Origin of the sequence: Pandoraea sp. PE-S2R-1 (genome assembly GCF_002179865.1) — a bacterium.
Taxonomy (GTDB): domain Bacteria; phylum Pseudomonadota; class Gammaproteobacteria; order Burkholderiales; family Burkholderiaceae; genus Pandoraea.
On the sequence record NZ_NGUR01000010.1, the window covers coordinates 53,450 to 111,120 of the forward strand.

Genomic DNA, 57,671 nt, shown 5'->3' on the forward strand with positions numbered 1-57,671 from the left:
TGCCGGCCGGCCTCGCATCGCTCGTGCTTCAGGCGCAGGCCTTCTTCACGTTGGGCCTTGCCGTTGTCTGCCTAGGCGAACGGTTTCGCGCACAAAACGTCATCGGCCTGCTGATCGCCGCCGCCGGGCTGGCCATCATCGGCGCACAAGGCGGCGGGGCCATGACGCTGCTCGGTTTTGTGCTCACGCTGTGCGCATCGCTCAGTTGGGCCACCGGCAACATCGTGACGAAGAAGATCGGTCAGGTCGATCTCGTCGGACTCGTGGTCTGGGCGAGTCTGATTCCCCCCATTCCTTTTGCGTTGCTGTCTTACTGGTTCGAAGGGCCCGAACAGATCACCGCATCGCTCTCGCACATCTCGGGCGCCTCGATCTTCGCGATCGCCTATCTGGCATTTATCGCGACGCTCGTCGGCTACAGCCTCTGGGGCCGCCTGATGACGCGCTACCCGGCGAGCCAGGTCGCGCCGTTCTCGCTGCTCGTGCCAATCATCGGTCTCGCTTCGGCAGCGCTGCTGCTGGACGAACAACTCACGGCACCGCAAATCGCTGGCGCCGCGCTTGTCATGGCAGGCCTTGCCGTAAACGTGTTCGGCGCGAAGATCAAACAGCGCCTGATGCCGTCTTCGCGGTAGCCAGTTGCATGTGCAATAGCGGGAACGCACGGCCCTGCCCGTCCAACTCGGATCGGCCAATCACCTCAAACCCCTCGCGCTGATAGAACGCGAGCGCCTGCGGGTTCTGTTCGTTGACGTCGACCTTCGTGCAATCGAACTCGCGCACGGCATAGGCCAGCAGCGCCGCACCGATGCCCTGCCTGCGCGCCTCGGGCGCGACGAACAACATTTCCACGTTGCCCTCGGCGGCACCGAGAAAACCACGGATGACTCCCGCATCGTCGCGGAACACGCGCAGGGTCACTGCGCCCAGATAGTCCTCGCGAATGCGCGGGCGCAGCCACGCAATGTCCGCGTCGCTCAGGAAATGGTGCGTGGCACGCACGGATGCTTCCCACAACTCGGTGATCGCGTCGAATTCGGTTTCGCTAGTGGTGAAAATGCCTGACATCGAGAGTCCCGGATGAGAGATCGATTGCGTTGAATGCGTATGCCCAAGGCAAAACGCAAAAAGCCTGATTTCTTTTGGAAATCAGGCTTTTCAATTTGGTTGCGGGGACAGGATTTGAACCTGTGACCTTCGGGTTATGAGCCCGACGAGCTGCCAGACTGCTCCACCCCGCGTCTGAAGAAATAGATTATATGGCAATCATCATCGCAGTGCAACAATAACGTCAGATTATTTTTCCTGGGGCCAGCTGTGACATCGTTGCCGCACTGCGCCATGACGGCACTTCCTATATAGAACGGGTTATCCCGTAACGCCGCGTGCGTCGCCGCACAGCGCGCGCCGCCGATGATACACTCGCAGCAACCATGAACCGACGCCCTCCCATCCAATTCTGTTCTGCCTGCGGCCATCCGGTCGAGTTGCGCATCCCGCCCGGTGACAACCGTGAACGGCACGTCTGCGTGAACTGCGGGACGATTCACTATCAGAACCCCCGCAACGTGCTCGGCACCGTCCCGGTATGGGGCGATCAGGTCTTGCTCTGCAAGCGCGCCATCGAACCGCGTTTGGGTTATTGGACCCTGCCGGCCGGCTTCATGGAAATGGGTGAGACGACGTCGCAGGCCGCTGCTCGCGAAACGCTCGAAGAAGCTGGCGCCCTCGTGGACGTCTGCGCCCTCTTCTCGCTGCTCAACGTCCCGCACGTCAATCAGGTTCACATCTTCTATCTGGCACAGATGCGCGAGCCGCAATTTGCCGCCGGTGAAGAGAGCCTCGAAGTCGCCCTGTTCTCCGAAGACGAGATTCCGTGGGACGACATCGCGTTCCCCACGGTCGCCAAGACGCTGCGCTTCTTCTTTGAAGATCGGCGCGCCGGGGCCTTCGGTGTCCACATGGAAGCGGACACGGATGCAGGCGTGCCCGGCGTGCCGGTGCCAAGTCTGCCCGTCAACACGGCGCACACTGAGGATATCCTCACGCCGATGTTGCGCGGCTGAGCGCTCGCCGCGCTCACCGCACCGCGCCGCCGCCCCGACATGGTTGTCTGGCTCGAAGCTAACGATCCCTTTCCTCCGGCCGATAACGCGCTCTCCGCTGCCAGCGAAGCGCCCGGCCTGCTTGCCGCCGGGCTCGACCTCTCGCCACAACGGCTGCTCGCCGCCTATCACCAAGGTATCTTCCCGTGGTATTCGCAGGGCCAGCCCGTGTTGTGGTGGAGCCCCGACCCACGCATGGTGCTGCGCCCCGAGAACTTCGTCGTCAGCCATAACTTCCGCAAGCTCCTGCGCCGCGTACTGCGTGACGACGCCTGGGAAATCCGTCTCGATGCAGATTTTCCCGCCGTCATGCGCGCCTGCGCCGAAGCCCCGCGCCGCGGTCAGGACGGTACCTGGATCACATCGGCCATCGTTGCCGCCTATCGGGCCTTGCATGACGCCGGCCTCGCCCACAGTGTCGAGACGTGGTATCAGGGCGAGCGCGTCGGGGGCCTTTATGGCGTCGCGCTCGGGCGCATGTTCTACGGCGAATCGATGTTCGCCAAACGCACCGACGCCTCCAAAATTGCGCTGGCCGCGCTCGTCGCCTTTGCACGCACACACGCAATAGAGGTGATAGACTGCCAGCAAAGTACCGCCCACTTGGCGTCACTCGGCGGCGGCGAGATCTCCCGCCACGCGTTTCTGACCCACGTGCAAAAGGCGGTCGCGGCCCCCGCGCCGGTCTGGCATCTCGACAAACAGATCCTCACCGGCCTGGCCTACGGTAACGCAGCAGATAAGGCTCACGAGGTTTTGCAGTGACCCATCCGAACGAACTGCCGCTCTCCCCGCTGTCTGCCCTCCAGTTCTACGCAACAGCCCCCTATCCCTGTAGCTATCTCGATCACCACACGGCGCGCTCGCAAGTTGCCACGCCGAGTCACCTGATCAATTCCGACGTCTACAGCGAACTCGTTCGCTCCGGTTTTCGTCGCAGTGGCGTGTTCACCTACCGTCCCTATTGCGACGGCTGCCGCGCGTGCGTGCCGGTGCGCGTCCCCATCGACCGCTTCGGGCCGAACCGCACGCAACGCCGCATCTGGCGGCGTCACGCGAGCCTCGCGGTCAATGTCTCGGGCCTGCATTACACCGAAGAACACTACCAGCTCTACATGCGCTACCAGTCGCGGCGTCACGCCGGCGGCGGGATGGATCATGACAGCCGCGAGCAGTACGAGCAGTTTCTGCTGCAAAGCCGCGTGAATTCGCGCCTGGTCGAATTCCGCGAGCCGCCGGGCCGTCAAGGCGCCGGCACCCTGCGCATGATCAGCATGGTCGACATCCTGAGCGATGGGCTGTCGTCGGTGTACACGTTCTTCGATCCCGACGTGGAAGGTGCCTCGTACGGCACCTACAACATCCTCTGGCAGATCGAGCAGGCACGCGCACTCGGGCTGCCGCATGTCTACCTCGGTTACTGGATTCAGGCGAGCCGCAAGATGGTCTACAAGGCCAACTTCCGCCCGCTGCAAGGGCTGATCGACGGGCAGTGGCAAGACATGCCGGACGCCATCCTCGACGCTGCCGGTGAACCGCTAGCGCCACAAGCCGAACAGGCCAAATAAGCCGAATCAGGCGGAATCAAGCAGCATCAAGGAGCCCCCAGCGGAGACCGCTGGACGAACCGGCTGGACCGGCGGATCGATCTTCACGTGCCGGACGCCTTCGATGACATCGCAGTGCGCACCGCGTTCATGCACAGCGCGAACCTTCCCCGCCCTGACATACGCAGAGCGTAGAAAAAGACGCGATCTGCGCCGGGATACCGGTAAAATGGCGGCTTTCCGATTCTGCCGAACCCGACATCGTGCTTGCGCCCCTCTATCCCCTGGCCCGCCGCGCCCTGTTCTGCCTCGACGCCGAACAAGCCCACCACCTGACGCTGGCAACCCTTCGCGGGGCCGCATCACTCGGCTTGGCCGGGCTTGTCGGCCAGACGCTGCCGGAAGATCCGCGCACGGTGATGGGTATCCGGTTCCCGAACCCTGTGGGACTGGCCGCCGGCCTCGACAAGGACGGCAGCTGCATCGACGGTCTTGCCGCGCTCGGCTTCGGTTTTGTGGAAGTGGGCACTGTCACGCCGCGCCCGCAGGCCGGCAACCCGAAGCCCCGCATCTTCCGCCTGCCGCAAGCCGAAGCAATCATCAATCGCATGGGCTTCAACAACGGCGGTGTCGAACAGTTCCTGCAAAACGTGCAGTCGGCCCGCTACAAGGGGCCGCTCGGGCTGAACATCGGCAAGAACGCCGATACGCCGATCGAGCGCGCCGTCGACGACTATCTGATCTGCCTCGAAAAGGTCTACCCGTACGCCACCTACGTCACGGTCAATATCTCGTCGCCCAACACGAAGAACCTGCGCCAACTGCAAGGCGGCGACGAACTCGACGCCCTGCTCGGCAAGCTCAAGGAAAAGCAGAGCGCGCTCTCCGACCGGCACGGCAAATACGTGCCGATCGCCCTGAAGATCGCGCCCGATCTCGACGACGAACAAATCAAGGTGATCGCCGGCACGCTCACGCGCCACGGCTTCGACGGCGTGATTGCCACGAATACGACGCTCTCGCGCGAAGCCGTCGCCGGACAGCCGAACGCCAACGAAACCGGCGGCCTGTCGGGGCGTCCGGTGTTCGACGCGTCGAACCGCGTGATTCGTGCACTGGCCACCGAACTGGGCGGCGCGCTGCCGATCATCGGTGTCGGCGGCATTCTGTCGGGTGCGGACGCCCGCGCCAAACTCGATGCTGGCGCGAGCCTGGTTCAGGTCTATAGCGGATTGATTTACCGCGGACCCGAGCTGGTGCGAGAATGCGTGCAAGCGCTGCGCCCGGCCTGACCTGTCCGAGCACTTCGATTCAACCGGCAAGCGGCGCGCCTTTCATCCGACGGAGAACTCATCACTATGAAAACCTGGCTCAAGACGTTGTGCCTCGTGCCGCTGGCCGCTGCCGCCCTCATGGGCACGTCCGCCGCGCGTGCCGCCGACCTGCTCGACACCGTGAAGTCGGCCGGCGTGCTGAAGATCGGCCTTGAGGGCACGTATCCGCCATTCAACTATCGCGGCGCGAATGGTGACCTGGATGGTTTCGACGTCGACGTCGCCAAGGCCGTCGCCGCCAAACTCGGCGTAAAGCCGGTGTTCGTGACGACCGAATGGAGCGGCATCATCGGCGGGCTCGTCGCCGGCAAGTTCGACGTGATCGTCAATCAGGTCGCGATTACCGACGACCGCAAGAAGTCGGTCGACTTCAGCCAGCCGTATGTGTATTCCGCCGCGCAGCTCATTCAGCGCAAAGACGATACGCGCGAATTCAAGTCGCTTGACGACCTCAAGGGCAAGAAGCTCGGTGTGAGCCTGGGCAGCAACTACAACACGCTGGCAAAGTCCGTGCCGGGCATCGATGTGCGCACGTATCCGGGCGCGCCTGAATATCTTCGCGATCTGGCCGCACAACGTATCGACGCCGCGCTCAACGACCGCCTGATGCTCGCGTATCTGATCAAGACGTCGAACCTGCCGCTGCGCACGGGCGCTGTGCTGCAAGGGGCCAACGAGTCGGTGGGCATTCCGTTCCGCAAGGGCAATCCGCAGTTTGCGAAGGCGATCGACGACGCGCTCACGCAGATGAAGCAGGATGGCTCGCTCGCCAAGCTCTCGCAAAAATGGTTCGGCGAAGACACGTCCAAGCCAGCCAAGTAACCCGACAACGTCCGTAATCATCATAAAAACGCGCTTGTCGATCACCTTGCAAAGCGCATAAACGCGGCCGACGCCACGCAACCCTGCTGGCGTCGGCCTTTGCCGTTTTAGACGATCTATCCCCCCGCCATGGATCCATTCGAACTCGCCGCTCAATCCCTGCCCGTGCTATTGCAGGGCACCGTCCTCACGATCAAGTTTGCCGTGATGTCGATGGTGTTCGGTCTGGCGCTGGGCATCGTCGTCGCGATCATGGGGATCGGCAAGATCCGCGTGTTCCGCGCCCTCGCCCGCGGGTACGTGAGCATCATGCGCGGCACGCCGCTGCTCGTGCAGATCTTCGTGATCTACTACGGCTTGCCCAGCGTCGGCATCTCGCTTGAGCCGACGCCCGCAGGTGTACTCACGTTGAGCCTGAACGTCGGCGCGTATCTGTCGGAGAGCATGCGCGGCGCGCTCGAAGGCATGCCGCGTGGTCAGTGGCTGGCGTCATACAGCCTCGGGCTGTCGTACTGGCAGACACTGCGCTACGTCATCGGCCCGCAGGCCCTGCGCATGGCCGTGCCGAGTCTTGGCAACAGCCTGATCAGCCTGATCAAGGACACGTCGCTCGTCTCGGTGATTACCGTGACCGAGCTGTTGCGCTCCGCACAGGAAGTGATCGCATCGACGTACCAACCGCTGCCGCTCTATCTCGCGTGTGCGGCGATCTACTGGGTGCTGTCGACGGGTCTCTCGGCGCTGCAACGGCGCATCGAAAAACGGTTGGCGCTGCCCTCGCGAAATTGACGCCAACGCCATTACCTCAACGCGGTGCGCGGCGCTCCCGATACATCGCGCGGAATGTCTTGCCGCTCGGCGCCGGCATCTCGCGCGTGTTGGTCCAGCCACCGGCGAACGGCAGCTTGGAAATGCTGCCGCGATCGCGCCCCATTCGGTTCAACACCCACGTCCCGAGCCCGGTGATGGCGGAATAAAGCCGCGGACGCCGGGCAGCAAACCCCCACGCCGCCAGCGCCGCCCGCTCCTGCCACGGCCGCAAACCACGATCGACCTGACGCTCGCGCAGCTTGCGCAGCAGGTCCGAAATCGGAATACCCACCGGGCACACGCGATTGCATTCGCCGCACAACGTTGCCGCCTGCGGCAGGTCGAGCGTTTTCTCCAGCCCGACATAGCTCGGCGTGAGCACCGAGCCCATCGGCCCCGGATACACCCAGCCGTAAGCGTGGCCACCAATCTTCTGATACACCGGGCAGTGGTTCATGCAGGCGCCACAACGAATGCAGCGCAGCATTTCCTGGAACGCACCGCCGATCAACCCGGTGCGCCCGCCGTCCACCAGCACGAAGTACATGTGATCGGGACCATCGACCTCACCTTCGGCGCGCGTCCCCGTGAGCAGCGAGAAGTAATTCGACGTGCCCTGCCCGGTTGCCGAACGCGGCAGCAGGCGCATGGCCGTTGCCAAATCTTCGAGCGTCGGCAGCACCTTCTCGATACCGGTCACCGCCACGTGCACGCGCGGCATGATCGTGCACATGCCCTCGTTGCCTTCGTTGGTCACCACCGCAACCGAGCCGGTTTCCGCGATCAGGAAGTTGCCGCCCGTCACGCCCATGTCGGCCGACAGAAACTGCGGCCGCAGCATCTCGCGCGCCTCGCGCGTCATCGCCGGAATTTCGGTGAGACGCGGCTTCTGGTGCACGCGTGCAAACAGGTCGGCGACTTCGTCTTTATCCTTGTGCACCACCGGCGCGATGATGTGCGAAGGCGGCTCGTTGTCGTTGATCTGAAGGATGTACTCGCCCAGATCGGTCTCGACCGACTGCACCCCCATGTCGGCGAGCACCTTGTTGAGCTGAAGCTCTTCGGTGACCATCGACTTCGACTTGATCACCTTTTTCACCTCGTGCTTGCGCGCAATCTCGGCAATCAGGCGCGCCGCATCCTGCGTCGATTCGGCGAACAGCACGGTGGCACCCCGGCGCGTGGCTTCGCGCTCGAACATCGCCAGCCAGACATCGAGACTCTCGAGCCCGCGATTACGCCGCTCTTTGAGCGCTTCGCGCGTCGCGTCGAAATCGATCTCTTCGATCGCGGCGGCACGTGCCGTCACGAACTTGGTCGAGAGCTTCTTGAGATTGGCCTGAAGGCGCTGGTCGGCGAGCTTCTGCCCCGCACGTGCCTTGAATTGCATCGATTGAACTTGCATCGCGGCTCACGAGAAGTGATGGCCGCACCCGCGCACAACATCGGCGCAGATGGGCTGGAAAGTCGGAAAGAAGACCATGCGCTCAGGCATCGCCTGCGAGAACCTGCGCGATATGCAGCACGCGCGTCTTCGTGTCGCCGGTGCGACGCAGGCGCCCTTCGATATTGAGCATGCAGCCCAGATCGCCCAGCACCACGGCCGGCGCGCCGGACGCCGCGATATTGGCGCACTTCTCGTCGACGATGGCCGTCGAGATGTCGCCGTACTTGAGCGCGAAGGTGCCGCCGAAGCCGCAGCATGCCTGACAGTCCTTCATCTCGGTCACCGTGACGCCCGGCATCTTGGCCAGCAGCGCACGCGGCTGCGCTTTCACGCCGAGTTCGCGCAGTCCCGAGCACGAGTCGTGATAGGTCACTTCACCGTTGAAGTCGCCCGGTACCGTCTCGATGTGCAGCACGTTGACGAGAAAATCGGTGAGTTCGAACACGCGCGGGCGCAGACGCTCGTAGCGGCCCATGAGTTCGGGATCGTCGGCAAAGAGGTCGCCATAGTGCGCTTTGACCATACCGCCACACGAGCCCGAGGGCACGACGACATAGTCGAAGCTTTCGAATTCATCGAGGAATTTCTGGGCGAGATCGCGTGCGATGGCACGTTCGCCGGAGTTGTAGCCCGGCTGGCCGCAGCAGGTCTGAGAATCGGGGATGACGACCTCGCAGCCGGCGGTCTCGAGCAACTTGAGCGTCGAGAAACCGATCTCCGGACGCATCAGGTCGATCAGACACGTGACAAAGAGTCCGACGCGCATGGGGAATCCTCTTCTGGGAATAATGCGCCATTATAGGCCGCTGGGCCGAGGTGGCCCAGCGTGGATTCCCGCATGCGAAAGCAGGACGCGGCGTCAGGCGAGACGGCTGGCGTCGAAAGTCAGTTGACTACAAGAAAGCGCTCGCACCAGCGGCGCCGGGCGGTCCCGTGGCGGCGTACCCACGGGGGTCGAAAAGGTACTCGACAATGGCGTCGAAGGCAGACTTGGAAACGGACTCGACACCGGATTCAATGCCCCGCTTCTGAACGGTGACGGATGGACGCCCGTCGCTCGCGCGAGACTTCGCATGTCTTCGCGCAAGCCATCCATCTTGCTGTTCATGTCGCTGGCAAACACATCGTGCTTCGTCGCAAGATTTTCCAGCGTCCGCTGCGTCTGCTGAAGATCGCCACTCATACGCTGTTGCCCATCCCAAATCATGTTGAGTTGACGGGACATGACATCGGAGTGGGCCAGCCAGATCTCGGTTTTCATTGCGTCTCCTTCACAGTTGATGAATTCCTTGGTCGCCTCGAGCAGGCTCTCGGCCGACTTCCAGCTTCGCTCGCGGTCGTAGCCTCGGATGCTGCCGAGACTCACCACCCGAAGCACCAGCGTGACGGCAAATGCGACGATGGCCACGCCCAAACTCGCAACGGCAAGACCGATGACGCCAACCGCGGCGGCAACGCCATAAAGACCGCCGGAAATGGCAAGCCGTCTGCCGTAGTGCTTCTTGTCGGGCCACACCTGCTCGCTGGCCCGCGCAAGGGCTTTGCGCGCATTGTCTCGATGCTCGGCAATCTCGATGACCCGTTTCCGGCTGAGGATCGCCGTGCGCTCACGCCCCGCCCATTCGGCCTCGCCGCCCTGCGCTTCGAGTGCTTTGTCTTCCGCCTTCAGCAACCCGAGTTCACTGCACTTGGCCAATGCCTCCTGCTCCTGCAAGAGCGCCTCGCTCATGTGATCCAGAATCAACGTGAAACGCTTGGCCGAGGGGGTCAGTTGGTCAATGTCGGTCACGTCGAGTTGATGGGCGACGAGATAGTGCGGCCACCACTTTCCTTTCATCTCCGCGTATCGCCAGCACCCGTCCCACATTCCCCCCTTCAGATATCCCGACGTCGCTTTTGCATAGGCTCGCTCGAACTTCTTTTGCAGCGCTTCGACATCGGCCGCGTCTTTGTGCATGCCCTGCTTCGTATTCGCCAACGCAACGAATTGCGCGGCAATGACATCGCGCTTCCCGGCAATCGAACAACCCACTGCCCCCGCCGTAGCCTTCGTGTTGTCCAACGTCAGATCGCCGGGTCGCGACGGACGGGTGTTGACAGCGCTCGCCTTCACCTTCAGTAAGCGCAGCGCCCCCATTCCCGTCGTCGCTAAACCAGGGTGACTTGCCAAGTACGTCATGACGCATCTCTCCTTGGTAACCTTGGTAATGCAGCGGCACTGTTACCCGTCATCTCGCTCTGCCGGCGATCAATCAACAGATCAGCGCCCTGCGCAATATCGACACACTCCCGCGATTTCCATTCGTTGTGCCGGGCATCATCGCGAATGCGGTCCATCGCGCTCGCGCTTTGCTCGCATAGCGACGCCAACTGCATATGCACGTTCGCGATGCCGCTGAACGATGCCAGCATCCGTTCACGCTTATCGCGCTGGCCCGCAGCAAACGCGATCAGCAACGCCTGACGCGCCATGTTGACGCCGTCGGTGGCGGCATGTTGCGCAATCCACTCGGTGCTGCGTGCAGGCGTGAGGTAGTCGTTGGGTGCATGGCGCCAGTCGAGACCTCGACATTGCAACGCGTAGCGCAGCCCGTGCGTGGTGATCTGCATGCAGACCAGTTCGTCGAACAGGGCTTTGGCAGTGCGCGTGAGATGGCGAGTCCGGTCCAGTTGGCCCCGAACGCTGACCATGTTGGTCATGCTGCCCATGCCGCCCTTGCGCAGCATGTCTCGCCACGAGGCGCAGTCCTTGGTTTCGCCGAGACGAAACACCTCCGCATCAATGGTATTGAGCGCCGCGACCACTGCCCCGAGTTGCGGGGCATGATGTCCCTGCCACCGATCGGGCTGCGCCAGTTGTTCCATGACGGCGCGCAGATCGTCTTCCAAAAAGCGTCCGGCGTCCCGAATGGTTTGTGGCACCCGCACCGGGAACGACACCGGCACCTCGTGCCGGCATCGTTGAAGGCATTTGCGAACGTCTCTCGCGAAGGCAGCCCCACACGTCCCTTGCGCGGCAACCGTCATCCCGATGTGTGCCCGCCATGCGCCCGTACGTGGGCGCAGCCGGCTCGCCTGAAGGGCGTTCATTGCTTCCATCCCATCGCCTCCTTCTGCTTTTCGCAAGATTCCTCTACGGGAAGTCCTGCGAATTTTTCACCATATGATATAGAATCGACGCTATACGAAACTCGGCCCTACCCCATGAAAGACGACAGCAGTCAAGGCGCGGAGTCGCGCACGTCCATTCAGGTGATCGAGCGCATGATGCGTTTGCTCGATGCGCTCGCCGGACATGCCGATCCCGTCAGCCTCAAGGAGTTGGCACAGTCCACCGAACTCCATCCCTCCACCGCACACCGCATCCTCAACGACATGGTGGCCTGCCGCTTTGTCGACCGTTGCGACCCGGGTACCTACCGGCTCGGCATGCGTCTGCTCGAACTCGGCAATCTCGTTAAAGCGCGCCTGTCGGTACGCGACGCAGCGCTGTCGCCGATGCGCGGCCTGCACCGCATCACCGGGCAGACGGTCAATTTGTCGGTCCGTCAGGGCGATGAAATCGTCTACATCGAACGGGCCTACAGCGAGCGATCGGGCATGCAGGTCGTGCGCGCCATCGGCGGCCATGCTCCCTTGCATCTGACGTCCGTCGGCAAGCTGTTTCTGGCGGCCGATGAAGCCACACGTGTACGCGCTTACGCCACACGCACCGGTCTGTCGGGACATACGCGCAACAGCATTACCGATTTGCAGAAGCTCGAACGTGAACTGGGCCACGTGCGCAAATCGGGCTACGCACGCGATAACGAAGAACTTGAACTCGGTGTGCGCTGCATCGCGGCCGGCATTTACGACGACAGCGGCAAGCTTGTCGCGGGGTTGTCGCTCTCGGCACCAGCCGACCGGCTTCAAGACGCGTGGCTCGTCAATTTGAACGAGACCGCGCTCCAGATCTCGGCGTCGTTGGGCTTTCACGCCCCTAGCCGTGACGCCGGCCACATGGCATCGCACGGGGTCGCAGCCGAGTAATCGCACGGACGGCGTCATCGCGTCATCACAACCGGGTGTCGGGTGCCGGGGCCGTCGGTAGCGACGGTGGTGGCGGTGGTGACGCCATATGTGACGGTGGCGACGGTGGCGACGGTGGCGACGGTGGCGACGGTGGCGCATAGGGTGGAGGCGCCTCACCCGGTGGCAGCAGGGACGCTATCTGTGAGGCCATATTCGATGCCATGCCGGCCATGTCCGATATTTCGGATTGCATCTGCGCAATGCCGTCATACGTGCTGACGACGCCTCCGGAGACGGCAACCAGATCCTGCACCAGCGCCGCATAGGCTTGCTCGAAGATTGCGTTATCTCGCGCGAGCAAGTGAGCGGCCATCGACGCAGCGACCCGCTCCTGATACACCGTCGCCCGCAACAGGATCGCCTCGCTGCGGCTATCGACATCGAGCAGAAACGCGTGCAGTCGCCGCGCGGATGACGTCAGGCACGACGCGTTCGCCACATCCCACTGCCCACGCACCGAGCGGTTGAACCCGTCACCGCGCATACCGCGCAACATGCTGAAATCGCTGCGCTTGGCCGACTGCCGAATGCGCGCCTGAATACGCGCATCGAAGGCGTCGATCTCGCTCACCATGCCTGACGAAGCACGATCGCCATCCGCGTCGATCGCACGCTGTTTCGCGTACTTGAGATTCGTGGCGATATGCTCGTAAATCTGCCCCATGCTTCGCTGGGTCCGTACGGGCGGACCAGCGTGCTGATCCGTCATGATGCGCGCCTCCACGTCCGCCAACGCATTGATCCATCCAAGACTCATACCGCCTCCGCACGCTCATGTCATCAATGTTGCCCGTGACGTTGTCGACGCGGTTTCGTCGTCACCGCCACTGCCAGCCGGAAGGTTAGATGACCACCGGCCCCAGGCTTTGACAATCGGGCGTCGACTTATGTGAGATGTGGCGACGATGCGTTACTACGGCATCCGAAGTGCAATTTCGCGCGCACAAAACAAAAGGCGCTCCCGAGGGAGCGCCTTTTTTGGCACCTACGCGCACAGCGCGTCAGTGAAGCATGGCTTACAGCGCGTGGGCGCCGTTGGTCGCCACTTGCGCGGTCGGGTTGTTACCCGCCGTGCGTTGCGGCGCCGTGCCGCCACCTTCAAGCAACCACTTGCGAACGCGCGTGGCGTCGGCAAAACGCGAGTACTTGCCGGTGGAGTCGAGCAAAATCATGATGACCGGACGGCCGTCGACGTTGGCTTGCATCACGAGGCACTGACCCGCTTCGTTGATGTAACCCGTCTTTTGCAGGCCGATTTCCCAGCCCGGATGACCGATCAGATGGTTCGTGCTCGCGTAATGCAACTCGCGACGGCCAGTGTTGACGTCGTAGTTGGTATCGGTCGAAAAGCGACGAATCATCGGGTACTGATACGCAGCTTTGACCATCTTCACGAGGTCACGCGCGCTCGACACGTTCTGACTCGACAAACCGGTCGGATCATTGAAGTGCGTGTCGTTCATGCCGAGTTCCTTGGCCTTGCGATTCATCGCTGCCAGGAAGGCGGGGCGTCCACCCGGGTAGTAGCGCGAGAGCGCCGCTGCCGCGCGGTTTTCCGACGACATCAGCGCAATGTGCAGCATGTCTTCACGCGACAGGCGCGAGCCGACGGACAAACGCGACCCCGTGCCCTTCTCGTAATCGCGATCTTCGTCGGTCACTTCCATGGCGTCCGTCATCGGGATGCCGGAATCGAGCGACACCATCGCCGTCATCAACTTCGAAATCGAAGCGATGGGCAGCACAGCTTGCGAATTCTTGTCGAACAGCGATTCGCCGGTACGCTCGTCAATCACGTAGGCCACCGACGAACGCAGTGCGAGGGCATCCGGCGCTTCATGCAGACCGAATGCACGACCGGTCGACAGACGCTCGGGGGCTTGCGGTGCGAAGTTGACGGTGCGATACGACGTCACGACATGGCGCTTGCCATTCTTGAAGACGACGCGTTTGACGGCAACGCGTTTGGCCGCAGGTCCGTCGTCGTCGACGGCTGCAAGCTTGCGTGCCTTGCCACCGGCCTTGGTCGCGCTTTTGGTATCGCGCGAGGCAGTGGTGGCAACCGCCCGTTTGGCGGTGGCTTTGCTGGTTTTTGCGACGGGCTTGGCGTTCGCGCAGGCGCGTTTTTGAGCCGCAGTCTTGGCAGTCTTCGGCGAGCACTCGCTCGTCTTACCGGCTGCGTAGACGACGGCCGGCGCACCGGCAGCGAGCGAGATCGCCACGACGGCAGCACCCCAGAGGCGGGCGCGGCACAAACGTGCAAGGGTGGTGATCGCGTACATAGATTGGGAGTAGCGTAAGGTTGGCAGGCAACGAGTTTGGGAGAAGTTTAGTAACTTCCCAAAAAATAAGCAATATGAATGACTTAGCTGAAATACTTAATCCGGCATCTGGCAGTTTTGTGCAGCGCAACCCGATAAATCTAACGATCGCCACAAAATGCCAAGAAACGCAAAAGTCCTGTGTTTCATCAGTTCAAAAAGTGCGCCCAGTCGTCGAGCGGCGCACGCTCGGTGACAAGTTGGTTCTCGGCGGCATCCGGGTCGGCATACCCCAGCGCCATGCCACAGACCACCATGCGCGACTCCGGCAAGCGCAATACCTCGGCAATCACCCGCGGATACATGGCAAAGGCCGCCTGCGGACACGTATCGAGACCTCGCGCGCGGGCCGCCACCATGAAGCTTTGCAGGAACATGCCGTAGTCCAGCCAGCTCCCCTGCTCCAGATGCCGGTCGATCGTGAAAATCAACCCGACCGGGGCATCGAAGAAATTGAAGTTGCGCCCATGCTGACCATGCATGCGCGCCTTGTCCTCACGTCCGATGCCAAGCAAACCATACAAGTCCCACCCCACCTTGCGACGCCGGCCCTGATACGGCTCGGTCCATTCGCGCGGGTAGTACGCATACTCTTCGTCGTGCATCAGGCGCTGCGCCGGATCGTTGAACGTGTCGAGCAAGCGCGTCGTGAGTGCGGTCAACGATTTCCCGGTAAGCACGTAGGTTTGCCACGGCTGGATGTTGCTGCCCGACGGCGCCCGCGATGCCACCGAAAGCATGTCGGCCACGGTCTGCTGCGGCACCGGCGTGGGCAGGAACGCGCGAATCGACCGGCGGCTGCGAATGGCCTCGTCGACATGTTCCACGCGCAAGGCCGTCAAGTCGTTGACAAGCGCCGGGGGCGTACTTTCCCCAACTCCGGCGGCGACGCCCGCCCCGTCAGGGGTGGCGTCACTTGCGTGTGACACAACGGGCTCGTGCACGTGCGCGGTTTGCGGGGCCTCCCCGCCCTGATGATCGTGTTTCATGAGGTCTCTGGTTGTCTGGTTTTGGACGGATTACGTCGCGATGTCTTTGTGTCTTTACGTCTTCACGTCTGTCGAGGCCGATACCGAACGCCGTTCGATAACGAGGGCCACGCCGAGCGCTGCCACCACCATGCCCGCTGCACTCAACGGCGAGAGCGTCTCGCCGAACAGCAACCAGGCCATCACGGCCGTCGTGGGCGGCGTCAGGTACATGAGGCTCGACACTTTGGTCGCCGCGCCATGCCGGATCAACAGGAACAACAAGGAAATAGCGCCGATCGAGAGTGCCAATATCGACCAGGCCAGTGCGCCGAACATTTCCGCGTTCCAGCGCACCTGCATGGTCTCGAGCAGCCATGCTGCGGGCAACGTCACGAGAAAGGCAGCGCCAAACTGGACAATCGTGCCGACGCGCAAATCGAACTGGGCACAGAAGCGCTTCTGATAGAGCGTGCCCGCCGTGATGGCGACCAGACTCAATACACACAGCGCAATCGCCGCCGGGCCGACACCGCGCACGCCGACTTTGTTGGCGACCACGAGGCCCACACCCGCAAAGCCGCACAACAAACCGAGCCATTGCCGCCGCGATACCGGCTCGCCGACGACCTTCGCGAACAACGCCGTCAGCAGCGGTTGGATGCCGACGATCAGCGCGGCCAATCCCGCCGGCACGCCGTGCTTGATTGCAGCCCAGACGCCGCCGAGATAAACCGCCTGAATGAGAATGCCCGAGACAGCGAGGTGACCGTACAGCGCCCAGTTCACCCCATCCCTGCCCTCAACCTTGCGGCGCGGCCAGGGCGTGCCGGTCAACAACGCAATGGGGAGCATCACGGCCAGCGTGCCGGCGTAGCGCCACGTGAGAAACGTCAGCGGTTCGGCATTCGGCATGCCGTACTTGGCCACGATGAAGCCCGTGCTCCAGATCAGAACGAACCACCAAGGCATGGTGGCTGCCCAGATCGCCGCGCGCCCGGTCGGTGATGCGGAAGGAGTCACGCCCGGCGCCGCACGGGGTGCGGCGCTCTGGCCTGCCTGTCGCTCGGTCATACGAGAATGTCGTGCACGGACACGTCCAGAAGACGGCGGCCGGTGCGCTGGAATTGGCTGGCCAGCCGGAGGGTAGCGAAATGGGCGGCGACCGTCTGCTCGATGTCGCGCCCGTAACCGCCGGCCATCGCAATGGCGACCGGCAAGCTGCGCTCGACGCAAGCTGTCAGCACTTTGCGGTCTCGGGCGAGCAGACCGTCATGCGAAAGCGCCAGGCGCCCCAGTCGATCGTTTTCCAGGGGATCGGCCCCAGCGAGATAGATCACGAGCGACGGGGTGAATTGTGCGAAGAGGTCCGTCAACGCGTGGCCGAGCGCAATCAGATACTCGTCGTCGCCGCAGCGGTCGGGCAGCGCCACGTCGAGATCGCCACGGGCCTTGTGAAACGGGTAATTGTGTTCGCCATGCATCGACAGCGTGAACACGCTGGCGTCGTGCTCGAATATCGCCGCCGTACCGTTGCCCTGATGGACGTCGAGATCAATGATCGCCACGCGGGTGCCGGGGCTGAGTTCGGCTTGCATGGCGCGGGCGGCGACGGCGGCGTCGTTGAACACGCAGAATCCTTCGCCACGATCGGCATAGGCGTGATGGGTGCCACCGGCCAGATTCGCGGCGACGCCGTCGGTCAGCGCCGCCCGGCAAGCGGCGACCGTCGCCCCGGCGGAACGGCGCGAACGCTCGACCATCTGCGTCGACCACGGGAAGCCGATATCGCGTTGTTCTTTGGCATCGAGTGCCCCTGTGCTGACGCGGACCACGTAGTCGGCCGAGTGCACTCTGCGCAACATCGTGTCGTCGGCGGGCAGCGCTTCCGTCAGCGTCACCTGTGGCAACTCAGACGCAACGCGCTCGCGCAGGCGCGCGTACTTCTGCATGGGAAAGCGGTGCCCGGGGGGCAGCGGCAGGACGAAATGGTCGCTGTAAAACGCTTGCATCGACACGATTGGCCGACAGACGCGGCACGCAAAAGGCGTTGAACGACATCGGCACCGGCGCGCGCCACCCCCGCCGCCGATTAGAAAAACCCTTCGGATTTTTGCCGCGAGTGACCGCTCCGCCAGTGCCGGAACCCGACGATAGTACCATCGCCGCGCCGGGTTCGCCGCGCCCCCAATCGGTGCAAAGCCGCACCAATTAAGGCTCTCCAAGGAGGCACCGGATTTCGCCGCAGCGCGGTGTCATGCAACTGTCACGTGCGTCTCAACCGTTTGATTTAGTAAGCTTTTGTTGAATTGTTGCGCCGCACAAAAAAGACTTGACAGCGACAAAAATATCTCTAAACTTGCAATTGTGCGATGCAACAAAGAACATTGCACCACTTGAGAAGGCCCCAACCGTGTTTTCACCGAAATAAGGTGAGAACCAACAAAGCGAACACGGAGTGGGTCGATATGTTGTGTATGACACCATAGGAGAACGCCATGTCGTTTCTGACCCCCGAGCAACTCGCTGCCGCCCACAAGGCCAACCTCGAAACCCTGTTTGGCCTGACCAACAAAGCCTTTGAAGGCGTTGAAAAGCTCGTCGAACTGAACCTGCAAGCCGTGAAGGCATCGCTGGCAGAATCCGCTTCGACCGCGCAAAAGGCTTTCGCTGTGAAGGACGCGCAAGAATTGCTCGCTCTGCAAGCCAACCTCGTCCAGCCGGCTGCCGAAAAGGCACTCGCATATGGCCGTCACCTGTATGAAATCGCTTCGTCGACGCAAGCCGAAGTGACCAAGGTGGCTGAAGCCCAACTGGCCGAAAGCTCGCAGAATGTGCAAGTGCTGTTCGACAACCTGGCCAAGAACGCACCGGCCGGTTCGGAGTCGGCAGTTGCACTCGCCAAGTCGGCCCTGTCCGCTGCCAACAGCGCATTCGACAGCGTGCAGAAGGCAACCAAGCAAGCCGTTGAAATCGCTGAAACGAACTTTGCTGCCGCGACCAACGTTGCAACGAAGGCTGCTGCACAAGCCTCGCGCGCCGCGACCGCTGCCAAGAAGTAATCGTCTGCGTCCTGTCTGTAGTACGAGGGACGTTTGAGAATTGATCGCGGTAGTCCCACCGGACGCCGCGACACCCGTTGTCTCCTCGGTACCGCAGGTACCTTTCGAACCCGGCCCCGCGCCGGGTTTTCTTTTTGCGGTGCCCGGAAAGAAAAAACCGCCACCCTCGAGAGAGGCGTGGCGGTTTTTTTCGGCCCGGCATTCAAGCCGGTGGCCGACTACCTTACTTCTTGCGCGGCGGCGGCACGTCGGTGCAAACACCTTCGTAGATCTCTGCTGCCATGCCGACCGACTCCGAGAGCGTCGGGTGCGGGTGAATCGTCTTGCCGATATCCACCGCGTCAGCGCCCATCTCGACGGCCAGACAGAGTTCGCCGATCAGGTCGCCTGCGTGCGTCCCGACAATCGCGCCACCGACGATGCGATGCGTTTCTTCGTCGAACAGCACCTTGGTGAAGCCTTCGTCGCGACCGTTGGCGATCGCACGACCTGAAGCGGCCCACGGGAACACGGCCTTGCCGTACTTCACGCCTTCCGCTTTCAGTTGGTCTTCGGTCTTGCCGGCCCATGCCACTTCCGGATCGGTGTAAGCCACCGACGGAATCTGAATCGCATCGAAGTAAGCCTTCTCGCCCGCCGCCGCTTCAGCAGCAACGTGCGCTTCGTGCACGGCCTTGTGCGCCAGCATCGGTTGACCGACGATGTCGCCGATCGCGAAGATGTTCGGCACGTTCGTGCGCATCTGCTTGTCGACCGAAATGAAACCGCGATCGCCCACCGAGACGCCTGCCTTTTCGGCACCGATCTTCTTGCCGTTCGGGCTGCGGCCGACGGCCACCAGCACGAGGTCGTAACGCTGCGGTTCGGTCGGTGCGGCCTCGCCTTCGAACTTGACGTAAATCCCGTCAGCCTTGGCTTCCGCGCCCACCGTCTTGGTCTTGAGCATGACGCGGCCGAAGCGCTTCGCGTTCATCTTTTCCCAGACCTTGACCAGATCGCGGTCAGCGCCCTGCATCAGGCCGTCGAGCATTTCGACGACATCGATTTCGGTGCCGAGTGCGCTGTACACCGTCGCCATTTCCAGCCCGATGATGCCGCCGCCGATGACCAGCATTTTCTTCGGCAACTGGCGCAGTTCGAGCGCACCGGTCGAGTCGACAATGCGCGGATCTTCCGGCAGGAACGGCAGCTTCACGGCTTGCGAACCGGCAGCGATGATCGCCTGAGCGAACTTCACCACCCGCTTGCTGCCGTCAGCGGCGACGACTTCGACATGGTTCGGGTCAAGGAACGTGCCCACACCGTGCAGCACTTCGACCTTGCGCATCTTGGCCATGCCGGCCAGACCGCCGGTGAGCTTGCCCACCACGCTGTCCTTGTACGCACGCAGCTTGTCGAGATCGACTTCCGGCTTGGCGAACGAAATGCCGTGGTGACCCAGCGACTGCGCCTCTTCGAGAACCGCCGCCGTATGCAGCAGCGCCTTCGAGGGAATGCAGCCCACGTTCAGGCACACGCCGCCGAGCGTTGCGTAACGCTCGATCAGCACGGTCTTGCGACCCAGATCGGCCGAACGGAATGCTGCGGAATAGCCACCGGGGCCAGCGCCCAGCACAACCACTTCGCACTCGGTGTCAGCACCACCGCTATGCGAGGCGGCTGCCGGGGCCGGTGCAGCGGGCGCTGCCGGAGCTGCTGCCGGTGCTGCTGCGGGAGCGGCTGCCGGTGCAGCGGCTTTCGCAGCGCCTGCATCTTCAGCTTCGATGATGGCGATCAGCGTGCCCTGGCTCGCCTTGTCGCCCACCTTGATCTTCACTTCCTTGACCGTGCCCGACACTTCCGAGGGCACTTCCATGGAGGCCTTGTCGGACTCCAGCGTGATGAGTGACGCATCCTTGGCGACCTTGTCGCCGGGCTTGATCATCACTTCGATGACATCCACGCCCTCTGCGCCGATATCCGGCACCTTGACTTCAATGAGACTCATGCGGGGTCTCCCTGTCGCATTTATGACTTGATGGTGGTATCGATCGGAAACGTGTGCACCTGAAACGGGCCGGCAGAACTCTTGTCGAATTCCGCACCCGCCTTGACGCCGGCCTCGGCGATGGCGCTTGCGCTCAGATCCTGATCGTAGAGGGCATACATGGCGCCGAGCGCATAGTTGCGTCCCGAGCCGATGCCCCAGAAGCGATCGAAAACAAACACTTCCCGGTAGGAATAAACGCCGTAAATGCCGGTCGGATTCGCAATCACGCAAGTGATCTGCGACGACTCGTACGGATCGTCTTCTTCCTCCTTCGTATTGAGGAAATACTCTTCCTTGAGCTTCTGATGGACGCGGCAGAACGTGCGGAACACCTCATCGCGCGAGTGCAGACGGCACTCGTCGCTCATGCCCGAGAGAATGGCACGCATGACCGGGAAATGCGCCGTCGTACCGGCCAGCCCGATATACGAGTCGCCCACGAGAAACACCTTGCGGTTTTCCTCGTACGACTGCGACAGTCGCGTGTCGCCGAACGTCACGAGTGAATCGGCGGCAATCGCGATTTCACCCGCTTTCCTGACGACTACCACGGTGGTCATGGTGCCCCTCCTCGTCCAGATTCCGAAGCTTGCGCTTGCCATGGCTGGCTTCCGGCTACCGGCCTGCGCTTACGCGTGGGCCGGCAGCACCGCCATTACAGCATTGCGCGACGGAAGTCCGCCAACAGTTGGCCCAGGTAAGCGTTGAAGCGAGCTGCCTCTGCGCCATCGATCACGCGGTGATCGTAGGACAGCGACAACGGCAGCGTCAGTTGCGGCAGGAACTGTTGCTTGCGCTCATCCCACACCGGCTTCTGATACGAACGCGACAGACCCAGAATGGCCACTTCCGGCGCATTGATGATCGGCGTGAACGTGGTGCCGCCAATCCCGCCGAGCGACGAGATCGAGAAGCAACCGCCTTGCATCTGATCCGGCTTGAGCTTGCCTTCGCGGGCGAGCTTGGCCAGGTCCGACGTCTCGCGGGCGATTTCGAACACGCCCTTCTTGTCGGCATCGCGCACGACCGGCACGACCAGACCGTTCGGCGTGTCGGCCGCGAAGCCCACATGGAAGTACTGCTTGAAGACGAGGTTGTCGCCGTCGAGGCTTGCGTTGAACGTCGGGAATTTCTTCAAGGCCATCACGACGGCCTTGATGACGAACGCCAGCATCGTGACCTTGACGCCAGCCTTCTCGTTTTCCTTGTTCAATTGCACGCGGAAAGCTTCGAGTTCGGTGATGTCCGCTTCGTCATTATTCGTGACGTGCGGGATCATGACCCAGTTGCGATGCAGGTTCGCACCCGAAATCTTCTTGATGCGCGAGAGCGCCTTCGGCTCGACCGGACCGAACTTCGAGAAGTCGATCTTCGGCCACGGCAGCAGGTTCAGCTCACCACCGCCTGCGGGCGCACCGCCAGCGGCCGCCGGACGATTACCGCCGGCCAGCGCGCTCTTGATGAAGTTGCGCACGTCGTCGACGGTCACACGGCCCTTCGGGCCGGTGCCCTTGACCTGCGTGACTTCCACGCCCAGTTCGCGCGCAAATTTACGCACTGACGGGCTGGCATGGCTGATCGGTTGGCCACCCGATTGGGGCGCCGGTGCTGCGGCAGCCGCCGGGGCGGGCGCCGGTGCGGCCGGTGCAGCCGGGGCCGGAGCGGCTTGCGGTGCGGGTGCCGGGGCAGCAGCGGCCTTGGCCGGTGCCGCGGCGGCACCTTCGAGCACGACGATCAACGAACCTTCGGAGACCTTGTCGCCGACATTGACCTTGATTTCCTTGACCACGCCAGCGGCCGGGCTCGGCACGTCCATCGACGCCTTGTCCGATTCCAGCGTGACCAGCGATTGCTCGGCCGTCACGGTGTCGCCCACCTTGACCAGCACTTCGATCACGGGCACGTCGTCGTAGCCGCCGATATCCGGCACCTTCACGTCGATCTTGCTCGTACCGCCAGCGGCAGCCGGCGCGGCCGGTGCTGCGGGTGCCGGAGCCGCCGGTGCCGCAGCTGCGGCAGGGGCGGCTTGCGGTGCAGCGGCAGGCGTGGCGGCCGGGGCAGCAGCGCCGTTGGTTTGTGCGCCCGAACCGTTGACGGTCTCGAGCGTCAGGATCAGCGAACCTTCCGACACTTCATCGCCAACCTTCAGGCTCAGTGCCTTGATAACACCGGCCACCGGGCTCGGCACATCCATCGTGGCCTTGTCCGACTCCAGGGTGATCAGCGCCTGCTCGGCGTCGATCTTGTCACCCGCCTTGACCAGTACTTCGATCACGGGCAAGTCCTTGAAGTCACCGATGTCCGGGACTTTCACTTCGATCACTTGACTCATTTTCCACAGTCTCCTCGAGGCTGCGCTTGTCGTGCGGCGCGCGTCCGCCTGCCGCTGGGGGGCGGCTGGCGGACACTTCTGCCGCGCGAAGCGGCCTTTAGACGGTCATCGGGTTGGGTTTATTCGGATCCAGGTTGTACTTGGCGATCGCTTCGGCAACCTTGCTTGCCGGCAGCGTGCCTTCGTCGGCCAGCGCCTTGAGCGCAGCGACCGTCACCCAGTTACGATCCACCTCGAAGAAGTGACGCAGCTTCTCACGCGTATCCGAGCGGCCATAGCCGTCGGTACCGAGCACCACGTAACGACCGCGCACGAACGGACGAATCTGATCCGCATACGTACGGATGTAGTCGGTCGATGCGATGACCGGACCACGCGTATCGTTCAGGCACTTCTCGACGTGCGACAGGCGCGGCGTCTCGGTCGGGTGCAGAAGATTGTAGCGTGCCACGTCATTGCCTTCGCGCGACAGCTCGGTGAAGCTCGGGCAGCTCCACAGATCCGATTCGACGCCCCAGTCGTTCTTGAGCATCTCGGCCGCAGCAATCACTTCGTTGAAGATCGTGCCCGAACCCAGCAGTTGCACGCGCGGTGCCTTGCTGTTGTCCACGCCGCGGCGGAACGCATACATCCCCTTCAGGATGTCTTGCTCCACGCCTTCCGGCATGGCCGGGTGTGCGTAGTTCTCGTTCATCACGGTCAGGTAGTAGTACACGTCTTCCTGATCCTGCACCATGCGGCGCAGACCGTCCTGAACGATCACGGCGAGTTCGAAGGCGAACGTCGGATCGTACGGCAGGCAGTTCGGGATCGACGACGCCCACAGCAGCGAGTGACCGTCTTCGTGTTGCAGACCTTCACCGTTGAGCGTGGTGCGACCAGCGGTACCGCCGATCAGGAAACCACGGGCGCGCATGTCGCCAGCGGCCCAGGCCAGATCGCCGATGCGCTGGAAGCCGAACATCGAGTAAAAGATGTAGAACGGGATCATCGTCTCGCCGTGCGTCGAGTACGACGTCGCAGCAGCGATCCAGTCGCACATGCCGCCGGCTTCGTTGATGCCTTCCTGAAGGATCTGACCGCTCTCCGACTCGCGGTAGAACATCAGTTGATCCTGATCCTGCGGGATGTAGCGCTGGCCGACCTGGCTCCAGATACCGATCTGGCGGAACAGGCCTTCCATACCGAACGTACGCGACTCATCCGGCACGATCGGCACAATACGCTGACCCAGCGCCTTGTCCTTGAGCAGCACGTTGAGAATACGCACGAACGCCATCGTCGTCGAAATCTCGCGGCCTTCGGCAGTCGCCTTGAGCAGTGCGTCGAAGGCGGTCAGGGCCGGTACCGGCAGCGAAGCGGCCTTGGTGCGGCGCTGCGGCAGGTAGCCACCGAGTTCCATGCGGCGTGCGCGCATGTACTCAAGCTCCTTCGAACCTTCTTCGAACTTGACGTACGGCACGTCGGCAATTTCGTCGTCGGTGAGCGGCAGCTTGAACTGGTCGCGGAATTTCTTGAGCGACTCCACCGGCATTTTCTTCTGCTGGTGGGTGATGTTCATGGCCTGACCGGCTTCGCCCATGCCATAGCCCTTGATGGTCTTGGCCAGGATGACGGTCGGTTGACCCTTGTGCTGCGTTGCCGACTGGTAAGCCGCGTAGATCTTGTGCGGATCGTGACCGCCGCGATTCAGCGCCCAGATGTCTTCGTCGGAATAGTCGGCCACCATGGCCTTCAGCTCAGGCGTGTTGAAGAAGTTCTCGCGCACATAGGCGCCGTCCTTCGACTTGTACGTCTGATACTCGCCGTCCACGCATTCCATCATGCGCTTCATCAGCAGGCCCTTGCGATCGCGGGCGAGCAGCGAATCCCAGCGGCTGCCCCAGATAACCTTGATGACGTTCCAGCCGGCACCACGGAACTCCGATTCGAGTTCCTGGATGATCTTGCCGTTACCGCGCACCGGACCGTCCAGGCGCTGCAAGTTGCAGTTGATCACGAACACGAGGTTGTCGAGACGCTCGCGCCCGGCCATGCCGATCGCGCCCAGCGATTCCGGCTCGTCCGTTTCGCCATCGCCCAGGAAGGCCCAGACCTTGCGGCCTTCGGTCTTCACGATGTTGCGCGACTCGATGTACTTCATGAAGCGAGCCTGATAGATCGCCATGATCGGGCCCAGGCCCATCGACACCGTCGGGAATTGCCAGAAATCGGGCATCAGCCACGGGTGCGGGTACGACGACAGACCGCCGCCGTCGACTTCCTGACGGAAGTTCTCGAGCTGGCTCATCTCCAGACGGCCGAGCAGGTACGCGCGGCTGTAGACGCCCGGCGACGAGTGACCTTGCACGAACACCAGATCACCGCCGTGCTTGTCCGACGGGGCGTGCCAGAAATGGTTGAAACCGACGTCATACAGCGTCGCGGCCGAGGCGAACGAGGCGATGTGGCCGCCGACGTTCGTGTCCTTGCCGGCACGCAGCACCATCGCGATCGCATTCCAGCGGGTGTACGAGCGGATCTTGTGCTCGATTTCCTGGTCGCCCGGGATACGGGCTTGCTGGTCGACGGGGATGGTGTTGATGTAGGGGGTGTTCGCCGAGAACGGGAGATGTTCGCCGTTGATACGGGCGAATTCAATCAACTTCTCAAGCAGGTAGTGGGCACGGTCCGGGCCCTCCGCAGCCAGCACGCCTTCGAGCGAGGCCAGCCATTCTTGCGTTTCTTGGGGATCGGCGTCCGCAGGGGACACGATCTTGAGGGCTTCTTCAGGTACGGCGGACATGGTGTCTCCTTGTCTGTCGTTAGCGGGTTGGCGTAATGGTCGATACCCGCTTCATGGACGGGCCCACCGGCATTTTTACCGGGGCATTGTACGAAGGATATTCCTGCCTTCGCAAGCGAAATTTCAGATTACGATAGTAAATTTCATAGTGCGAAATTCTGTTGCAGTGCACATAAAATCAAGGGCTTGGAGATGCCATCTCAACACGCTTTGTTGGCGTACCGATCGGTCTCAGTGGCGTTTTGAGCGGGCGTCTTACCGAAAACCTCGGACGCTTCCGAAAAGCAGCGCTTGCAAGGGCAAAGGCGCAGGAAACCGGCCGGCCTGCGCTACAATCTCGGCATGCTTTCGCCACGCCTCGCCAACTCCGCCCCACCGTCCCGGACCGCCACCACGCCCGCCCGCTCAAACCGCTGGCTGCAAGGGTTCGCGGAGTCGCACTACTACTTGCTGGTGCCGCTCGTCTCCATTGTGATCTTCCTCGTGGTGATGAGTCTGATCCTGTGGAGCCTGAACCGTCGTGAGACCGAACAGCAACAGGACACCCTCTATCGCAACGTGGCATGGGCGCAGCAGCAGATTCGCCTGAATATGCTGGCCATTCAGGACCAGATCAGTTCCCTCGCGCGTGATACCGCCGCCAAGCCTCAGGACATTGCGCACTTCCAGAACACGGCCAGCGAGCTGATGCAGAATCATGCAGACATTGTCTTCATGAACTGGCTCGATGCCGGGCAACGCCCGAAGTGGGCCGTGCCCGCCGACTCGCCATTCGCCTCGCGCTTGCAGGGCACCGCACAACACCCGATGGAGGATGAGTTGCTGGTGGCGTTTCGCGCCGCACGAGACTCCCGGCGCTCGGCCTACTCCACGTTGATCTACGACGCCTCGGGGGCGAGTTACATCGTCGTACAGGTACCCGTGCTTCGAGAGCGTGAATTTCTCGGCACGATCAGTGCGGTCTATTCGGTGGAAGGCCTGCTGATTCACGAGTTGCCGCAAGAGCTTGGCGACAAGTTCAAGGTGTCGTTCATCGACACGCACAACAACGAACTCGCAACCACATCGACGCGCCCGCCGTTGCCGCGCGACGTCTCCTATGAATTGCTGCTCGATCCGCCCGGCCATAGCCTCGCGGTGCGAATCTACTCGTATCCGGCAGTCGGCAACTTCGTCAACAACACACTGGTCTGGCTGATTGCCGGGTTGTCGTGCTTCGTGCTGTGGAGTCTCTGGAGTCTGTGGCGGCACACACGCCAGCGCTTCGAAGCCCAGCAGGCGCTGTTCAACGAAACGTCGTTCCGGCGCGCGATGGAAAACTCCATCGTGATCGGCATGCGCGTACTCGATCTGCAAGGCCACATCACTTATGTGAATCCGGCGTTTTGCCGCATGACGGGCTGGGATGAGCCCGACCTCATGAACCGGGCGCCGCCTTACCCGTACTGGCCGAAAGACGACATTCACGAGATGCAGCGGCGCATCGACATGACGCTGCGCGGCAAGGCGCCCTCTCACGGGTTTGAAATTCGCGTGCAGCGCAAGGACGGCACGATCTTCTACGCGCGCATGTTCGTCTCCCCGCTCGTCGACGCGCACGGCCGGCAGACCGGCTGGATGTCGTCACTCACCGACATCAGCGAACCCAAGCGCGCGCGTGAAGAACTCGCCGCTGCGCATGAACGCTTCACGACCGTGCTGGAAAGCCTCGACGCGTCGGTGTCCGTGCTTGCGGTCGACAAGGCCGAGTTGCTGTTTGCCAACCGCTATTACCGCCAGTTGTTCGGCACGCGCCCGGAAGGTCACCTCGAACTCTCGGGCGGCGGCGAGTTGTCGCCCACCTCGCTCGATCACATCGACATGGTCGATGCTTTCGCCGGATTGCCGGCGGCATCGCTGACCGATACGGCAGCGGAGACGCAGGAAATCTATCTGCCCACGCATCAGAAATGGTTCGAAGTGCGTCGCCAGTACATTCAATGGGTGGACGGCCATCTGGCGCAGTTGCAGGTCGCCACGGACATTACTGCGCGCCGCCACGCAGAAGAATTGGCACGCCAGGAGGAGGAACGGTTACAGTTCACTGGCCGTCTGACGACCATGGGCGAAATGGCCTCGTCGCTCGCACACGAACTGAACCAGCCGCTTGCGGCGATCAACAACTACTGCATGGGCACGGCCGCCCTGGTACGCGCGGGTCGCACGTCGCCGGAAACGCTGTTGCCGGCACTGGAAAAGACGTCACAGCAAGCGGTTCGGGCAGGCATGATCATCAAGCGCATTCGCGCTTTCGTGAAACGTAGCGAGCCGAAGCGTCAACCGTCATCAATCTATGAGATCGTGGCGGATGCCGTGGGCCTCGCCGAGATCGAAGCGCGCAAGCGCCGGGTGCGCATCGTGACCGAGCTGCCGGCAGGACTGCCACAGATTTACGTCGATCCGGTGTTGATCGAACAGGTGCTGGTGAACCTGTTGAAGAATGCGGCAGAAGCGATGCACGGCTATACGCCGCCGCCCGGCCAGCGGCGCGACCTGACGGTGCGTCTGCACGTTGAGCGACGCGACAAGTCGATTGAATTTCAGGTGTCCGACCACGGCCCAGGCGTGGACGAAGCCACCATCGAACGGTTGTTTGAACCGTTCTTCAGTACTAAATCGGACGGCATGGGCATGGGCCTGAACATCTGCCGCTCGATCATCGAATCGCATCACGGCCGTCTGTGGGTAGAAAACAATGAAGTCGACGGCGTGCGGAATGGTTGTACTTTTTGTATTCTGTTACCGTTAGAAGGCGATACGACATCCGGATCCGGGGGAGGACTATGACGACACCAAACACCAATATCGATCAAGAAACTGTCTTTGTTGTCGATGACGACGAGGCAGTGCGCGATTCGCTGCGCTGGCTACTTGAAGCCAATGGCTACCACGTGCGCGGCTTTGAAAGCGCCGAACAGTTTCTTTCGCACTACGACCGACGTCAGGTAGGCTGCCTGATTCTCGACGTGCGGATGGCCGGCATGAGCGGCCTGGAGCTTCAGGAACAGTTGATCGCGCAGAAGATCAACATCCCGACGATCTTCGTGACGGGCCACGGTGATGTGCCGATGGCCGTCAACACGATGAAGAAAGGCGCGATGGACTTCATCGAAAAGCCTTTCGACGAAGCGGAACTGCGGGCGCTGGTGGAGCGCATGCTCTCGAAAGCCCGCCAGGACGCCAGCAGCCAACGCGAGCAACAACAGGCCGAGGAACTGCTCTCGCGCCTCACCGGCCGCGAACAACAGGTACTGGAACGGATCATTGCCGGCCGCCTGAACAAGCAGATTGCCGACGATCTGGGCATCAGCATCAAGACGGTCGAGGCTCACCGGGCCAACATCATGGAGAAGCTGAACGTCAACACGGTCGCGGACCTGCTGCGTCTCGCCCTGTCCAAACGCTCGTGAGTCTCGCCTGACAAGGGCTTTCTGAGCACAACGCTGCCCCGCCGCCCACCCGGCGGGCAGTCAGCGGCAACGATACCCACCTTGCATTCCCCCAAGGGCCGGCATACCACCGGCTCGCGCAAGGTGCCCCCTCCCGTCACCATCAGCGCGCCGCTATAATACGGTCTTTGCCGTCTGCCACCTGCCTTGGCCGACGCTGCCGTATCCGGCCTCTCAGGCCAGCCCCCTTCCTTCACACGATACCCACGCACCATGACCGCCACCCTCATCGACGGCAACGCCCTCGCCAAACGCATTCGCGCGGAAGTTGCCACGCGCGCCGCCGCCCTCACCGCCCGTGGCCATCAGCCCGGCCTCGCCGTCGTTCTGGTCGGCGAAGATCCGGCCAGCCAGGTCTACGTGCGCAACAAGGTCAAGGCCTGCGAAGACAACGGCCTCCACTCGTCGCTCGACCGCTACCCGGCCGACCTGACCGAGACGGCGCTGCTCGCCCGTATCGATGAGCTCAACCGCGATCCGAAGATCAACGGCATTCTGGTGCAACTGCCGCTGCCGAAGCACATCGACAGCCACAAGGTGCTCGAAGCCATTGCACCGGAAAAGGACGTGGACGGCTTCCACGTCTCGAACGCCGGCGCCTTGATGACGGGTGCGCCGCTGTTCCGTCCGTGCACGCCTTATGGCTGCATGAAGATGCTGGAGTCGGTCGACTTCCCGCTGCGCGGCGCGGTGGCTGTCGTGATCGGTGCATCGAACATCGTCGGTAAGCCGATGGCCATGATGCTGCTGCAAGCGGGCGCCACCGTCACGATCTGCAACAGCAAGACGAAAGATCTGGCCGCGCACACCCGCAACGCCGACGTGATCGTTGCCGCCGTCGGCAAACGCAACATCGTCACTGCCGATATGGTCAAGCCGGGCGCCGCAGTGATCGACGTCGGCATGAACCGCGACGACGCCGGCAAGCTGTGTGGTGACGTCGACTTCAACGGCGTCAAGGACGTGGCAGGCTTCATTACGCCGGTGCCCGGTGGCGTCGGCCCGATGACCATCACGATGCTGCTGGTCAATACGATCGAAGCCGCTGAGCGCTCGCTGGACGCCTGAGCGTCTGGCTGCCCCGATTGACGGGCTTGTGAAGGAACGTGGCCGACGGCCAGACGGGTCTCGCCGCGTTCCTCCCGAGCACACCACAACAGGGTGCACCACCCCGGCGTAACTTTCGCACCGCGCGTGCATCGCGACTCTCGCGCTTCCCCGCTTCCCCGCTTCCCCGCTTTACGCTTGCTTAACTCCTGCCCTACGCCCGCCCGCTCCCGCTCCACTCCTCCTCTGCAACCGCCTCATGCCTGCTTTCCCGCCGCATTAAGGCCGTTTGCAGATGCACCGACGCCTCCCCGTCCACCTCGGCCTGACACCGCCCTTCATGGCAATCCCCAATCAATCCAGTTGAAAAAAACGACTGGAAAAATCGCAGGGATGCCCCCACACTCTTCGTAAGCCCCTTCAAGTGGACATCGATCGCATGAATACGCCGCAAACCAATCCCCTGCTTGATACCGAAGGACTCCCCCGCTTCGCCGATATTCGCCCCGAGCACGTGACGCCCGCCGTCGACGTTCTGCTCGAGCAGGCGCGTGCCGCGGTGGACCGGGCGGCGGATCCGTCAACACCGGCGACATGGGCCAACATCCTCGACGCCGTGGAGGACGGCACGGAGGGCCTTGGCCGCGCCTGGGAAATTGTCGGACACCTGAACGCCGTGGCCGATACGCCCGAACTGCGCGCGGCCTATAGCGACAACCTGCCGCGCGTCACCGAGTTTTCCGCCAGCGTTGGCCAGAACCTCGCCTTGTTCGACAAGTACAAGGCCATCGCCGCGGGCCCCGAATTTGCCGGTCTCACGACCGCTCGCAAGAAGATTCTCGATAACGAAATGCGTGGCTTCCGCCTGGGCGGTGCCGAGCTTCCCGAAGACCAGAAGCCGCGTTTTGCCGAGATTCAGGAAGAGCAAGCTCACCTTGGCAAGGCCTTTTCCGACCACGTGCTCGACGCGACGAACAAGTTCTCGCTGGTGATCACCGATGAGCAGGAAATCGCCGGCGTGCCTGAAGACGACAAGGCCGCCGCACGCGCCGCCGCCGAGCGCGACGAAGTTGAAGGCTGGAAATTCACCCTGCATTTCCCCTCCTATTTCCCGGTGCTGCAATACGCCGACAACCGCGCCTTGCGCGAAAAGCTCTACCGCGCCAACGTGACACGCGCCTCGGAGCTTGGCCCTCAATACGGCGAGGGCGAGGCCGAGTGGGACAACACCAAGATCGTGGTGGAGCAACTCGCCTTGCGCCGCGAAGAGGCTCAGATGCTCGGCTTCAAGAATTACGCCGAAGTATCGCTTGAGCCGAAAATGGCCGAGTCCCCGGCCCAAGTGCTCGAATTCCTCGAAGATCTGGCCAAGCGCGCCCGTCCGTACGCCGAGAAGGATTGGGCGGAGTTGCAGGACTTTGCTGCGAAGTCGCTCGGCATCGACAAGCTCGAACCGTGGGACACGGCTTACGCTTCCGAAAAACTGCGCCAACAACGTTATGCCTTCTCGGAAACGGAAGTTCGCCAGTATTTCCCGCTGCCGAAGGTGCTGGATGGCCTCTTCCGCGTGGCCGGCACCTTGTTTGGCGTGACGATTCGCCCGCAAGACGCCGAGACGTGGCACCCGGATGTGCGCTTCTTCCGTATCGAGCGCGACGGCGAGTTGGTGGCCCAGTTCTACATGGATCTGTTTGCTCGGGAAGGCAAACGCGGCGGCGCATGGATGGACAGCGCCCGCACGCGCAAGCGCTTGCATGACGGCGCGCTGCAAACACCGGTCGCCTATCTCGTCTGCAACTTCCCGGCGCCCGTGGGCGACAAGCCCGCGCTCTTGCCGCACGACGACGTCATCACGCTGTTCCATGAGTTCGGTCATGGACTGCATCACATGCTCACGCAAGTGGAAGACGCAGGCGTTGCCGGCATCAACGGCGTGGAGTGGGATGCCGTCGAGTTGCCGTCGCAATTCATGGAAAACTTCTGCTGGGAATGGGACGTGCTCGAGCACATGACCGCCCACGTCGACACTGGCGCACCACTGCCGCGCACGCTGTTCGACAAGATGATCGCCGCCCGTAACTTCCAGAGCGGTCTGATGATGCTGCGTCAGGTGGTGTTCTCGGACTTCGACATGCACCTGCACTATGACTTCGACCCGCGTGGCCCGGAGTCGGTGCTCGACGTCTCGCGTCGTATCAACGACCGCCTGCACGTGACGCCGCAAGCCGAGATTTCGCGCTGGCCGAATACGTTCAGCCACATCTTTGCCGGTGGGTATGCCGCGGGCTACTACAGCTACAAGTGGGCGGAAGTCCTCTCGGCGGATGTGTACGCAGCGTTCGAAGAAGCGGCAAAGGTCAGCGGCACGGTGCTCGACACCGCGACGGGGACGCGCTATCGCGACGAGATTCTCGCCGTCGGTGGCAGCCGCGAAGCGATGGAATCGTTCATCGCGTTCCGTGGCCGCGCGCCGCAAGTCGATGCACTACTGCGACACAGCGGCATGTCGGCAAGCTGAGCAAGCTTGTATTGGATTGACCCGATCGATGTCGGATCGGTAGTGAAGTACGGGCCGAGAGGCCGAGGGGCGGATCCTGAATCACTCAGGATCCGCCCCGTTTCATTTGGTCATTCGGGCGAGCGTCGCTGACGCGCACGGGCGCTTTCAACTATCGTCATCGCAGCCGTTCGGACGCCACACGTAGCTGTTGGTCTCCCGATCGAGACACCGTGCCGCCTGAAACCGCACGGTGCAGCCGTTCTCGTACGTCCGCACGCACTCGCCGTTGTTACAGCGTGTTTGCATGCGCACCACCTGCCCTGTTGGAATCCGGCACTGTGGCTGGGGTGCCTGAGCCGCTTGCGGCGCAGGCGGGCGTTTGCCGGGACGTTGCCCGCTGTCATACCAGACCTGCGCGTTGTCGATCGCGCAATCGCCACCGCGCTGGCAGACCACGAACGCATCTTGCACCGCAGCCGCCTTTTCGTCGCCGAGCGCCACACCAATCTCGCCGTTGCTCGCGTGAACGACTGACCAGTAAGCCGGCCCATTGCCCGCCATGATGATCTCGCAACGTCCGCCGCCCCGCCGCCCTGGGGCAAGCTGACTACGACACTTGTCAAGGGCGACGAGCTTGGCCTTCGCCATAGACGTCTGGTTGCCCACGAAGACGTAGCGCAGCGTCCCTCCCGAGCGAATTCCAGCGACGGCAGCCGCAGCGAAGCTCTGCGTGCTGGCGAGCGCCATCACACCGCCAAATATCGCGAGACTGATCAGAGAAAGGGTGCGAAGCCACATCGTCATGACGGTGCCGCGGGTGCCGCTCGCGCGGTGTCTGCGTTGAATGAATCGATACCGCCATCAGACCATAGTCATGAGGCATACGATGCGGCGAGAAGAAGGGAGTTTTGTCGCCGTTTTTGCGGCTTCCGAGCCCGCTCGCACTGCGGCCGAAGTTGCTCCGGCATACCTTTTCAGGACATTTATCCGCGCCTCACAAAGCAAAACAGGCGGTGCACCTTTCGGTGCCACCGCCTGCATCGCGAGGCATCCGCCTCGCCGGAAACACCTGTCGGCGCCTCCGCTCACACGTTCAAACGCTCAGGTACCGCGCTTGATCCACGCCGACAGATTGTGCGGGCGCAGCGTGTCGTACTCTTCGAACGGCTGGTGAATCCAGGGGTTCGTCGCCAGATAATCGACGGCGTAGTCCGGTGCCACCTTCGAGCAAGCCTTGTGCCACAGCACGGCCGAGCGTACGTCGGTCACCTTCGGGAAACGCTCCTTCAGGTGGCTGCCCACGCGCTCGAGCGTCACGCCCGAATCGACCAGATCGTCGACCAGCAGCACACGGCCTTCCAGCTCGCCGCGCGTGATGGTGATGTACTGGGCAATGTCGAGGTCGCCGCGAACGGTGCCTTCGGCCTCACGATACGAGCTCGTCGCCAGAATCGCGAGGGGCACGTCGTAGATGCGTGCGAGCTGGTCGCCCACACGCAAGCCACCACGGGCCAGACACAGGATCTTGTCGAATTTCCAGTTGGACTCATAGACCTTGAGCGCCAGGCGCTCGATCAGTCGATGGTATTCATCCCACGAAACCCAGAGGTTCTTATCGTCGTTTTGGGGCAGATTCATGGTGTGCCGTTCCAATCCTACGGGGTCTCAGTTCTTGAACGGGTGACGCAGGAGAATGGTCTCCTCGCGATCCGGACCGGTCGACACCATATCGATCGGAATACCGCTCACTTCTTCGATGCGCTTCAGGTAGTTCTGCGCTTCCACCGGCAATTGATCCCACGACTTCACGCCGAACGTGCTTTGCGACCAGCCCGGGAAATCTTCGTAGATCGGCTCGCAACGGGCCACATCCACGGCGCCACGCGGCAGGGTGTCAACCGTCTTGCCGTCAATCTTGTAACCCACGCACAGGCGCACGGTTTCGAGGTTATCGAGCACGTCGAGCTTCGTCATGCACAGACCGGTCACACCGTTGATCTGAATCGAACGCTTGAGCGCAGCGGCATCCATCCAGCCCGTGCGGCGCGGACGGCCGGTCACCGAACCGAATTCCTTGCCCACCGTCGCCAGTTGCAGGCCGATGGCTTCCTGACGCGCGGGATTGTCCGCATCGTACAGTTCACTCGGGAACGGGCCTGCGCCAACGCGCGTGCAATAAGCCTTGGTGATGCCGAGAACGTAATGCAGTTGCTGCGGACCGACACCAGCACCCGCCGACGCGGCACCGGCCACGCAGTTGCTGCTGGTCACGTACGGGTACGTGCCGTGGTCGATGTCGAGCAGCGTGCCTTGGGCACCTTCGAAAAGCAGCTTCTGGCCTTCGCGGTTGGCCGAGTAGAGCAATTGCGAAACGTCGGCGATCATCGGACGCAGACGTTCGGCGTAGCTCAGCATCGTATCCAGGGTTTCCTGGAAGTCGACGGCCTTCGCGCCCAGATACTGGGTCAGCACGAAGTTGTGATAATCGAGGTTTTCGCGCAGACGGGCGGCGAACGTTTCCGGATCGAAGAGATCCTGCACGCGCAGCGCGCGGCGGCCAACCTTGTCTTCGTACGCCGGGCCAATGCCGCGACCGGTCGTGCCGATCTTGCTGGCGCCACGGCGCGCTTCGCGTGCCTGGTCGATGGCGATGTGGTACGGGAGGATCAGGGTACAGGCTTCGGAGATGCGCAGACGGCCGCAGACATTCAGGCCAGCGCCTTCGAGTTCGCCGATTTCCTTGAACAGGGCTTCCGGCGAGAGCACCACACCGTTGCCGATGTAGCAGGTGACGCCTTCATGCATGATGCCCGACGGGATCAGGCGCAGAATCGTCTTCTTGCCGCCAATGATGAGCGTATGTCCGGCGTTATGGCCACCCTGGAAACGCACCACGCCTTGCGCGTGATCGGTCAGCCAATCGACGACCTTACCCTTTCCTTCGTCGCCCCACTGGGTTCCGATAACGACGACATTGCGTCCCTGATTCAAAGCATTGCCGGACATAACAATAGTTGGTTTGGTTAAAAACGTATTCTACCCGTGTTGGGGTACGCTAGTGCCGCTTTTTTCAGCGGATTCACCGGGGTGTCACAACCCACTGGCCATCTTTCTCAACGAGAACGCGGTCTCCCGTGAACTCCTCGAAGTCTTGATCGTGGCCCGGCAGCATGCGGATAACCACCTCACCGGCGTCGCGCAGGCTCTCGATCTTGGCACGCAGTCCCGGCACATCGTCCGCAGGCGCCAAAATCGCATTACTACGCGCTTCTACCGGCGAAATTGCCGCCAACTCACGCAAATCCAACGAAAAACCGGTTGCCGGACGGTCGCGTCCGAATGCCTGACCAACCTTGTCGTAACGGCCGCCGCGAGCAATCGCGTTCGGGATGCCGTCGACGTACGCCGCGAACATCACGCCGCTGTGATACTGGTAGCCGCGCAGATCGGCCAGATCGATCGACAACTCGGCCTGTCCGTCCTTGCTCTGCGACGCCGCCAGATAGTCCAGATCGTCCAGGGCCGCCTTCACGCCGGGCAGGTCAGGCAAGACCTTACGCGCACGCGCCAGCGTCTCGGCGGGCTCGCCGTACAGCGTGGTGAGCGCCAACAGTGCGTCGCGCACATGGGCCGGCAAATCCTGCGTCAGCGCCTGAAGCTGGGGGACATCCTTCGTCGCCAGCGCGCCGAACAACTCGCTTTCCCGCGCCTCGGCCACCGGCACGCTGTCGATCAGCGCCTCGAGCACACCCGCGTGGCAAAGGTCGATACGAATTTGCTTGAGACCTGCCAGACGCAGACAGAACAGCAGCAACTCCTGAATCTCGAGATCGGCTTCCAGCCCGCCATGACCGAAGATTTCCGCACCAATCTGGAATGGCTCACGCGTGGCGAGCAAGTTGCGCGGGCGCGTGAATAGCACGCTGCCGGCATAGCACAGGCGCGTCACGCCCTTGCGGTTGAGCAAGTGGGCATCGATACGGGCAATCTGCGGCGTGATGTCGGCGCGAAGCCCCATCGTGCGGCCGGAGAGCTGGTCGACCAGCTTGAACGTGCGCAGATCGAGGTCGTGACCGGTGCCGGTCAGCAGCGATTCGACGTACTCGAGCATCGGCGGCATGACGAGTTCATAGCCGTAGGTGCGGAAACGATCGAGCATGAGCCGGCGCAGATCTTCGATCTTGCGCGCCTCGGACGGCAGCACGTCGGCGATATTTTCAGGGAGTAGCCAGTTCGGCATGGGTATTTCGGTATTCAGACGGCGCGCAAAGCGCACCTTTTAGTGATCGGCCAGCAGCATCAGAATCAGCCCCAGCGACACGGCGGCCAGACCGAAGAATCGGATCTGGCCGGACGGCATTTCCGTTATTTTACGAAAACTTTGCCGCCACCGGTCCGGGGCGACGAACGGAAACAATCCCTCGACAATCAGCATGAGGGCCAAAGCGAGAATGAGGGTGCTGCTGGTCACGGGGGGACTCGGCCAAAATGCCACCGCCCGCGGTTGACGCGGGCGGTGGCGGCTACTCGGGTGTCAAGGGGGCTATTTTCCCGCTTTTCCGGCTGTCGCGCCAGCACCGCCCGAACTCCGCATGAAACGGAAGAAGTCGCTGTTCGGATCGGCAATGATCACGTCCTTCTTGTCACGGAAGGTCGCCTTGTACGCTTCGAGGCTCTGGTAGAACTGAGCAAACTGCGGGTCACGGCCAAACGCCTGCGCGTAGATGTTGGCGGCGGCGGCATCGCCCTCACCCTTCACCTGCTGCGCCTTGGCGTAGGCTTCGGCCACGACGACGTCACGCTGACGGTCGGCATCGGCACGAATCTGCTCGGCTTCTGCGGCACCGGTCGAACGCAACTCGTTCGCCACACGCTTACGCTCGGCAGCCATCCGGCTATAGACCGAATCGCTGATGCCGGCAGCCAGATCCACACGACGCATACGCACGTCGACGATCTCGATACCCACTTGCGCAGCATCCTCGCCAACCTTCTGCTTGACCCACTGCATCACCTGCTCACGCTGCGACGACACGACTTCAGTCACCGTGCGCTTGGTAAAGGCTTCCTGCAAGGCCGAGCGAATTTGCTGCGTCAGACGATCCTGCGCCAGACGGTTGTCGCCCTTGAAGCTCACATAGAACTTGCGCGGATCGACAATGCGCCACTTCACGTACGAGTCGACGATCAGGTTCTTCTTCTCGGCCGTGATGAAGCGTTCCGGCTCCGGGTTGTCGATGGTCATGATGCGCTTGTCCAGATACAGCACGGTCTGGAGCGGCGGCGGCAACTTGAACTTCAGGCCCGGCTGGCCATAGACATCCTTGATTTCGCCGAGCGAAAACACGACGGCATAACGACGCTGATCCACCACGAACATGGTCGAGGCAAGCACGATCAGCAAGACGATCAGCGCGACAATAATGGTTCCAATACGGTTCATGCGCTTATCCCCTTAGCGTGAATCGCGGTCGCGGTTGCGCAGTGCCGCGCGCGATCGATCATGGTCGATATCCGTGGCATCGTCGGCAGCCGCCGAGCCCGTCGCAGCGTTCGTGCCCGCACCGGAGGCCGGTGCCGGGGTCGACGCGTCGCTGCGTGTGCGATCCATGATCTTGTCCAACGGCAAATACAACAGGCTGTTGTTCTTCGAGTCCACCATGATCTTCGTGGTGCGCGAGTAGATCTGCTGCATCGTATCGAGATACATGCGCTCGCGAATCACGCCAGGTGCCTTGGCATAGGCTTCCTGCACCGACTTGAAGCGATCGGCATCACCCTGCGCCTGCGACACGACGCGCGCCTTGTAACCGGCCGCCTCTTCGGTCAGACGCGACGCCGTACCCTTGGCACGCGGAATCACATCGTTGGCATACGCCTGCGCTTCGTTCTTGGAGCGCTCCAGATCCTGGCCGGCCTTCACGGCATCGTCGAACGCGGCTTGCACCTGCTCCGGCGGCTGCACGCTTTGCATCGTCACGCTCGTGACGAGAATGCCCGTCTTGTACGTGTCGAGAATGCGCTGAATCGACGTGACCAGTTCGTTGGCGATTTCTTCGCGGCCGGAATACAGCACGAAGTCCATCTTGTTCTTGCCCACGATTTCGCGCACGGCGGTTTGCGCGGCAAGATTCACCGACGATTCGGCGTCCACGTTATTGAACAGGAACTCGGTCGCATCCTTGATCCGGTACTGCACGGCGAAGCGCACGTCGATGATGTTCTCATCGCCGGTGAGCATCGACGAATCCTTCAGTGCGGTATCGCGAACGGTGCTCGAACGGCCAACTTCGACCGATCGGATCTGCGACATGTTCACGATCTCGACCGCTTGGATCGGATACGGCAGGCGCCACTGAATACCCGAGGTCGTCGTGTATTTGTACTTGCCGAATTGCGTGACGACGCCGACCTGCCCTTCCTGCACGATGAACACGCCGGTGGCGAGCCAGATCAGGAAAGCGATGGCGACGACAATGCCGACACCGATACCCGAGCCGCGCGAGCCGCCCGTGTAGTTGTTGGAACCGCCACCATTACCGCCTCCGCCGCCCTTGCGGCCGAAGATACGGTTCAGACGGCGATTGAAGTCGCGCCAAAGTTCGTCGAGATCCGGCGGACCATCCTGCTGCGGGCCTTGCGGTCCACGCGGGGGTTCTTTCTGATCTTGAGGATTAGGCGTGTTTGAACGGTCGGGCCGATTCGGCTCCTGATTGCCGGACGGCGTATCGCCGCCGCCGTCCCGCCCCCAGCGCGGGTCGTTCAGGGAGAAAGTCAAGCCAACTCGTCGCATCAAAGCTCTTGGAAGCATAGGTAGAAGCGTGGTGACTGAAGCGGTCTTGGCGTTGCGACCGGCGCGCCGCGTTTCGGAGCGCGCGTGTTGCCGGTTGCGCGTGGTTCCCGAATCTGGTGTGCCGATCGGCGGCCTTGCCCGGCCTCCGTCTAGTCTCTTGCCAGTTCGTCACCCGTTTCAGGCGGTGCTGCCAGTGTTCCCCGCGGCAGCCGCACCATCACGGTGTGACGTCTCGTGTTATCTGTCTTCTGCGCGCGGCACATCGTCCCAACGGTCGATGAGCCGGACATCGGGCGCTTCGTGCTGCGATTGTAACCCAGCAGTGCCGGCCACAACCGCCTCGGTAATGGCCTCACGCAGCAGGTCGAGGCCCTGACCGGTACGCGCGCTCAAAAACACGCGCGTGATGCGTCCGCTCTCGTCCCGCTCGATTCTCGGCCCTTGTGCGGCCAGTTCCGGCACCGCGTCGATCTTGTTCCAAACGAGAATCTGCGGGATGTTCGCTGCATCGATCTCCGCCAGCACGGCGTTGACCTCGGCCATCTGCTCCTTGCGCACCTGACTCGAGGCATCCACCACATGCAGCAGCATGTCGGCGTGTACCGTCTCCTCAAGCGTCGCCCGGAATGCCGCCACCAACTGGTGAGGCAACTCGCGGATGAATCCGACAGTATCCGATAGCACGATGTTCCCGACTTCTCCCAGATAAACGCGACGCGACGTCGTGTCGAGCGTCGCGAAAAGCTGGTCAGCCGCGTAGGCATTGGCCTTGGTCATCGCGTTGAACAGCGTCGATTTACCCGCATTCGTATAGCCGACGAGCGAAATCGACATCGTGCCGCTGCGCTGGCGCGCCCGGCGTTGCGTATCGTGTTGACGCTTGAGCCGCTCAAGCCGGATGCCCAGCGCCTTCACGCGCTCGCCGAGCAGACGGCGGTCGGTCTCGAGCTGCGTCTCGCCAGGGCCGCGCAGGCCGATACCGCCCTTCTGACGTTCCAGGTGAGTCCAGGCGCGCACGAGGCGCGTGGACAGGTACTGCAACTGCGCGAGCTCGACCTGCAGCTTGCCTTCGTGACTCTTCGCGCGTTGGGCGAAGATATCGAGAATCAGGCTGGTGCGGTCGACGACGCGCGTTTGCAGAAGATGTTCGAGGTTACGCTGCTGACCCGGTGTCAGGGCGTGATTGAAAATGACCAGATCGACGTCATGCTCTTCGATCGCAGCGCGCAATTCTTCGGCTTTACCGCTACCGATAAACAGCTTCGCATCTGGGCTATGGCGACGACCGGTAATGCTGACGACAGGCTTGGCGCCTGCGGATTTCGTCAGAAGGTCAAGTTCCTGGAGACTGGCTTCGAAATCGAGCTTGCCGAAATCGATGCCGACGAGGGCGGCGTTTGTGATCAAACTACGCAGGGGATGGGTTTCGTGGCTGTTGGACAAGAGCGGGATGGCGGGAAGAGAAATTCGCCCGGCCGGAGTGACTCCCGGTCGGGCGAGCCTGAATCAGGACTGCTCGGCTTCCGGATGGAAATTCACCGGACGCGCAGGCACGACCGTCGAAATGGCGTGCTTATAAACCATTTGGGTGACCGTGTTACGCAGCAGGACGACATACTGGTCAAACGACTCGATGTTTCCCTGCAGCTTGATACCGTTGACCAGATAGATCGAGACGGGAACATGCTCCTTACGCAAGGCGTTCAGAAACGGGTCTTGTAGAAGTTGCCCTTTGTTGCTCATAAGTTACTCCATTGTATTTTTAGCAAATGACCGTAGCCAGGGCGTGTGCGCGCTTCCCACCCTGACTCCCACACTATAGCCGATTTTGCTAGCGTCGCCAGCAAAACCCCGCCCCGGACGGGCTTTCACTCGCCCTTGGCGTAAGGGTTCGCGCTGTTCCGGAACTCTATGCGTAATGGAGTCCCCTTCAACTTAAAAGTTTCGCGGAAACGGTTCTCTAAGTAACGGCGATAGCTGTCGGTCACCCCATCGAGATTGTTCCCGTGGATGATGATGATCGGCGGATTCGAGCCCCCCTGGTGCGCATAACGCAGCTTGGGACGCGAGAAGCCGGAGCGACGCGGTTGCTGGTGCTCCACGGCCTCTTCCAAGGCACGCGTGAGCTTCGGCGTAGGCAGCTTGCTCATGGCCGCTGCGTACGCTTCGTCCACCGAGCGCATCAGTGCGCCGATACCGGTCGCACGCACCGCTGAAATGAAGTGGAAGCTGGCGAAGCCCAGGAATTTGAGCTTGCGCTCCAATTCCTGCTTGGTTTGGTCACGCGTGTACTCGTCCAAACCGTCCCACTTGTTCACGCCTACCACCAGTGCACGGCCCGATTCGACGATGAAGCCGGCGATGTGCGCGTCCTGATCGGAGATGTCCTGACGGGCATCCAGCATCAGAATCACCACGTTGGCGTCGGCAATCGATTGAAGTGTTTTCACAACCGAAAACTTCTCGACGGCCTCGAACACCTTGCCGCGGCGGCGCAAACCAGCCGTGTCGATCAGCGTGTAATTCTTGCCCTGCCGCTCGAATTCGATGTGAATCGAATCGCGCGTGGTCCCCGGCATGTCGAACGCGATCACGCGCTCTTCGCCGAGCAGCGTGTTCACGAGCGTCGACTTACCGACGTTCGGACGGCCGACGATGGCGATTCGCACGCGGCCATCGCCCTTCTCTTCCGTCTCGTTCTCGTCCTGATTGGCGTAGAACGGTGCCAGTGCCTCGTCGATGACTTCGCGAACGCCGTCGCCGTGGGCCGCCGAAATCGCCAGCGGATCGCCCAGACCGAGTTCGTAGAAATCGTTGGCGACCGTCGTGTACTTCATGCCCTCGGCCTTGTTGACCACGAGCATGATCTTGCGACCGGTCTTGCGCAGATACTCGGCAATGATCTGGTCTTGCGGTGTCAGGCCCTGACGGCCGTCGACGATGTAGATCACCACATCGGCTTCGACCACGGCCTGGCGCGTCTGCTTGGCCATCTCGTGGTAAATGCCGTCTTTGGCGACCGGTTCGAAACCGCCGGTATCGATGACCAGATACGGATGCTCGCCAACACGCCCCTCGCCATAGTGACGGTCGCGCGTGAGCCCGGGCATATCGGCGACGAGAGCGTCGCGCGAGCGGGTCAAACGGTTGAATAGCGTCGATTTGCCGACGTTGGGGCGCCCTACGAGCGCGATCACGGGTTTCATGAATAAGCCCTAAAAACGAATACGGCCGGCGCGCTGCCGGCCGTTCCCGGAAAATGCCCGGGTGCTGCCGATAACCGGTTAATTCGGTCGGAAGCCGTAGATGTTGCCGTCGCGCGTTTGCACAACCAGCGTCTGACCGGCAATGACCGGTTGTACGCTGATCGCACCGCTCAACTTCACGCGGGCGAGGATATCGCCGTTGTCACGCGACAGGAAATGCAGATAGCCCTGCTTGTCGCCTACCACCACCACACGGCCGAGGGCCAGCGGTGCCGACAGATCACGGTACTTGAGTTTGTCGTTCTGCCACAGTGTACTGCCATCGGCAGCGTTGAACGCGTACACGGCACCGTCGGTATTGACCGCTGCCACCACACGTTCGTCTTGCGTCACGCCGTTCGGCGACGAGAAGTCACGCGCCCACAGGCCGTTACCCGTCTGCACGTCCGCACAGCCGACACGGCCCTGGAAGGTCGCACCGCACACCTGACGGCCGAACACGACCGGCGAGCCGGTCACGTCGTTCACACGCTCGACTTCGGTCACGCCCTTCGGATACGACAGCGGCGTCACCCACAGCGGGTTGCCGGTGTTCGCATCGAGCGCCACCATCTTGCCACCCGGGAAACCCGTCACGACTGCGCGGTCACCCAGGAAGATCATGCCCGTGCCGGTGCGCAACGTCAGCGTCGTCGACGGTTGCGAGTACGACCAGCGTACCGACCCCGTGCCCGAATCGAACGCCGTCACACGGTTGTTGATCGCTCGCACGACCACCAGACCACGCCCCACCAGCGGCGCGGTCAGCACTTCGCTGCCCGCATTCGCCTTCCACGACTGCTTGCCATCGTGATCGAACGCGATCACGTCGCCCTTCTGCGTGGCGACAACCGTCGTCTCGCCGTCGCTGCCCGGGCCGGCCGTGATGCTGCTGTCAGCCTTGGCGGCCCAGTTCGACGCGCCGGTATCGGCGTCCAAACGCACGATGCTGCCATTGGCCCCCGCAGCAAACACTGCGTTACCTACCGCCACCGGTGCAAAGCTGTAGTCGCCCGCCTTACCCACGCTTGCCGTCCAGATCTGCTTGACGGTCAATGCCTGCTTGATCTCCGTCAGCGGCGTCGGCTCATGCGGCGGCTTGCTGCTGAAGATGCCACAACCACCCAGCGTGCCGAGCACCGCGAGCGTCAGCACCGCGCTGCCTGCGCGCTGGGAAAGACCACGGCGCGAGCCACGGCGCGCCGCGTCGGACTGCGTGTTCGACATCGATCGACGGAAGTCGTTAAGGATCATCATGTACCCGGTTATGCGTTATGAGAGGGTCATACTGCCAATGAAATTCCGGCGCGCTTCAGGCGCCCAGCGCGTCGAGCTTGAACTGCACGAACTGGCGCATACCCGAGTCCTGCTTGTCGAGCTTGTCGAGTGCCAGCTTGTAAGCGGCGCGTGCGTCAGCCACCTTGCTCTGCGCAACGAGTACGTCGCCACGACGATCGGCAAACAGCCCCTCATACGGTGCCGGCGGACTGTCGAGCATCTTGAGTGCTTCGTCGTACGCCTTCTCGTCGAGCAACACACCGGCCAGACGCAGCTTGGCCAGTTGCTTGTACTCGTCGTCCTTGGCGTTCGACACGGCCCACTGCAACTGCGCCTTCGCACCCGCCGCGTCACCCGCGTCCGAGAGCGACTTGGCGGCCAGCAGCGCGGTCATCTGCGCGTACGGCGTGCCGCTGAACTTGCTTTCCATGTCCGACGCGATACGGGACACCTTCACCTTGTCTTTCGCGTCGATGGCCGTGGCCAGCTCGCCGTACAGCACGCCTGCCTCGACCGTCTGCTTGCGCTCGTAATAGCGCCACAGATTCCAGCCGCCATAGGCCAGCATGATGACGACCAGCGTCCAGATAACGTAATTGCCGTACTGCTTCCACCAGGCCTTTACGTTCTCGATCTGTTCCTGTTCCTCGTGATAGCTGCTCATTCGCCGGGGCTCTCCGTGTCTGGCGTCTTGGATTAGTGAATCGTTTCGTTGCCTGCGCCATTGCTGGCCAGGCTTTCATTCACGCTTTCGTCGGCACTCGCGACGATGGCATCGATCAGGTGCTCGGCGAGACCTTCGAACGGCACGCTCGTCTGATTGTTCGACGGATCGGCCGCGCGCAGGTGCTTGACCACCGCCGCGCCCGACGCCACTTCGTTCTCACCGACGATGATCGCGAAGCTTGCGCCGCTCGCGTCCGCACGCTTCATCTGCGACTTGAAGCTGCTGCCCTTGCCATCCGGGCTGCAATGGAACACGACATTCAGGCCAGCATCGCGCATGCGTTCTGCGGCGATCAGTGCCGGCGCCACGGCGGCTTCGCCCTGGTGCACCACATACACGTCGGCGCCCTCCGCCTGCGGCACGAGATCGTCTTCGCGCAGCAGTTCGAGAATGCGCTCGACGCCCATCGCCCAACCGCACGCCGGCGTGGCATCGCCACCCAGTTGTTCGACCAGCGGATCGTAACGACCGCCGCCCGCCACCGTACCCTGTGCGCCGAGCTTGTCGGTCACCCACTCGAACACGGTCAGATTGTAGTAGTCGAGACCACGCACCAGACGGGGGTTGATAGTAAAGGGAATGTTGTTCGCCTTGAGCAGCGCCTGCACGCCTTCGAAATGCTTGATCGAGTCTTCGCCGAGGTAGTCGATCAACTTCGGTGCACCTTCGACCATCGCCTGCATCGCCGGGTTCTTCGTGTCGAGCACGCGCAGCGGATTGGTGTAAAGACGGCGCTTGCCATCTTCATCGAGCAGGTCGACGTGCTTCTCGAGGTAAGCAATCAGGTCGGCACGGTGACGTGCGCGCTCTTCGCCCTGCCCCAGCGAATTCAGTTGCAGATGGATGCCGGTCAGGCCGAGGTCGTCCCACAGGCGCTGGCACATCAGAATAATTTCGACGTCCGCATCGGGGCCCGCCAGACCGAGCGCTTCCACGCCGACCTGATGGAACTGACGATAGCGGCCGCGTTGCGGCTTTTCGTGGCGGAACATCGGGCCGAAGTACCACAGGCGCTTCGGGCCGCTGTACAGCAGATTGTGCTCAAGCGTGGCGCGCACTGCCGCAGCCGTACCTTCCGGACGCATCGTGAGCTGCTCGCCGTTGAGCGCATCGGTGAAGCTGTACATCTCTTTCTCGACGATATCGGTCACTTCGCCGATGCCGCGCGTGAACAGCTGCGTGTGCTCGAGAATCGGCGTACGGATCTGTTGATAGCCGTAGGCGCGCAACATGGCGCGCACCGATTCTTCGAAAAACTCCCACAGGGCTTCGTCCTGCGGAAGGATGTCATTCATGCCCTTGACCCCAGCCAGCTTGGCGGGGCGCTTCTTCTTTTCTTCAGTCATATTCTCTTTGTCCTGCCCGCTTGATCCTGCGTCCATCACCGCTTCAATCGATCTGAATCGACTCAGGCAGCAACGGCGCCTTCGGTCTGCGCGTAGCGGGTCTTCACATAGTCGTCGACGATCTGCTGGAACTCTTCCGCGATATGGTCGCCGCGCAGGGTACGCACTTTCTCACCATCGACGAACACCGGTGCTGCCGGCGATTCGCCCGAACCCGGCAAGCTGATGCCGATGTTCGCGTGCTTCGATTCGCCCGGACCATTCACGATGCAGCCCATGACCGCAACGTTCATGTTTTCGACGCCCGGATATTGCGCCTTCCACACCGGCATTTGTTCACGCAGGTACGACTGGATCTTCGAGGCCAGTTCCTGGAACACGGTGCTCGTGGTGCGGCCGCAACCCGGGCAAGCGATGACCATCGGCGCAAACGCGCGCAGACCCATCGTTTGCAGGATTTCCTGCGCCACCACCACTTCGCCCGTACGTGCACCGCCCGGTTCCGGCGTCAGCGAAATACGGATCGTGTCGCCAATGCCTTCCTGCAACAGGACTGCCAGCGCAGCCGTCGAGGCCACGATGCCCTTCGATCCCATGCCCGCTTCGGTCAGCCCCAGATGCAACGCGTAGTCGCAACGCTTGGCCAGTTCGCGGTACACCGCGATCAGGTCCTGCACGGCGCTCACCTTGCACGAGAGCAGAATCTTGTCGGCCGACAGACCGACACGCTGCGCCAGCTCAGCCGACTCGAGTGCCGACGTGATCAGCGCTTCGTACATCACGCTCTGCGCTTCCCACGGGGTCGCGCGCGAAGCGTTCTCGTCCATGATGCGGGCGAGCAGCGACTGGTCGAGACTGCCCCAGTTCACGCCGATGCGCACCGGCTTGTCGTACTTGCAAGCGGCTTCGATCATCTGCGCGAATTGCGTGTCACGCTTCGCGCCCTGGCCGACGTTGCCCGGGTTGATTCGGTACTTCGACAGCGCTTCGGCGCATGCCGGATAGTCGTTGAGCAGCTTGTGACCGTTGTAGTGGAAGTCGCCCACCAGCGGCACCATCACACCCATACGATCGAGCTGATCGCGAATTGCTGGCACTGCCGCCGCCGCTTCCGGCGTGTTGACGGTGATGCGCACCAGTTCGGAGCCGGCTTGTGCCAGTTCCTTCACCTGAATGGCCGTGCCGATCGCGTCCGCGGTGTCGGTGTTGGTCATCGATTGCACGCGAATCGGCGAATCGCCGCCGACCGTCACGAGCTGGCCACCCCAACGAATCGCGACTTTACGCGACTGACGGCGCGGTGCCGGACCGCCAATGATCGGCATGCATTCTACAGAAGCCATGATTACCCTCTTTCGGTCTTACTGGAGCGTCAGACGCGCCACGTTGCCCGCGTTACGGGACTTGATCTCGACCGGTTGACCGTTGAACTCCAGCGACTCGACGCCCGCGACGTTACCCACAACGATCTTGAACGGCGCTTCGCCCGTAATTTCCTGTTCGGCACCTGCTCGCATCAACTGGGAGTACAGCACCTTGCCGTCCTTCGCACGCACTTCGACCCAGCTATCTGCTTTCAGATGCAACGCAATCTTGCCATTACCTGCTGCGCCTGGCGCAGCAGCATTGGCTGCCGAAGCGGCAACTGCCGGCGCCGGCACTGCGGCCTTGGCAGCGGAGGCTGCCGCGTTCGCGATGCCCGCGACGACGTGCGTCGGATCGACCGCTGCGATCAGGCCGGCACCGGCCGTCGCCGAGCTCGCCGTCGCGGTGTTGACGGTGCTTTCCGTGTTGCCGTTGTTGGCAGCGGTGTTCACATTGTTGGTGCCATCAGCGCCCGGCGGCGTGCCGTTCGCATCGGCCACGACCGGCTGACTGGCCGGCTCGGCGGCTTCTGCCCCCGGCACCGACGCGGCACTCGCCAGATCGGCGGCCTCGGTCGACCCACGGGTCGGCTTGTGGGCATTGCCGAAGTACCACGCGGCACCGGCAATCACCACGAGCGCAGCCAGTGCCCAAGGCCATTTGGCCTGCGACGCGGCGACCGGCGAGCGGAAGCGCACGGGGCTCTTCGGAATACTGGGCTGCCCCGTCGGCGCCTGCGGAACATCGATCGGTGCGGTGCGGCCAAAACGGCGCAGCGGCTCGATCATCGGTTCCGGGTCCCCCCCGAGCATGCGCGCATAGCTGCGCACGACCCCTTGAATAAACGGCATTTCCGGCAAGGCATCCCACTGGCCGGATTCCAGACGTTGCAGCTTCTGCACCGAGACTTTCAGACGCGCCGACACATCTTCGATCGACATGCCGCGCTTCTCGCGCAATGCGGCCAGTTGCGCACCCACCTGCGCGCCCAGCTCAGCCAATCCGGCGGCCGATCCCGACGGCGTCCCCTGGCCCTGAGTCCCGGTTTGCCCGCCTGCGTCCGCCTGATTCTGGTTATCCATCGATACGCCCCCGTTCGTAAGCAGCCGCTCGCAGCGGCTGAGGATATGCTGGCGACAGCGCCATCACGTCACCCTCCTTGCGCGCGGCGTGAAGATCTGCGCGACGCTTCGGACGATTCGATGTGGCACTGACGAAATCGCGCGAAGCATCAACGATGCCCCGCGCGAGGAATGCTGTAGTGCGTGACTGATCCGCCGGGCAGCATGGCACGCGCCGGGCCGACGGCCCTGGCCACGGTCCCCGCCCGCCCATGCGCAACCTCATACGGTACGCACCTCGACCGCGATTTTCCCGAACTTGCCGCGCTGTGCGAGCCGCGTGCGATCCTGCACTTCGCCGGCGAGCTGACCACACGCCGCGTCGATGTCATCGCCGCGCGTCTTGCGTACGGTCGTGACGAGGCCTGCGTCGAGCAGAATCTGCGCAAACCGCTTGATTTGCGGATCCTTCGAGCGCAGCAGGCCCGATTCGGGAAACGGATTGAACGGAATCAGATTGAACTTGCACGGCACGTCGCGGGTAAGTGCGACGAGCTCGCGCGCATGCGCTTCGGTGTCATTCACACCGTCGAGCATGCAGTACTCGAACGTGATGAAATCGCGCGGGGCCACTTCGAGGTAGCGCTCGCACGCGCCCATCAGTTCGCGTAACGGATATTTCTTGTTGAGCGGCACGAGCACATCGCGCAGCGCATCGTTCGGTGCGTGCAGCGAGACGGCCAGCGCCACGGGCAGCTCCTGGCCCAGGCGATCCATCATCGGCACCACGCCGGACGTCGACAACGTCACGCGACGACGCGACAGCCCGTAGGCGTTGTCGTCGAGCATGAGGCGCATCGCGCCCACCACGTTCTCGAAATTGAGCAGCGGCTCGCCCATGCCCATCATCACCACGTTGCTGATGACGCGCTCGTTCTTGCCTTCGCGCCCGAGATCGCGGCGCAACGCAAATTCGGCCATCCACAACTGGCCGATGATCTCGCCGAGCGAGAGATTGCGTGAGAAACCCTGCTTGCCGGTCGAACAAAACCGGCAATTGACAGCGCAGCCCGCCTGCGATGAAACGCACAGCGTGCCACGCGTCTCCTCAGGGATGTAGACGGTTTCCACGGCATTGCCGTTACCTACATCCAGCAGCCATTTGCGCGTACCATCGGTCGACACGTGGTCGGTGATGATCGTCGGTGCAGCGATCATTGCACGTGTCTGCAATTTTTCGCGCAACGACTTGGCCAGATCGGTCATGCAGCCAAAATCGGCGGCGCCCATCTGGTGGATCCAACGCTGGAGCTGGCGCGCACGGAACGGTTTTTCACCGAGCGTGCCGCAATAGGCGGCCAGACCGTCCGGATCGTAATCAAGCAGATTCGTGAGGTTGGTCATGGCCTGGTCCATCAACATCCCTTCGGTAACTTCTTGCGACTGATCGGCTAAACGCGCTTTAGCGCGCGTAGACGTTCAGGCCAGCGAAGAAGAACGACACTTCGACGGCAGCCGTTTCAACGGCGTCCGAACCGTGCACGGCGTTCGCGTCGATGCTGTCGGCGAAATCGGCGCGAATCGTGCCCTTCTCGGCCTTCTTCGGATCGGTAGCGCCCATCAGGTCGCGGTTCTTCAGAACAGCGCCTTCACCTTCCAGCACTTGAATCATGACCGGACCCGAGATCATGAAATCGACCAGATCCTTGAAGAACGGGCGTTCCTTGTGAACACCGTAGAACTGTTCGGCTTCGGCGCGCGACAGTTGCACGAGCTTGGCAGCAACGATCTTCAGGCCCGCGCCTTCGAAACGGCTGTAAATCTGGCCGATCACGTTCTTGGCAACGGCATCGGGCTTGATAATCGAAAGAGTGCGTTCGACTGCCATGAAAAACTCCAAAAAATTAAGCAGTTATATAACCAACATGAACCCGTAATTGTAGCACGAAGGCTGTTATTATGGTGATGGAACCTACAGTGCGCGCACCGCTCAAACGCAGGACGGCCGGGACTGTCCGGCTTGTTGGCGAGATTTGCGCAGCAGCAGGATTCCTCACCTTCCCGCCATGGAAAGGTTGACGGCATCCCGCCGACTTGAATTTTCGGGCATTTGCCCAAACATTCTCGGCACCTTCTGAGCGCATTCCGGGACATCTTTCGATATCCTGTGACATCGACGACAAGCCAGATCAACGGCTGCGGGGGATAAACCGGCGCACGCCGGTCATCGTAAAAAGCGTCACACGACGTCTGCCGGCCCCGCTGGCGGGCACAATGACCACGGAGAACACCATATATGAACCAGGATTTCCAACGTTTCGGCTACGGCGGGCAAGGCGCGACGACCGTACAGGTGCGCAACAAGGTGCTGCGCAATACGTATTGGCTGCTCGCGCTGTCGATGCTGCCGACGATTGCGGGAGCCTGGCTGGGCGTGACCTACGGCTTCGCGCTTTTAGCGGGCAGCCCGATGGTCAGCGTCATTGCCTTCCTCGCGATCGCTTTCGGCTTCATGTTCGCCATCCAGCGCTATAAGGACAGCGGCGTGGGGGTGGCCCTGCTGCTCGGCTTCACGTTCTTCATGGGCCTGATGCTCACGCGCATGCTGAGCTTCGTGCTGGGCTTCTCGAACGGCGCGTCGCTCATCATGCTGGCGTTCGGCGGCACCGCAGTGATCTTCGGCGTGATGGCGACGGTTGCCACGGTCAGCAAGCGTGACTTCAGCGGTCTGGGCAAGTGGCTGTTCATGGGCGTGCTGGTGATCATCGTCGCCTCGATCGCCAACATCTGGCTGCAACTGCCGGCCCTGATGCTGACGGTCTCGGTGCTCGCCATCGCGATCTTCTCGGCCTACATCCTGTTCGACGTGCAGCGCGTGGTGAACGGCGGCGAAACGAACTATGTGACCGCCACGCTCGCGATCTACCTCGACCTGTACAACATCTTCACCAACCTGCTTGCCATCCTCGGCGTGCTGGGCGGCAACCGCAACTGACCGGCTCCGGCGGGCTGCGCGCCCGCCCCAGTCTTAAGCAGTTGCCTCGCGGCATAAAAAAGCCAGTCCCTCGGGACTGGCTTTTTCTTTGGCTGGATCAAGGACCGGATCAGGCGTCTTCGTGAATCACGCCCTCACCGTCTGCCACACCGGCGATGGCTTCCACACCCTCGTCGGCCGCCGCGTCCGGGTCCGCCTCGGACACGCGCACACGCGGCACCCACGGCTGGCCGATGCTTTCATGCTCGAACACCGCCATCGACTCCACGTGCGACGTATGCGGGAACATGTTCACCACGCCCGCCTGCGTCAGGCGATAGCCCGCTTCGTGCACCAGCAGCCCAGCGTCACGCGCCAGCGTTGCCGGGCTGCACGACACGTAGACGATGCGCTTGGGCAGCCCCTCATAGCCTTGCTGGGCCAGTTCGGCCAGCGCCTTTGACACAGCGAGTGCACCTTCGCGCGGCGGATCAATCAGATAGCGGTCGAAAGCGCCCAGCGCGCGAATGTCCTCCGCCGTGATGTCGAACAGATTTCGGCAGGCGAATTCCGTGTGCTCCGCGACACCGTTGCGTTCGGCATTGGCGAGTGCGCGCTCGGTCAACGCCGTGCTGCCTTCGATACCCATCACCGTGCCGGCACGACGCGCGAGCGGCAACGTGAAGTTGCCCAGACCGCAGAACAGATCGAGCACGCGCTCCGTCGATTCAGGCGCAAGCAGTCGCAGCGCACGGTGCACCAGCACACGATTGATCTGGTGATTGACCTGCGTAAAGTCCGTCGGCTTGAACGGCATCCGGATCTGGTATTCCGGCAGCATGTAGTGCAGTTCCGGCTCGAGCGGATAGAAGGGCACGGCGGTGTCCGGCCCCTTGGTCTGCAACCAGAACTGGACCGCGTTCGCATCGGCAAACGTGCGCAGAATATCTTCGTCCGCCGGCGTGAGCGGCTCGAGAATGCGCAGCACGAGGGCGGTCACGTCGGCACCGATAGCCAGTTCGATCTGCGGCAGACGCTCGCGAATCGACAGCGACTCCACCAACCGGCGCAGCGGCACCAGCATGTCGGAGATACGGCGCGGCAGCACTTCGCACGAATCCATATCGGCGACGTAGCTGCTCTTGCGTTCGTGGAAGCCGATCAGCACACCGCCCTTCTTGGGTACGTAGCGCACCGTCAGACGAGCACGGAAGCGATACCCCCAATCCGGCCCTTGAATCGGGCGCAGCATCGTCTCGGCCTTGACCTTGCCCAGACGGGCCAGATTGTCTTCGAGCACGCGTTGCTTGATGGCGATCTGGGCGCGCGGCTCCAGATGCTGCATCGAGCAGCCGCCGCACTTGCCGAAATGCGGGCATTGGGGCTTGGCGCGCATCGAGCTCGAACGCAGCACTTCCAGCGTTTCCGCCTGTTCGAACTTGGGTTTGCGGCGATAGCTCAGGTATTTGACGCGCTCCCCGGGCAGCGCACCTTCGACGAAGATGACTTTGCCGGGTTTGAATTCCGGCGTGCCAGGCTCACCTTCGGGAGCGGTACGGCCAACGCCGCGCGCTTCCATGTCGAGCGATTCGATATCGATAATGCCGGGCTCGGCACTCGGCCGGCCACGCGAGGAGTTTCGGGAGGAGCGGGTCACGTCTTTGTTCTCATGGCGACAGCAAACCCGGCATTTTAATCGATTCGCGTGCGCCGTATGCTGGCTTCTGCCCACATCTGTTGCGCCGCCACCGTGCCGGGCCCACCTCCCACACCACTTCACCCGCTAAATCACACCCACGCGTCGAGATATTCCTTCCAGTGCGGTGCCGCCTCATCGCCAAGCGAGCGCTTCACGAATTCGATTTCCTGCTCGTACTCCGCCTGACGCAGACCACCGCGCATCAACTGAAAGCGGCAGTACACCAGATACGTGTTCACGACATCGGTCTCGCAGTAATTACGGATCTCTTCGAGCTTGCCGTCCCGATACGCTTCCCACACCTTGCTGCCATCCATGCCCAGCTTGCCGGGAAATCCGCACAGCTTTGCCAGATCGTCGAGCGGTGCGTTGGCACGTGCCTGATACATCGCCAGCAGATCCATCAGGTCGAGATGGCGCTGGTGATAACGGCTGATGTAGTTATTCCACTTGAACTCGCGGTCGTCTTCGCCCATGTCCCAATACCGCGGGGCAGCGACGCCGTGAATCATCGCGCGGTAATGCAGCACGGGCAGATCGAAACCGCCGCCGTTCCACGACACCAACTGCGGCGCGTACTTTTCGATGGTGCGATAGAAGCCGGACACCAGCGCCGCCTCGCCGTCTTCCAGTGTGCCGAGCGACTTCACGCGAAAGCCGTCGCGGTCGCGAAAGACGCACGAAATCGCAGCGATCCGGTGCAGATGCAGGGGCAGGAAGTCGTGTCCGACCTTGGCGCGCCGGGCGGCGAAAGCGGCTTCGGCCACTTCGTCGTCGGTCATGCCGGCGTAGGCCGGTTCGAGTCGACGCAAACCGTCGACGTCGGGAATCGTTTCAATGTCGAAGACGAGTACGGGAGATGCCATGATGAAATTCGGGAAAGGAATGAAAAAGGCTGTCGCACGGCGCGAGGCGACCGGCAGTGCCGCCCGTCGCCCTCACTCGAGATCGAGACCATCAGGGCGACCAGCACCCCTGAGCCACCCGGCGCAAGCGACACGACGTCCACCAGCGACTCAGAGCACCGCGTCCTTGCGCACGCCGTTCGAGGCGAAGTAGCGCTTGAGCTTGACGAGCGCCTCTTGCTGAATCTGGCGCACGCGCTCGCGGGTCAGCCCCATTTCGTCGGCGAGCTCTTCGAGCGTGGCGGGCTCAACGCGATTGAGGCCGAAGCGGCGCTCGATCACATAGCGATGTTTGGTCGACAGCCGCGACAGCCACAGGCGCATGAGGTCCTCCAGCTCGCGATGCTGGACTTCCTGCTCGGGCGCCACGCCATGATCGTCAGACAGCAGATCCAGCAGGCTGCTGCCGGGATCGATCTCAAGCGGGGCGTCGAGCGAAGCCACGTGCTCGTTGAGGGCCAGAATGTCGGTAATTTCGTCGGGCGTCTTGCCCGTCAGATCGGCAATGTCTTCAATGCTCGCGTCACGCTGCTCGCCGCCGTCGACATAAGCCGCGCTCTTCTCCAGATGGCGCTTGGCGCGCAGCACCTGATTGAGCTCGCGAATCACGTGCACCGGCAAACGCACCGTGCGCGCCTGATTCATGATGGCGCGCTCGATGCTCTGGCGAATCCACCACGTGGCGTAAGTCGAGAAACGGAAGCCGCGGCCCGGGTCGAATTTCTCGATCGCATGCATGAGGCCGAGGTTGCCCTCTTCGATGAGATCGAGCAGCGGCACGCCGCGGTTGAGATATCCCTTGGCGATGCTGACGACGAGGCGCAGATTGCGCTCGATCATCACCTGCCGCGCGGCAAACTCGCCGGCTTGCGCACGCGTCGAGTAATCGAGTTCCTCGGCGGGCGTGAGCAGCGGCTTGACGCTGATGCGATTGAGATAGTGCTGGACGGTATCGGCAGTGAGTTCGGCCTGAAGCACCGTGCCGAAATCGTCGCCATCGGCAGCTTTGCGCTTGCGTCCGCCCGACGATGTCTCACTCGCGCCCTCACCGCTGCCTTCTTCGTCGGATGACGGGGCGTCATCCTCCTCCGCCTCGCGCTCGTCGAAAGCGTCGTCCACGTCCTCTTCCTGCCGGGATTGCCGATCGTCAACTTCCTGATCAGGCTCCGGGGCAGCGAGGTCTTCCTCTTGCGAAGTACGACGCTTTCTCTTGAGCATTCGACCCTGCCTTGTTTATTGAGGCGGCAAATACTTCATCGGATCCACAGGTTTGCCATCACGGCGCACCTCGAAATGCAACATGACACGATCGGCATCGGAGTTGCCCATTTCGGCAATTTTCTGACCGCGCGTGACGCTGTCGCCTTCCTTGACCAACAGTGTGCGGTTGTGCGCATACGCCGTCAAGAAGGTCGAGTCGTGCTTGATGATCACCAGGTTGCCGTAACCTCGCAGACCGGCCCCCGAGTACACCACCTTGCCCGCGCCGGCGGCATACACCGGATCGCCGACATTGCCCGCGATGTTCAACCCCTTGTTCTTCGAATCGTCGAACCGGCCGACCACACTGCCCTTGGCCGGCCACGACAGCGCCAGATCACCGCTCGATACTGCGCTCGGTGCGGCCGTCGCTGCCGAACTGCTCGGCGGCGGCACCACCGCAGGCGGCACCGAAGCCGGGTTGGGGCTCGTGGTTGCCGTCGACGGCGTGCTGCCAATCGGTGCGGGCAGCGGCGTGCCGGTATCGCCCGCAGGCGGCTTCACACGCAGCACCTGACCGACTTCGATCTGATCCGGATTCTGAATGTTGTTCCAGCGCGCGATATCGCGATAGTTCTGTCCGTTTTCCAGTGCGATCCGATAGAGACGATCACCCGGTTTGACGCGGTAGAAGCCCGGTGGCACCGGCGTATTGTCGATGACGGGAGCCCCCGTCACACTGCTGTCGGTCGTCGTACCGCCTACGGTACGGTCAACGACCGGGGCGCCGACCTGTCGCGATGCGCATGCTGCCAGCATGCTCAGCAACAGAACACTGGCGACGCGTTGTTGAATACCCGCTCGCAAATTCACTCAATTCCTCCGCAGAATAGGCCCGACGGGCTTAGATGATGCCCGATTTTAAGGGGACGAATAACACCCTATCAAGCTGCGTCTCGCGCCACTGGCGCGTACCGACACGCTCGATGAGGGTCAAAATCTGTTGCTCGCCGCCCACCGGGGCAACGAGACGTGCGCCAACGGCGAGCTGATCGAGCAGCGCATCCGGAATTTCAAGTCCGGCGGCGGCGATCACAATGCCGTCGAACGGCGCAACGGCCGGCAGACCGAGCCGGCCATCACCGTAGTGCAACCGGATGTTCGGCACGCGCAATGGCCGCAGGTTGGCTTTCGCCCGTTCATGCAGCGGGCGCACCCGCTCGATCGAATAGACGTCGCGGGCCACACACGACAGCACCGCTGCCTGATAGCCGCAACCGGTGCCGATTTCCAGCACCTTCTCCAGTGGACGGCCACTCGCGAGCAGCAACTCGATCATGCGACCGACCACCGATGGCTTCGAAATCGTCTGGCCATGACCGATGGGCAACGCCGCATCTTCGTAGGCCTGATTGGCCAGACCCGCATCGACAAAGCCGTGACGCGGCACCGTCGCGAGCGCCGCCAGCACACCCGCGTGTTTGACGCCCGAGGCGGCAACGCGTTCAGCCATCCGGCCCCGTACGCGCTCCGAGGTGAGCCCAATACCGTCCGGCGAAGGGACCGGCACCGGCTTCGCATGACGTGCAGTGTTGCCTGTCGAAACTTTCACCGGCGCGGCAAGCCCTTTGCCCTGCACCGGACGCGGCGCCGTTTTCACCGTTTGCCCGGCCCCATGAGGCGCAGGCTGCGCGTGCGGCGCACTTGCCGGTCGCGCCAGCCCCTTCGGGGTGACGGGGCGCGGTGCCGTCGAACCCGTCGGCCGTGCCGACGCGCCCGCCATCGGTGTCGCAGCCGGGCGCAGCCCGTGATGTTGATTCGGCGTGTGACTGGCCGAAGCGGTCTTCCCTGTCGCCGGCTTGCCCGATGCTACCGGCGTCACCGGCGTCACCGGTGTTGCCGGCTTGGTCGGAGTCGCCGCCGCGCGCGTCATCGCGGCTGGCGGCGCACCGGCGGGGCTTGCCCGTGATGCCTTGTCGAGCACCGGCGCCTTGCGTTGGCGACGGGTCATGACTTCAGACAGAGGGAGAGGAAAACGCTTCGGCGGTGTCGTCATTGTCCGGCCACCCCTGCGCTGGCCAGCCAGTCATGCACGACACCGAGTCGTGCGTTATGCGTGAGATCCAGTTGCAAGGGGGTGACCGAGACGTAATCGTGCGCCACGGCGTGAAAATCGGTGCCTTCGCTGCTATCGCGCGCGTCGCCGGCCGGACCGATCCAGTAGATGGTTTCGCCGCGCGGGCTTTCCTGACGGATCACCGGCTGCGACTGATGCCGCTTGCCCAGACGCGTCGCTTGCGCGCCCTTGAGCTGGTCGTACGGCAAATTCGGAATATTGACGTTAAGGAGAAACGGCGCACCAAGCGGCCGCTCCATATAGCGCTCGATCACGTCGCGCGCCACACGT

General features: G+C 62.4%; 51 protein-coding genes and 1 tRNA gene (2 of these 52 running past the window's edge). 14 read left to right on the plus strand and 38 right to left on the minus strand.

Going from position 1 to position 57,671, the window contains the following annotated elements:
* On the plus strand, nt 1–635 hold the 3' portion of the coding sequence (locus tag CDV44_RS10795; RefSeq protein WP_087688079.1) for an EamA family transporter. The gene continues 250 nt to the left of window position 1, outside the view; the window shows 635 of its 885 coding nt (coding positions 251–885); its start codon lies beyond the left edge, outside the window; it ends in the stop codon at nt 633–635.
* On the opposite strand, the gene CDV44_RS10800 is transcribed toward CDV44_RS10795, so the two are convergent.
* Nucleotides 604–1,068, minus strand: coding sequence for a GNAT family N-acetyltransferase (locus CDV44_RS10800; RefSeq protein ID WP_087688080.1), 465 nt, complete (start codon nt 1,066–1,068; stop codon nt 604–606). The two genes, CDV44_RS10795 and CDV44_RS10800, sit on opposite strands and share 32 nt — an antisense overlap.
* Nucleotides 1,069–1,164: 96 nt before the next feature.
* Nucleotides 1,165–1,241 (minus strand) — tRNA-Met (locus CDV44_RS10805).
* Between the two features lie 210 nt (nt 1,242–1,451).
* Here CDV44_RS10805 and CDV44_RS10810 point away from each other — a divergent pair.
* From CDV44_RS10810 to CDV44_RS10835, 6 genes are all read left to right on the plus strand, one after another.
* Entirely contained in the window at nt 1,452–2,066 is a 615-nt protein-coding gene (locus CDV44_RS10810; protein ID WP_249277558.1) for an NUDIX hydrolase, read from the plus strand.
* Nucleotides 2,067–2,105: 39 nt separating this feature from the next.
* Entirely contained in the window at nt 2,106–2,870 is a 765-nt protein-coding gene (gene aat, locus CDV44_RS10815; RefSeq protein WP_058379222.1) for a leucyl/phenylalanyl-tRNA--protein transferase, read from the plus strand.
* Nucleotides 2,867–3,673 carry an arginyltransferase gene (locus CDV44_RS10820; RefSeq protein WP_087688082.1) on the plus strand — a complete coding sequence of 269 codons (807 nt, stop codon included), beginning with the start codon at nt 2,867–2,869 and terminating at the stop codon, nt 3,671–3,673. The genes aat and CDV44_RS10820 overlap by 4 nt, the downstream gene beginning before the upstream one ends.
* 242 nt (nt 3,674–3,915) lie before the next feature.
* A complete protein-coding gene (locus CDV44_RS10825) occupies nt 3,916–4,944 on the plus strand; it encodes a quinone-dependent dihydroorotate dehydrogenase (RefSeq protein ID WP_058379224.1) in 1,029 nt (342 codons plus the stop codon).
* 66 nt (nt 4,945–5,010) lie between these two features.
* Nucleotides 5,011–5,808: a cystine ABC transporter substrate-binding protein gene (locus CDV44_RS10830; protein ID WP_087688083.1), complete on the plus strand. Its 798-nt coding sequence runs from the start codon at nt 5,011–5,013 to the stop codon at nt 5,806–5,808.
* A 129-nt stretch (nt 5,809–5,937) separates the two neighbouring features.
* Nucleotides 5,938–6,597 (plus strand): amino acid ABC transporter permease, encoded by a 660-nt coding sequence (locus tag CDV44_RS10835; protein WP_058379226.1) that lies wholly within the window; start codon nt 5,938–5,940, stop codon nt 6,595–6,597.
* A 16-nt stretch (nt 6,598–6,613) separates the two neighbouring features.
* Here the strand turns inward: CDV44_RS10835 and CDV44_RS10840 are convergent, their stop codons facing one another.
* The 4 genes from CDV44_RS10840 to CDV44_RS10855 all read right to left on the minus strand — a co-directional run bounded on the left by CDV44_RS10840 (nt 6,614) and on the right by CDV44_RS10855 (nt 11,164).
* Entirely contained in the window at nt 6,614–8,023 is a 1,410-nt protein-coding gene (locus CDV44_RS10840; protein ID WP_087688084.1) for a lactate utilization protein B, read from the minus strand.
* An 82-nt stretch (nt 8,024–8,105) separates the two neighbouring features.
* Complete coding sequence (locus tag CDV44_RS10845) at nt 8,106–8,831, minus strand: (Fe-S)-binding protein (RefSeq protein WP_087688085.1); 726 nt, start codon at nt 8,829–8,831, stop codon at nt 8,106–8,108.
* Nucleotides 8,832–8,924: 93 nt separating this feature from the next.
* Entirely contained in the window at nt 8,925–10,244 is a 1,320-nt protein-coding gene (locus CDV44_RS10850; protein WP_141118717.1) for a glycerol-3-phosphate acyltransferase, read from the minus strand.
* Complete coding sequence (locus tag CDV44_RS10855; RefSeq protein ID WP_141118718.1) at nt 10,241–11,164, minus strand: hypothetical protein; 924 nt, start codon at nt 11,162–11,164, stop codon at nt 10,241–10,243. Before CDV44_RS10855 ends, CDV44_RS10850 begins: the two co-directional genes overlap by 4 nt.
* Nucleotides 11,165–11,269: 105 nt before the next feature.
* On the opposite strand from CDV44_RS10855, the gene CDV44_RS10860 reads away from it, so the two are divergent.
* Nucleotides 11,270–12,097 carry an IclR family transcriptional regulator gene (locus tag CDV44_RS10860; protein WP_087688088.1) on the plus strand — a complete coding sequence of 276 codons (828 nt, stop codon included), beginning with the start codon at nt 11,270–11,272 and terminating at the stop codon, nt 12,095–12,097.
* Nucleotides 12,098–12,122: 25 nt separating this feature from the next.
* On the opposite strand, the gene CDV44_RS28020 is transcribed toward CDV44_RS10860, so the two are convergent.
* From CDV44_RS28020 to CDV44_RS10890, 5 genes are all read right to left on the minus strand, one after another.
* Complete coding sequence (locus CDV44_RS28020; RefSeq protein ID WP_170935951.1) at nt 12,123–12,896, minus strand: hypothetical protein; 774 nt, start codon at nt 12,894–12,896, stop codon at nt 12,123–12,125.
* A 259-nt stretch (nt 12,897–13,155) separates the two neighbouring features.
* Entirely contained in the window at nt 13,156–14,421 is a 1,266-nt protein-coding gene (gene pbpG, locus CDV44_RS10875) for a D-alanyl-D-alanine endopeptidase (protein ID WP_087688090.1), read from the minus strand.
* Nucleotides 14,422–14,609: 188 nt separating this feature from the next.
* Nucleotides 14,610–15,449 carry a nitroreductase gene (locus CDV44_RS10880; RefSeq protein ID WP_087688091.1) on the minus strand — a complete coding sequence of 280 codons (840 nt, stop codon included), beginning with the start codon at nt 15,447–15,449 and terminating at the stop codon, nt 14,610–14,612.
* A 54-nt stretch (nt 15,450–15,503) separates the two neighbouring features.
* A complete protein-coding gene (locus tag CDV44_RS10885) occupies nt 15,504–16,400 on the minus strand; it encodes a DMT family transporter (protein WP_249277559.1) in 897 nt (298 codons plus the stop codon).
* A 98-nt stretch (nt 16,401–16,498) separates the two neighbouring features.
* Nucleotides 16,499–17,440, minus strand: coding sequence for a histone deacetylase (locus CDV44_RS10890; protein ID WP_087688093.1), 942 nt, complete (start codon nt 17,438–17,440; stop codon nt 16,499–16,501).
* Between the two features lie 486 nt (nt 17,441–17,926).
* On the opposite strand from CDV44_RS10890, the gene CDV44_RS10895 reads away from it, so the two are divergent.
* Entirely contained in the window at nt 17,927–18,490 is a 564-nt protein-coding gene (locus CDV44_RS10895; RefSeq protein ID WP_087688094.1) for a phasin family protein, read from the plus strand.
* Nucleotides 18,491–18,713: 223 nt separating this feature from the next.
* Here the strand turns inward: CDV44_RS10895 and lpdA are convergent, their stop codons facing one another.
* The 4 genes from lpdA to aceE form a co-directional block, all read right to left on the minus strand.
* Nucleotides 18,714–20,477 (minus strand): dihydrolipoyl dehydrogenase, encoded by a 1,764-nt coding sequence (gene lpdA, locus CDV44_RS10900; protein WP_087688095.1) that lies wholly within the window; start codon nt 20,475–20,477, stop codon nt 18,714–18,716.
* 20 nt (nt 20,478–20,497) lie between these two features.
* Nucleotides 20,498–21,079 carry an MFS transporter gene (locus CDV44_RS10905; RefSeq protein WP_058379238.1) on the minus strand — a complete coding sequence of 194 codons (582 nt, stop codon included), beginning with the start codon at nt 21,077–21,079 and terminating at the stop codon, nt 20,498–20,500.
* 95 nt (nt 21,080–21,174) lie between these two features.
* A complete protein-coding gene (gene aceF, locus CDV44_RS10910; protein WP_087688096.1) occupies nt 21,175–22,851 on the minus strand; it encodes a dihydrolipoyllysine-residue acetyltransferase in 1,677 nt (558 codons plus the stop codon).
* Nucleotides 22,852–22,948: 97 nt separating this feature from the next.
* Nucleotides 22,949–25,636 carry a pyruvate dehydrogenase (acetyl-transferring), homodimeric type gene (aceE, locus tag CDV44_RS10915; protein WP_058379240.1) on the minus strand — a complete coding sequence of 896 codons (2,688 nt, stop codon included), beginning with the start codon at nt 25,634–25,636 and terminating at the stop codon, nt 22,949–22,951.
* A 342-nt stretch (nt 25,637–25,978) separates the two neighbouring features.
* Between aceE and CDV44_RS10920 the strand changes: the two genes are divergently transcribed.
* From CDV44_RS10920 to CDV44_RS10935, 4 genes are all read left to right on the plus strand, one after another.
* On the plus strand, nt 25,979–28,462 hold the full coding sequence (locus CDV44_RS10920; protein WP_058379241.1) for a PAS domain S-box protein: 2,484 nt from the start codon (nt 25,979–25,981) through the stop codon (nt 28,460–28,462).
* The gene (locus tag CDV44_RS10925; protein ID WP_058379242.1) at nt 28,459–29,085 is read left to right on the plus strand and encodes a response regulator transcription factor; all 627 of its coding nucleotides are present in this window, start codon (nt 28,459–28,461) and stop codon (nt 29,083–29,085) included. The genes CDV44_RS10920 and CDV44_RS10925 overlap by 4 nt, the downstream gene beginning before the upstream one ends.
* 252 nt (nt 29,086–29,337) lie before the next feature.
* Nucleotides 29,338–30,192, plus strand: coding sequence for a bifunctional methylenetetrahydrofolate dehydrogenase/methenyltetrahydrofolate cyclohydrolase FolD (gene folD, locus CDV44_RS10930; RefSeq protein WP_087688097.1), 855 nt, complete (start codon nt 29,338–29,340; stop codon nt 30,190–30,192).
* A 418-nt stretch (nt 30,193–30,610) separates the two neighbouring features.
* Nucleotides 30,611–32,689 (plus strand): M3 family metallopeptidase, encoded by a 2,079-nt coding sequence (locus tag CDV44_RS10935; protein WP_087688098.1) that lies wholly within the window; start codon nt 30,611–30,613, stop codon nt 32,687–32,689.
* Between the two features lie 147 nt (nt 32,690–32,836).
* Here the strand turns inward: CDV44_RS10935 and CDV44_RS10940 are convergent, their stop codons facing one another.
* The 17 genes from CDV44_RS10940 to ndk form a co-directional block, all read right to left on the minus strand.
* On the minus strand, nt 32,837–33,475 hold the full coding sequence (locus tag CDV44_RS10940; RefSeq protein WP_087688099.1) for a DUF4189 domain-containing protein: 639 nt from the start codon (nt 33,473–33,475) through the stop codon (nt 32,837–32,839).
* Between the two features lie 297 nt (nt 33,476–33,772).
* The gene (locus CDV44_RS10945) at nt 33,773–34,309 is read right to left on the minus strand and encodes a phosphoribosyltransferase (RefSeq protein WP_087688100.1); all 537 of its coding nucleotides are present in this window, start codon (nt 34,307–34,309) and stop codon (nt 33,773–33,775) included.
* Between the two features lie 27 nt (nt 34,310–34,336).
* Nucleotides 34,337–35,677: an adenylosuccinate synthase gene (locus tag CDV44_RS10950; RefSeq protein WP_087688101.1), complete on the minus strand. Its 1,341-nt coding sequence runs from the start codon at nt 35,675–35,677 to the stop codon at nt 34,337–34,339.
* 73 nt (nt 35,678–35,750) lie between these two features.
* Nucleotides 35,751–36,911, minus strand: a complete 1,161-nt coding sequence (locus tag CDV44_RS10955) for an ATP phosphoribosyltransferase regulatory subunit (protein ID WP_087688102.1) — start codon at nt 36,909–36,911, stop codon at nt 35,751–35,753.
* A gap of 39 nt (nt 36,912–36,950) precedes the next feature.
* Nucleotides 36,951–37,142: a DUF2065 domain-containing protein gene (locus tag CDV44_RS10960; RefSeq protein ID WP_058379249.1), complete on the minus strand. Its 192-nt coding sequence runs from the start codon at nt 37,140–37,142 to the stop codon at nt 36,951–36,953.
* Between the two features lie 72 nt (nt 37,143–37,214).
* The gene (hflC, locus tag CDV44_RS10965; RefSeq protein ID WP_058379250.1) at nt 37,215–38,114 is read right to left on the minus strand and encodes a protease modulator HflC; all 900 of its coding nucleotides are present in this window, start codon (nt 38,112–38,114) and stop codon (nt 37,215–37,217) included.
* A 12-nt stretch (nt 38,115–38,126) separates the two neighbouring features.
* Nucleotides 38,127–39,482 carry an FtsH protease activity modulator HflK gene (gene hflK / locus CDV44_RS10970; protein ID WP_087688103.1) on the minus strand — a complete coding sequence of 452 codons (1,356 nt, stop codon included), beginning with the start codon at nt 39,480–39,482 and terminating at the stop codon, nt 38,127–38,129.
* A 219-nt stretch (nt 39,483–39,701) separates the two neighbouring features.
* Nucleotides 39,702–40,868: a GTPase HflX gene (hflX, locus tag CDV44_RS10975; RefSeq protein ID WP_249277560.1), complete on the minus strand. Its 1,167-nt coding sequence runs from the start codon at nt 40,866–40,868 to the stop codon at nt 39,702–39,704.
* 102 nt (nt 40,869–40,970) lie between these two features.
* Nucleotides 40,971–41,207, minus strand: a complete 237-nt coding sequence (gene hfq, locus CDV44_RS10980) for an RNA chaperone Hfq (protein ID WP_010807283.1) — start codon at nt 41,205–41,207, stop codon at nt 40,971–40,973.
* Nucleotides 41,208–41,332: 125 nt separating this feature from the next.
* Nucleotides 41,333–42,670, minus strand: coding sequence for a ribosome biogenesis GTPase Der (gene der, locus CDV44_RS10985; RefSeq protein ID WP_058379252.1), 1,338 nt, complete (start codon nt 42,668–42,670; stop codon nt 41,333–41,335).
* 78 nt (nt 42,671–42,748) lie between these two features.
* On the minus strand, nt 42,749–43,936 hold the full coding sequence (gene bamB, locus CDV44_RS10990) for an outer membrane protein assembly factor BamB (protein WP_249277561.1): 1,188 nt from the start codon (nt 43,934–43,936) through the stop codon (nt 42,749–42,751).
* Nucleotides 43,937–44,021: 85 nt separating this feature from the next.
* Complete coding sequence (locus CDV44_RS10995; protein ID WP_087688106.1) at nt 44,022–44,651, minus strand: tetratricopeptide repeat protein; 630 nt, start codon at nt 44,649–44,651, stop codon at nt 44,022–44,024.
* A 32-nt stretch (nt 44,652–44,683) separates the two neighbouring features.
* The gene (gene hisS / locus CDV44_RS11000) at nt 44,684–46,060 is read right to left on the minus strand and encodes a histidine--tRNA ligase (protein WP_087688107.1); all 1,377 of its coding nucleotides are present in this window, start codon (nt 46,058–46,060) and stop codon (nt 44,684–44,686) included.
* Nucleotides 46,061–46,122: 62 nt separating this feature from the next.
* Complete coding sequence (gene ispG / locus CDV44_RS11005; RefSeq protein ID WP_058379255.1) at nt 46,123–47,403, minus strand: flavodoxin-dependent (E)-4-hydroxy-3-methylbut-2-enyl-diphosphate synthase; 1,281 nt, start codon at nt 47,401–47,403, stop codon at nt 46,123–46,125.
* 18 nt (nt 47,404–47,421) lie between these two features.
* Nucleotides 47,422–48,507 (minus strand): helix-turn-helix domain-containing protein, encoded by a 1,086-nt coding sequence (locus tag CDV44_RS11010; protein ID WP_087688108.1) that lies wholly within the window; start codon nt 48,505–48,507, stop codon nt 47,422–47,424.
* 261 nt (nt 48,508–48,768) lie between these two features.
* Nucleotides 48,769–49,890: a 23S rRNA (adenine(2503)-C(2))-methyltransferase RlmN gene (rlmN, locus tag CDV44_RS11015; protein ID WP_087688717.1), complete on the minus strand. Its 1,122-nt coding sequence runs from the start codon at nt 49,888–49,890 to the stop codon at nt 48,769–48,771.
* Between the two features lie 58 nt (nt 49,891–49,948).
* Nucleotides 49,949–50,374, minus strand: coding sequence for a nucleoside-diphosphate kinase (gene ndk, locus CDV44_RS11020; protein ID WP_058379257.1), 426 nt, complete (start codon nt 50,372–50,374; stop codon nt 49,949–49,951).
* Nucleotides 50,375–50,782: 408 nt separating this feature from the next.
* Between ndk and CDV44_RS11025 the strand changes: the two genes are divergently transcribed.
* Nucleotides 50,783–51,481, plus strand: coding sequence for a Bax inhibitor-1/YccA family protein (locus CDV44_RS11025; RefSeq protein ID WP_087688109.1), 699 nt, complete (start codon nt 50,783–50,785; stop codon nt 51,479–51,481).
* Between the two features lie 109 nt (nt 51,482–51,590).
* Here the strand turns inward: CDV44_RS11025 and rlmD are convergent, their stop codons facing one another.
* The 6 genes from rlmD to surE all read right to left on the minus strand — a co-directional run.
* Complete coding sequence (gene rlmD, locus CDV44_RS11030) at nt 51,591–53,117, minus strand: 23S rRNA (uracil(1939)-C(5))-methyltransferase RlmD (RefSeq protein WP_256388443.1); 1,527 nt, start codon at nt 53,115–53,117, stop codon at nt 51,591–51,593.
* Nucleotides 53,118–53,248: 131 nt separating this feature from the next.
* On the minus strand, nt 53,249–54,025 hold the full coding sequence (locus CDV44_RS11035; RefSeq protein WP_058380364.1) for a 3'-5' exonuclease: 777 nt from the start codon (nt 54,023–54,025) through the stop codon (nt 53,249–53,251).
* Between the two features lie 150 nt (nt 54,026–54,175).
* Nucleotides 54,176–55,282, minus strand: coding sequence for an RNA polymerase sigma factor RpoS (rpoS, locus tag CDV44_RS11040; protein ID WP_087688110.1), 1,107 nt, complete (start codon nt 55,280–55,282; stop codon nt 54,176–54,178).
* 15 nt (nt 55,283–55,297) lie between these two features.
* Complete coding sequence (locus CDV44_RS11045; protein WP_249277563.1) at nt 55,298–56,083, minus strand: peptidoglycan DD-metalloendopeptidase family protein; 786 nt, start codon at nt 56,081–56,083, stop codon at nt 55,298–55,300.
* Between the two features lie 85 nt (nt 56,084–56,168).
* Nucleotides 56,169–57,275, minus strand: coding sequence for a protein-L-isoaspartate(D-aspartate) O-methyltransferase (locus CDV44_RS11050; RefSeq protein WP_371328750.1), 1,107 nt, complete (start codon nt 57,273–57,275; stop codon nt 56,169–56,171).
* Nucleotides 57,276–57,316: 41 nt separating this feature from the next.
* Nucleotides 57,317–57,671, minus strand: partial view of a 5'/3'-nucleotidase SurE gene (surE, locus tag CDV44_RS11055; RefSeq protein WP_087688113.1) — the end only. The gene runs 407 nt beyond the window's last position; only the last 355 of its 762 coding nucleotides appear in the window; its start codon lies beyond the right edge, outside the window; the stop codon is at nt 57,317–57,319.

Excerpts from the sequence above, each read along its gene's own strand:
- CDV44_RS10800 (WP_087688080.1), bottom strand. The coding sequence starts at position 1,068 with ATGTCAGGCATTTTCACCACTAGCGAAACCGAATTCGACGCGATCACC.
- aat (WP_058379222.1), top strand. The coding sequence starts at position 2,106 with ATGGTTGTCTGGCTCGAAGCTAACGATCCCTTTCCTCCGGCCGATAAC.
- CDV44_RS10830 (WP_087688083.1), top strand. The coding sequence starts at position 5,011 with ATGAAAACCTGGCTCAAGACGTTGTGCCTCGTGCCGCTGGCCGCTGCC.
- CDV44_RS10835 (WP_058379226.1), top strand. The coding sequence starts at position 5,938 with ATGGATCCATTCGAACTCGCCGCTCAATCCCTGCCCGTGCTATTGCAG.
- CDV44_RS10840 (WP_087688084.1), bottom strand. The coding sequence starts at position 8,023 with ATGCAAGTTCAATCGATGCAATTCAAGGCACGTGCGGGGCAGAAGCTC.
- CDV44_RS10845 (WP_087688085.1), bottom strand. The coding sequence starts at position 8,831 with ATGCGCGTCGGACTCTTTGTCACGTGTCTGATCGACCTGATGCGTCCG.
- CDV44_RS10850 (WP_141118717.1), bottom strand. The coding sequence starts at position 10,244 with ATGACGTACTTGGCAAGTCACCCTGGTTTAGCGACGACGGGAATGGGG.
- CDV44_RS10855 (WP_141118718.1), bottom strand. The coding sequence starts at position 11,164 with ATGGAAGCAATGAACGCCCTTCAGGCGAGCCGGCTGCGCCCACGTACG.
- CDV44_RS10860 (WP_087688088.1), top strand. The coding sequence starts at position 11,270 with ATGAAAGACGACAGCAGTCAAGGCGCGGAGTCGCGCACGTCCATTCAG.
- CDV44_RS28020 (WP_170935951.1), bottom strand. The coding sequence starts at position 12,896 with ATGAGTCTTGGATGGATCAATGCGTTGGCGGACGTGGAGGCGCGCATC.
- pbpG (WP_087688090.1), bottom strand. The coding sequence starts at position 14,421 with ATGTACGCGATCACCACCCTTGCACGTTTGTGCCGCGCCCGCCTCTGG.
- CDV44_RS10880 (WP_087688091.1), bottom strand. The coding sequence starts at position 15,449 with ATGAAACACGATCATCAGGGCGGGGAGGCCCCGCAAACCGCGCACGTG.
- CDV44_RS10885 (WP_249277559.1), bottom strand. The coding sequence starts at position 16,400 with ATGCCTTGGTGGTTCGTTCTGATCTGGAGCACGGGCTTCATCGTGGCC.
- CDV44_RS10890 (WP_087688093.1), bottom strand. The coding sequence starts at position 17,440 with ATGCAAGCGTTTTACAGCGACCATTTCGTCCTGCCGCTGCCCCCCGGG.
- CDV44_RS10895 (WP_087688094.1), top strand. The coding sequence starts at position 17,927 with ATGTCGTTTCTGACCCCCGAGCAACTCGCTGCCGCCCACAAGGCCAAC.
- lpdA (WP_087688095.1), bottom strand. The coding sequence starts at position 20,477 with ATGAGTCTCATTGAAGTCAAGGTGCCGGATATCGGCGCAGAGGGCGTG.
- CDV44_RS10905 (WP_058379238.1), bottom strand. The coding sequence starts at position 21,079 with ATGACCACCGTGGTAGTCGTCAGGAAAGCGGGTGAAATCGCGATTGCC.
- aceF (WP_087688096.1), bottom strand. The coding sequence starts at position 22,851 with ATGAGTCAAGTGATCGAAGTGAAAGTCCCGGACATCGGTGACTTCAAG.
- aceE (WP_058379240.1), bottom strand. The coding sequence starts at position 25,636 with ATGTCCGCCGTACCTGAAGAAGCCCTCAAGATCGTGTCCCCTGCGGAC.
- CDV44_RS10920 (WP_058379241.1), top strand. The coding sequence starts at position 25,979 with ATGCTTTCGCCACGCCTCGCCAACTCCGCCCCACCGTCCCGGACCGCC.
- CDV44_RS10925 (WP_058379242.1), top strand. The coding sequence starts at position 28,459 with ATGACGACACCAAACACCAATATCGATCAAGAAACTGTCTTTGTTGTC.
- folD (WP_087688097.1), top strand. The coding sequence starts at position 29,338 with ATGACCGCCACCCTCATCGACGGCAACGCCCTCGCCAAACGCATTCGC.
- CDV44_RS10935 (WP_087688098.1), top strand. The coding sequence starts at position 30,611 with ATGAATACGCCGCAAACCAATCCCCTGCTTGATACCGAAGGACTCCCC.
- CDV44_RS10940 (WP_087688099.1), bottom strand. The coding sequence starts at position 33,475 with ATGACGATGTGGCTTCGCACCCTTTCTCTGATCAGTCTCGCGATATTT.
- CDV44_RS10945 (WP_087688100.1), bottom strand. The coding sequence starts at position 34,309 with ATGAATCTGCCCCAAAACGACGATAAGAACCTCTGGGTTTCGTGGGAT.
- CDV44_RS10950 (WP_087688101.1), bottom strand. The coding sequence starts at position 35,677 with ATGTCCGGCAATGCTTTGAATCAGGGACGCAATGTCGTCGTTATCGGA.
- CDV44_RS10955 (WP_087688102.1), bottom strand. The coding sequence starts at position 36,911 with ATGCCGAACTGGCTACTCCCTGAAAATATCGCCGACGTGCTGCCGTCC.
- hflC (WP_058379250.1), bottom strand. The coding sequence starts at position 38,114 with ATGAACCGTATTGGAACCATTATTGTCGCGCTGATCGTCTTGCTGATC.
- hflK (WP_087688103.1), bottom strand. The coding sequence starts at position 39,482 with ATGCTTCCAAGAGCTTTGATGCGACGAGTTGGCTTGACTTTCTCCCTG.
- hfq (WP_010807283.1), bottom strand. The coding sequence starts at position 41,207 with ATGAGCAACAAAGGGCAACTTCTACAAGACCCGTTTCTGAACGCCTTG.
- der (WP_058379252.1), bottom strand. The coding sequence starts at position 42,670 with ATGAAACCCGTGATCGCGCTCGTAGGGCGCCCCAACGTCGGCAAATCG.
- bamB (WP_249277561.1), bottom strand. The coding sequence starts at position 43,936 with ATGTCGAACACGCAGTCCGACGCGGCGCGCCGTGGCTCGCGCCGTGGT.
- CDV44_RS10995 (WP_087688106.1), bottom strand. The coding sequence starts at position 44,651 with ATGAGCAGCTATCACGAGGAACAGGAACAGATCGAGAACGTAAAGGCC.
- hisS (WP_087688107.1), bottom strand. The coding sequence starts at position 46,060 with ATGACTGAAGAAAAGAAGAAGCGCCCCGCCAAGCTGGCTGGGGTCAAG.
- ispG (WP_058379255.1), bottom strand. The coding sequence starts at position 47,403 with ATGGCTTCTGTAGAATGCATGCCGATCATTGGCGGTCCGGCACCGCGC.
- CDV44_RS11010 (WP_087688108.1), bottom strand. The coding sequence starts at position 48,507 with ATGGATAACCAGAATCAGGCGGACGCAGGCGGGCAAACCGGGACTCAG.
- rlmN (WP_087688717.1), bottom strand. The coding sequence starts at position 49,890 with ATGACCAACCTCACGAATCTGCTTGATTACGATCCGGACGGTCTGGCC.
- ndk (WP_058379257.1), bottom strand. The coding sequence starts at position 50,374 with ATGGCAGTCGAACGCACTCTTTCGATTATCAAGCCCGATGCCGTTGCC.
- CDV44_RS11025 (WP_087688109.1), top strand. The coding sequence starts at position 50,783 with ATGAACCAGGATTTCCAACGTTTCGGCTACGGCGGGCAAGGCGCGACG.
- CDV44_RS11035 (WP_058380364.1), bottom strand. The coding sequence starts at position 54,025 with ATGGCATCTCCCGTACTCGTCTTCGACATTGAAACGATTCCCGACGTC.
- rpoS (WP_087688110.1), bottom strand. The coding sequence starts at position 55,282 with ATGCTCAAGAGAAAGCGTCGTACTTCGCAAGAGGAAGACCTCGCTGCC.
- CDV44_RS11045 (WP_249277563.1), bottom strand. The coding sequence starts at position 56,083 with ATGCTGGCAGCATGCGCATCGCGACAGGTCGGCGCCCCGGTCGTTGAC.
- CDV44_RS11050 (WP_371328750.1), bottom strand. The coding sequence starts at position 57,275 with ATGACCCGTCGCCAACGCAAGGCGCCGGTGCTCGACAAGGCATCACGG.